The organism is Streptococcus sp. k-628 (assembly GCF_013277475.1).
GTDB lineage: Bacteria > Bacillota > Bacilli > Lactobacillales > Streptococcaceae > Streptococcus.
The window spans coordinates 1-50,671 of record NZ_VMMZ01000073.1 but is presented as its reverse complement, the minus strand read 5'-3'; the positions used below and the strand labels follow the sequence as shown (position 1 = coordinate 50,671).

Here is a 50,671-nt window from a genome sequence, read left to right as displayed (position 1 = left end):
AAGGATACAGTTACTGTTAAGAAGAACGACCAAGGTAAATGGTCAGCCGACAAGACAGTGGCAGGTCTAACAGTAGACGCAGATACTGGTAAAGTGACAGTAGGTCATGAAGCGGTGAAAGCGCAAGGTACTGTAGAAGCACAAGCTCGTAGTGGCAACAGTGACTTGAGTGGCACAGGTAGTGCGCAAATGCCTATATATAGACCGGCTCCACTTCCTCGTCCTATCCCAGTGCCAGACAATGGAAATACTAATAGTCTAGTACCTAGTGATTTAGATGGAAATCAAGCTGGAAATGCTGGTGATGTGAACACTACAGAACCAGCAAGTCCTTCTGTTCCAACAAGTCCATCAGATAGTGGGCAAGCAAATTCTGGACAAGATGGACGAAGCACTGACAGTGGCTCAACAACCACTGCTCGTTCGTCTGTAGCTCCAGTGACAACTACGGAACCTACTGTAAATACAGCGAATAGAGAAGACGATACTGTTCGTTCAGCAACTCAGGGTCAAGGAACTTTAGACAAGTCAGAACTAAGTAAGCAGGTTCAAACCTTAGAAAATCTTTTGAGAACATTGACAGGTGTATCGAATCCTACCACAGATTCAGCACGTCTGGTTCTGGCAGAGGCTAAGAAAGCTCTTGCAGATGATAGTTTGACAGAGCAAGGGTTGCGCCATATCCTGCAAACAGTCAAAGATGCCATTGCTTCCCTAGAGTCCATTAAGGAAAGCCAGTCAGCAACGAAGGCTGGAGAACAAAAAGTTTCTGAGGAAGCACCAGAAGCAGATAAGTCTGTAGCTCAAACTCAAATCTCAGTAGGAGCTATTGTGGTAAGTATACTGGTTCTATTAGGTCTCCTTTTCTTCCTCCTAGCTCGTCGTAATAAAGAATCAGAACTCGAGAAATTAACCAAGGAATTAAGTAAACTTCTTAAGAACTTAAACCTTGAAACAGTGGATAAGGATGTCCTTAAAAAGTCTCAAGAAGAACTTCAAAATGCAGTTTCCTTCTTGGCAGATGAAAAAGGCTCTGAGCATACTGAAGCAGAGTTGATTGATAATCTTAAAGAGGTTCTTGCTAAATTGAAAGCAAACGCCTAATAACACGCTATATTAAAAATCTCCAGATTAGGAACTATCCGTAAGTTCTCTAGTCTGGAGATTTTTCCATATACTTCGTTATTGGACGGTTACTTTTCTTCTGAAAATACTAGCTAGCGTCAGTTGTCCTAAAATTTAGTTTGAGAGACTAGCACAGGGTAACAGAGTGACGCCATCACGGGGCTAATAGAGATAAAATAAACAATTGATTTAGGACATTTGTTTGATAGTGGTGATAAAGTTTTAAATCTGCTACATAATTTGTGGAGTTTTTTCTATAATTAGGAGTTTAACCTAATCTGCAAATAGGAGTATACTAATAATGTAATCGTTATCAAAAATCTAAAAAGGAATTTTTAGATGGATATCAAAATAAAAAGGGAGGAAATTATGAATAAGTTTTCAAAAACCTTGAGAGACAACTGGATCTTTCTCTTGATGGTTTTGCCAGGGGCGCTCTGGTTGATTCTATTCTTCTATATTCCAGTATTTGGAAACGTGGTTGCCTTCAAAGACTACCACATGACCAGTAATGGTTTCATAGATAGTATCATAAATAGTAAATGGGTCGGACTCGATAATTTCAGATTCTTATTTAGTTCAAGAGACGCCTTTATTATCACACGAAATACGGTTCTCTACAATCTTGGCTTCATCTTTCTAGGTTTAGTTGTATCTGTAGGGATTGCCATTATCCTCAGCGAGCTCCGTTCCAAGAGAATGGTGAAGATTTTCCAAACTTCTATGTTGTTCCCTTACTTCTTGTCTTGGGTTATCATCAGTTTCTTTACAGATGCCTTCCTAAATATTGATAAAGGGGTGTTCAATCATTTATTGGAAAGTCTTGGTCTAAAAGAAGTCAACTTCTACGCTGATTTGGGAATTTGGCCTTATCTCCTACTTTTCCTAGGTATTTGGAAAGGTTTTGGATATAGCAGTGTCATGTACTATGCGACAATCATGGGAATTGATCCAACCTACTATGAAGCAGCGACAGTGGACGGAGCCAGCAAATGGCAGCGCATTCGCAATGTAACCATTCCGCAGTTGACACCATTGGTAACTGTATTGACCATCCTTGCAGTCGGAAATATCTTCCGTGCAGACTTCGGTCTTTTCTACCAAATCCCTCACAATGCTGGTCAGCTTTATAACGTAACCAACGTCTTGGACGTATATGTATATAATGGATTGACCCAGACAGCAGATATCGGGATGGCTTCAGCAGCAGGTCTCTACCAATCAGTAGTCGGATTGATTCTGGTGGTTCTATCAAACTTACTTGCAAGACGAGTTGATCCAAACTCAGCTTTGTTCTAGAAAGGAGGAGAATATGGCAGAAAAGAAAATTAAAAAAGAAAAAATTGATAATGTCGGCATTCACTCCTTCAGTAAGAAAGCAGATATCTTCTTCAGTACCATTTCGGGTTTGATTGCCCTCTCTTGTATCCTACCCTTCGTATTCGTTATCATTATTTCAGTGACGGACGAGAAAAGCCTCCTCCAATACGGCTACAGCTTCTTCCCATCCCAATTTGGATTAGACGGTTTTGAGTTCTTGGCACAGTTTAAGGATAAAATCTTACAAGCCCTCTTCATTTCTGTCTTTGTAACCGTAGTTGGGACATTTACAAATGTCTTTATCACAACAACCTATGCCTACGCTATTTCACGGACAACCTTTAAGTATCGCAGATTCTTTACCATCTTCGTTCTGCTCAGTATGTTGTTCAACGCTGGTTTGGTACCAGGTTATATCATGGTGACTCGTGTGCTTCAACTTGGGGATACTGTTTGGGCCTTGATTGTTCCAATGCTTCTCTCACCATTTAACATCATCTTGATGCGTTCCTTCTTCAAGAAGACCATTCCAGAAGCCATTCTCGAATCGGCTCGTATCGATGGTGCCAGTGAGGCTCGGATTTTCTTCCAAATCTGTTTGCCATTGTCACTACCAGGTATCGCAACCATCACGCTTTTGACAGCTCTTGGTTTCTGGAATGACTGGTTCAATGCCCTTCTTTACATCAAGAGTGACAACTTGTACCCATTACAATATTTGCTCATGCAAATCCAACAAAATATGGATTACATCGCCAAAGCAGTCGGCCTATCTGGTCAACTGGGAGTTGCTCTACCGAAAGAAACTGGCCGTATGGCTATGGTTGTGGTTGCAACCCTTCCAATCGCGATTTTGTATCCATTCTTCCAACGCTACTTTGTAAAAGGTTTGACCATCGGTGGTGTGAAAGAATAGTGCTTATTGAGAAAGAACATTTCTCAGTTCCCAACTTCCCTTGTGTGAAGTTAAGATCATTACATTGTTTATAAGTTTAAAAATAAAAAAAGGAGTTTTTATCATGAAAAACTGGAAAAAATATGCTTTTGCATCTGCTAGTGTAGTCGCTTTGGCTGCAGGTCTTGCTGCTTGTGGCAACTTGACAGGTAACAGCAAAAAAGCTGCTGATTCAGGTGACAAACCTGTTATCAAAATGTACCAAATCGGTGACAAACCAGACAACTTGGATGAATTGTTAGCAAATGCCAACAAAATCATCGAAGAAAAAGTTGGTGCCAAATTGGATATCCAATACCTTGGCTGGGGTGACTATGGTAAGAAAATGTCAGTTATCACATCATCTGGTGAAAACTATGATATCGCCTTTGCAGATAACTATATTGTAAATGCTCAAAAAGGTGCTTATGCTGACTTGACAGAATTGTACAAAAAAGAAGGTAAAGACCTTTACAAGGCACTTGACCCAGCTTATATCAAGGGTAATACTGTAAACGGTAAAATTTACGCTGTTCCAGTTGCAGCCAACGTTGCATCATCTCAAAACTTTGCCTTCAACGGAACTCTCCTTGCCAAATATGGTATCGATATTTCAGGTGTTACTTCTTACGAAACTCTTGAGCCAGTCTTGAAACAAATCAAAGAAAAAGCTCCAGACGTAGTACCATTTGCTATTGGTAAAGTTTTCATCCCATCTGATAACTTTGACTACCCAGTAGCAAACGGTCTTCCATTCGTTATTGACCTTGAAGGCGATACTACTAAAGTTGTAAACCGTTACGAAGTGCCTCGTTTCAAAGAACACTTGAAGACTCTTCACAAATTCTATGAAGCTGGCTACATTCCAAAAGACGTAGCAACAAGCGATACTTCATTTGACCTTCAACAAGATACTTGGTTCGTTCGTGAAGAAACAGTAGGACCAGCTGACTACGGTAACAGCTTGCTTTCACGTGTTGCCAACAAAGATATCCAAATCAAACCAATTACTAACTTCATCAAGAAAAACCAAACAACACAAGTTGCTAACTTTGTCATCTCAAACAACTCTAAGAACAAAGAAAAATCAATGGAAGTGTTGAACCTCTTGAACACTAACCCAGAACTTTTGAACGGTCTTGTTTACGGTCCAGAAGGTAAGAACTGGGAAAAAATTGAAGGTAAAGAAAACCGTGTTCGCGTTCTTGATGGCTACAAAGGAAACACTCACATGGGTGGATGGAACACTGGTAACAACTGGATCCTTTACATCAACGAAAACGTTACAGACCAACAAATCGAAAATTCTAAGAAAGAATTGGCAGAAGCTAAAGAATCTCCAGCGCTTGGATTTATCTTTAATACTGACAATGTGAAATCTGAAATCTCAGCTATTTCTAACACAATGCAACAATTTGATACAGCTATCAACACTGGTACTGTAGACCCAGATAAAGCTATTCCAGAATTGATGGAAAAATTGAAATCTGAAGGTGCCTACGAAAAAGTATTGAACGAAATGCAAAAACAATACGATGAATTCTTGAAAAACAAAAAATAATCAGCTAAATTGATTTCGTGTATTCATTCCTAACTCCTAAAATAAGAATCACTGCTTTCCTCAGGTTGGTCTGGGGAGAGCAGTGGTTTTTTGAAAGTTGTTGAAGCCATGTATGCTGAGGAAATGTATAAAGACTACCAAACCTAATTTATTTCAGGTTGTTATAAATACCATCTAAATATGAGTGAATTTCTTGTCGTATAGATTGTAAAGAATGATTTCTAGTTGTATCAATGACACCGAATATTCTGTAATGACTACGGAAAAGTTTATCATAATCAATGTGACTTCCTATGATGATAATGTTGGCAAATTCAGAACGGAGTCGTATATCTTCTATATAAGAATACATTGTATCTGAAGATAAAAACATTGATTTTATGATAAAATAGGTAGTAGTGTTATAGGAATAGATGATACGCCTAGAAACTATAATTCTCGTTTTTGTTGATAAGTTTTCTTTAATATAAGAATTGATGTCACTTGTGATGATATATCCTAATAATGAAAAATGTAGAATTTGAATTGTATCCATATTTCTCCTCTTGCTCTATCATATCAAAAACATCCGATAGAAGATGTCGAAATCTTAGATTGTATAAATGTTAGCATGAAATATTGAAAAATAACCATTTATGATAACTCAGATACCTTTAAAGATTTTTTTCATCATAGGATACTAGTTTTGATATGATATAGGAGAGTAAGGAGGAAAAATATGCAAGAATATATTTTAAGCCAAGGCAGAGCAGTTGTTAAAGTGCCTCATTCTAAGGTTTACTATGTGACAACACATCCTACAAAGGCACATGCTGTTATTTTTATTACAGCTGATGGAGTATTTGAGAAGTATATGAGCCTAGCTAGAGTTGAGGAAATGAGTCTGGGTAAATTGTTCAGGTGTCATAGAAAGTTTCTTGTTAACTTATCCAAAGTAATAGGATTGAAGTATGAAACGAAGACTATTTTATTTATGGATGAAAGAGTATCGGATATTAGCTGCTCTAGAAGATATTTTAAAACTGTAAAAGAAAGATGGTTAAATACTAAAGGAGACGAGAAATGAATATCTTTATATTAGAGGATGATTTTATACAGCAGACTAGGATGGAAAATCTGGTGTATGATATTTTAGAGAAGAATTGTTGGGAAGTAAAGCACTGTGGTGTTTATGGTAAACCAAATCAATTGTTAGAAGATATGATGGAACGTGGAGGTCATCAACTTTTCTTTTTGGATATTGAAATTAAAAACGATGTTAGAAAAGGGTTAGATATTGCTTTGGAAATCAGAGATAGAGATCCAAATGCAGTCATTGTTTTTGTAACAACTCATTCAGAATTTATGCCTGTTAGTTTTCAATATCAAGTATCAGCTTTAGATTTTATTGATAAGGAATTACCTGAAAGCTCTTTTAGGGAACGTGTGGAAAAGGCAATCGCTTATGTTCACAAGAATAAACATCAACTAATGACTGAAGATTCTTTTGTGTTTACAAATTCTAAAGCACTCGTTCAGGTTCCATTTTCGGATTTGCTTTATATAGAAACGTCAATGATTCCTCATAAGCTAGTTCTTTATTCTATGAGAGAAAGAATAGAGTTTTACGGTAAAATTTCTGATATATTGAAGCAAGAACTCAGATTGGTTCAGTGTCATCGTTCTTTTATTGTGAATCCTTATAATATCTCTTCAATAGATAAGGAAGAAAAACTAGTCTATTTGAAGAACGGGTCAAGTTGCCTAGTATCTAGGTTAAAAATGAGGGCATTGCTGAATATAGTTAAAGATTTACATGATAGTAAGGAGTAGTAAATGTCATTTGTGTTAGTATCTTTGAATTTTTACATACTTTTATTTCTTCATGCAAAAATTTATGGCTATCAATTGACTATAAAGAGATCTTTAGAGTTATTGTTTTTCTATTTTTTATTAGAGTTTTTACTTTTAACCTTGATTAAGATGTTCTATATCCCTGTTGTTATTACAGTACTAGATTATCCCATCTTTTTTATTATCTATACATTGTTGTTGGATAAAAAGAAATACAGTCTGATATCGACACTTTTTTATGCTCTGTTTCCTATCACATTTTGGTCGATCATCTATGATTTTTTTGTTGATTTTATTATTCCTAATTTTGCTAGTTTAACAGACATATATGTTTATTACGATGCCACAATTTTCTCGATTTTAGCAAGTCTCCTATCTTTGCTTATAATAAAAGTTTTTCAGTATGATTTTAGCTATTTAAGAAGTAAAGTGTTGGATAAACATCTGGATCAAATAATGAGGATTGCTAATGCTGCAATGTTGGGTTATTTTATCCTTATTCCTTTTATTGGTTACATTAAAAACAGCCTGAATTTATCTGTAAATCATTATCAAGGAGCTATAACTGCAATCTATTTCTTTTTATTTATCTATTTTGTCAATATACTGGACAGAAATGTACGTGAGGAATTGCAAAAAGATTTAGTACTTCAAAAAGAGATTCAACTTCAAAATCTTAAGAGCTATAGTAAACAAGTAGAAGGACTTTATCAAGAGGTTAGAAGCTTTAGGCATGATTATGCAAATATCTTAACAAGTTTAAAGATAGGGATAGACCGAAAAGATATTGATTTAGTTGCTCAAATTTATGACAGTGTCTTGAAAGACTCAGGGAAAAATTTAAAAGATACAAAATTTGATGTAGTGAGATTGAGAAATATAGAGGATTTATCCTTGAAGAGTTTATTAATCTCAAAATTATCCGAGGCTCAGAGTTTACTAGTGCCAGTTTCTTTGGAAATAGAAAAACCAATCGTTATCAAAAAGATTGAGGAAATTGATTTTTTAACAGTTGTTTCTATATTGTTAGATAACGCGATAGAGGCCGCTGCAAGCGCCACTGTCGAGGAACCTCTAAGTGTTTGTTTTTTTGAAGATATGAGAAATAATAAGCAAGTTTTAATTATCCAAAATCCGACCCTAGATAGAGAGATTGATGTTACAAAAATATTTGAGAGAGGAATGTCGTCTAAAGGGCAGAATAGAGGAGTTGGTTTGTCTAATGTTAATAGTATTTTGACAAAATACCCAAATATCATTCTAAAAACTACAAGTTCTAATTTTAGATTTAAACAAGTCTTAGAGATAGAAGTATAGGTGGGGATGGGTGACTTGTATCTTCTATAATCTTTTCATGATAAAACGCATAGTATCAGTCATTTTGAAATCTGATATTATGCGTTTTTATAATTCTATAGATTTTTTATGGTTTGAAAGTAGTCCGTAATTTTAATGGTGTTGTTATAGTTTCATATAGCTCTTCCCACAATCCTCCACCTGTAATCTGGTTGAGTTCAGTAGTTGTTAGTTTTTGAAATGAAGTTAGGTTTTGTTTCTTATCCATGTTATGATTCTCCTTTTTGATAAGATAATAAATAGTTATAGAGTGTTATCTGAAAATTAATCAGAATGTGTTAAAATTTTATCTTTGAAATAATCAAAATATGTTTTCTTTGCAGTTACACTAGTGACGCGACCTTGTAAGCCATATTGGATGAGTTTACTATCCTCATTAGATAGTTTTGCAAGAGCGGTTAATTTAAAGAGATTGCCTTGCTCTGTTCTGGTAGGAGTTTGATCAATTGTCTGAAGTTGGCCGATGATGGTAATGCCGTGATTTCCAATCTTCTCCAGTTTTAATCTTACAGTTTGTCCTTTATCTAGTAGAGGTAGATAGTCAGAAGCTACGTAGTAAGTGATTAGTACTTCTCTTGTATCTGTGATGATAGGGAATATTTGAGCAATTTCTGTACCAATTGGAATTCTATTTTTACCTTCAAATTCACTGCTTAGGTGAATGATACCTTTACTTGGTGCGGTTAAGGTATTGTTTTCTAAGCGCTGTGTCGCTTGATCTAGTTGTACTTTTAATTCTGTTAATTGATTCTCCACGGTTAGTTGTTGCTGTGAGGCTGTTTGTAAAAACTGAGTGCGGAGTACTTCAATTTTGGTTGCTAAACTATTGTCATAAGTTGCTACACTTCCGATACCAGCTTGCTGAATTTTGAGGCTTGCGATAGATGATTCCAGACCTGCAATACTTTGATTAATTTGAGATAAAAATGGCTCCTCTGCCGTTCCTTGTGTTTGTTCTTGAGAGGCTATAAGATAACGATTTAAAATTGACTGGTGCGGATTGCCAGTTGGTAAGCGAGCTCTTTTATTTACGATAGCATCTCTCAGCTCTTGATATTCTCCAATTTGTTGTTGAACTTTTGTAATTTCTTGTTCGATGGCTGATGAACTGCTATTGGTAAGATTAGCTTGATTTGAAACTTCAGTGTTAGTCTTTGAGATACCCAGTTCAATATCATGGGATTGTTTAGTAAAATTCATAAAGGTATTATGGTAGCCAAACTCATCCTCGCCAGAAAAAAGATCAGTCGCTTTTTCTAAGCTTTGTTTCAAAATTCCAAGTCCTTCTTTTTGCTTCTCAAGTCTTTGTAATTGAGTTTCTAAGGCAGTTTTCTGACTTTCTTCCATTGTTTCAGAGTATTTGATGAGTAAGTCCCCTTTTTCAACTACTTGATTTGCCACTAAATGATTAGCAAGGATAGGATTATCACTGGTTGACTGAATGGATGCAATGACACTTGTAGGGGCGATTTCTCCTTGGGAAGTAACAGTAATTTCTTTTGTAGCAACAAGGGAGAAAATCAAGATGAAAGTAAATAGTAATGAAAGAGGTATAATTAACACTGTCGCATAGTTATGGTAACGTCTCTGATAAAACTCGACGCTTCTAAAAAGATTAGGATTCATGACATTCTCCTTATTTGTTGAATAGATGATGGTAGAAACCTTGAGCCTGCATTAACTCTTGGTGGCTACCAACTTCAATGATTTTCCCCTGGTCAAGAACAATGACACGGTTGGTTCGTTCGGCTATACTGAGACGATGGGCTACAAAGAGAATGGTTTTATCAGTGAGGGACATAAGATTATCTATAACTTTTTTCTCAGTCAAGACATCAAGACCGCTAGTAGCTTCATCTAGTATTAAAACAGGAGCTTTAGTTAAAAGAGCACGAGCGAGGGCTATTCGTTGCTTTTGTCCTCCTGATAGACCAGCTCCATCAGAGAGCTGAGTTTGATAGCCCATAGGCATTCTTTCAATGTCTTGACGGATTTCAGCTAATTCACAAGCTCTTAGAATATCTTCTTGGCTAATCATATGATTACCGCCCAAGGTTAAATTTTCCAAGATAGAGCCATTAAAGATATAGGCTTGTTGGGGTAGGTAATTGATATGACGGCGCAAGACTTTTTTATCAATGTTTTTAATATCCTGATGATTGATGGAAATATGTCCTTTGTAGGGTTCAAAGAAATTGACAATCATTTTGGCTAAAGTTGTTTTACCAGAACCACTGACTCCAACTAGGCTAACCTTATCTCCTTGTTTAATCGTGAGATTAATATCTGTTAAGGTATCTCGTCCAAAACCATACTTATAAGAAAGGTCATCAAATTCAATATCGCCCATCAAAAAATGTGAATGGACAGGGTTTTCTTGAACTTGAAATTCAGATTCGACTAAATAGACCTCGTTCAAACGGTTATTAGCGACCTTCGCAGATTGGAGTTTGGTTTGGAGGTTGATAATATTTTCCATAGGAGTTGTAAAGTAAGAAAGAAGTGTGTTAAAGGTAATCAGCTGACCGATAGAAATCTTACTAGATATGACTAATTGAGAGCCAAACCATAGGATAAGGATATTCAGAACTAATTTTATTCCCTGCTTTAAACTCGTTTGTAAAATAGAATATTTACTAAGCTTAAAGGATTTTTCTAAATAATCTACAAATTCGCTGTCTATATTTTGATAGCGATTTTCTTCACTCGTGAGCGACTTTATAGTTTCAATCCCGTTGATATCTTCTATAATGGCAGAGCTAACCATAGAATTACTTTGCATGACATCATGGTTCATTTTTTCAAAAGGCTTCATAAAAGAAAAGATGATGAACATGTATATAGGAATGGAAATAAGAGAAAGAAGGAAGAGATTAGGGTTTTGTGCCAGTAAGACTCCCCCTACAAGAATCAGAATAGAAACATCCAGAAAAAGAGAAAGAATGGTAGAAGCCAAGGCATCTATAATAGAGTTAGCATCTGTGAACCGTGAAATGATTTCTCCTGTACGACGTGTCGCAAAGAAAGACATAGGAAGTTCAAAAATATGGCGAATATAGGATAAAATTACATCAATACTTAATCTTTGACTCAGAACAGTTAGGAGATAATCTCTGGAGAAACCCATGACTTGTTGGAGGATATAGGTGATAACCAGACCAACTGAGATGATTCCTAAAGTTGATTTCATCTGATTTGGAATGTATTCATCCAAGATTCCTTGGAGATAATAAGAACCACCTATATTGATAATCGTGACCAATAAGCTTGAGAGAACAATGTAAGCAATGAGAGATTTTTGTTTGAAAATCAGAGGAAGGAAGCTTAGTAGACCATTCTTTTTATCTTTATGGGGTTGATAGCTGGGTTTGGGAGCTAGAAAAATAGCTACTCCAGTCCATTCAGAGAAAAAGCGTTCTTTTGACATTTTAGTGATTTTTACAGAAGGGTCAGGATCACCAATAATCAGATAGTCTTTCTTTGTTTGATAGACAACATAGTAATGTTGGAGTTTTCCTTCTTTGTTAACGTGAACGATAAATGGATAGGGGACATCACTCATGTCAAAGAGCGTTTTATCTGCTTGAACAGGTCTTGTTTCAAAGCCCATTTCATCAGCGGCTTTTACAATGCCAAGAGCAGTCGTTCCTTCTTTATTGGTCTTTGCAAGTTCTCTCAAGTGAGCTAGAGAAAAATCTGAACCATAGAATTTAGCAATCGAGGCTAAGGCAGCAACACCGCAGTCTCTAGCATCTATTTGAGGAACAAATGTACGTTTATAAGAAGTCATTGGCAATTCCTTTCATATAGTGGATAGCTCTATTATGCCAAACTTTACTAAAAAACTTCTTGCTAAATCGTAAACGGTATTTATATTGTCATGAACAGTAATTTTTATTAAGTAAGATGAACCATTGATTTTTATAGTTGACGATAGTATATATTAGTTTTGGTCTTTGATAAAATTTATGAAAAACATTTCGTGATGAAAAAAAGACATTTTATGATTTTAAAGAAATGATATCAGTTAATTATGATATATTGATGTTGTCAAGGTTGCAACAAGACAAAAATTAAAAATAAAAAGGAGGTATTCATCATGAATACAAAAACAATGTCACAATTTTCTGTTATGGATAATGAAATGCTTGCTCGTGTTGAAGGTGGAGATAAAGTAGGGGCTGGAGAAGTTGTTCAAGCCTTAGGAATTTGTACAATAGGAGGTGCAGCTCTGGGGAGTGTTATCCCAGTTGTGGGAACTCTTGCCGGCGGGGTTTTAGGAGCACAGTTTTGTACAGCGGCTTGGGGAGCTTTTAGAGCAAGTTAAACTTTTAGCGATATAGTAGATTGGAAATAGTAGTAAAAGGAGGTGATTTATATGAAATACAGATTATTTCTTATTATTTTCTTGAGTAGTGTTTTGGATATTCTTTTAGGTACATTTTTGAAAATCTCGAATGTATCGATTGGGTGGATTGTTCTCTACAGTGGCTTATTTGAAGCAGGAGTTTTCCTTCTTGCTAATAAAGGTTTGGCGGTAAAAATCAAGGAATCAGACATTCAAAAACGCTTTAAATTTATTTTTGGAAAAACGTTATGGTTTCAAATTCTTTTGCTCATCTTTTTGGCGGTAAAACTTTATCTTGGTTTGGATGAGAGACTGATTTTACTTTATGGAAATATTTTCATTGTCTTTAATGCCTTAGTTTATCTTTTGTCTACTAGCCAAATTAATTTAACAAAGAAAGTGTGAAAAGAATGGAACAATCAGTAAATAATTTTATCATTTTATCCGATGAAAAATTAACAATGATAACAGCTGGTGATAAACAACTTGCAGACAGATTTTTAAGTGGAGTAGGTGGTGCAGTTGAGGGGCTTTCGCTTTGTGCACAGACAATCCCCTTCCCAACTCCGCAGATTTATTTAATTTGTGCAGCTGGTGGGGCGGCAGCTTCAGTTTTATGGCCACATTAGAGGATTTAGTTAGGATATAGAATTATTAATCTGGGTATCTCTTTGCGCTTATACTCTCTATACTGTATAGGAACGTATCATGTATAAACACTTATTTTTTCCATATTCAAAAATCTTAGACTGGTTGACACCCTATATTCTAGTCTTGGCTTCTGACACCATTGCATTTAATGTTTTTGTGCTAACCTTTGTATCTGTAGTGGTTTTTTCTTTCCTGAATCCCATGCTAGCTTTTATAGCTATATTCTTAGGGGCTGGCTATGTTGTCGGATTTTGGTTATTAAAATGGTTTGTTTTAGAGAGATTGGAGGTAAAGGATGACTTGTAGGAAGGTGTACTTAGTGTTTAAGTGGTTATCTTTATGGTCGTTTTCAATAAAGATTATACCTTGTTTTTGATTTTTAGTATAGTAACGTCAAATGTAGCTCCTTACATTCATTCCTAATTCCTAAAATAAGAATCACTGCTTTCCTCAGGCTTATCTGGGGGAGGCAGTGATTTTTTACCTTATTTAGATAATTATCCGAATTAGATAATATAAACAATATTAAAATGATAACAGGTGATTAAAATATTAAAATTTCTTATATCTTTATTAATTTTTATTAAGTAGATTTTTAGAATAAAGTAGCTTATAATAAGAGTACAATGAAAGCGCTTAACATTGTGAAAATTCATCTTGTTCTGATTTAAGAGATCTATAGATACAAATTTTTAAGCAGTCGTATATAGATGTATGTCATTTACACAGTTCTATATACTTAAAAATTTATAGAATGATCAATTTAAACGAGGTAGGTGAAAAAATGATAAAAGTTGTTCTCTATTCTTTTTAGGAACAAGAAATTTTACATGAGGTTATTCAAATGAAAAAAACACCCAATCGATGGTTAATTTTGGCAGCAGCCATTTTAACGAATCTATCTCTAGGTGCTGGTTACGCCTGGTCAGTCTTTCAAAAGGCGCTGCTAGAAACCAATGCTAGTCAAGGATGGGTTCAAGCCCAAACTTCTTTGGCCTTTAGTATTTCTTTTGCAATGGTACCTGTTGGTATGATTATTTTCGGTCCTAAGGTTGATTCAGCAGGACCTAAGAAATTTGTATTCCTAGGTGGTATTCTCTTCGGTGCTGGTATGTTTGCTACTGGATTTGCTACTTCTCTTCCAGTCCTTTACCTCACTTACGGGCTTGTCCTAGGACTTGGTATTGGTTCAGCTTATGGAGCATCTACTTCAGTTGCCACTAAGTGGTTCCCAGATAAAAAAGGTTTAGCTGGTGGTTTGACAGCAGCAGGTTTCGGGTTAGGCCCGCTCATTATCGGTCCAGTTGCCAAAGCTTTGATTGCTTCTATGGGTGTTTACTCAACATTCAAAGTATTAGGTATCATTCTTCTAATTGTTATTTGTACTTCTTCATTGGTAATGGAGAAAGCTCCTGCAGCAGCGCCGGCAGCTGGAACAGCTCAACCAGAAGGTAAAACTTACAAAGAAATGCTTCGTGATGGAAATTACTGGCTTCTATGGTTGATTTACGTTCTTGGTGCTACTGGTGGAATGATGATTATCGGTACTGCAGCATCAATTTCTGACCAGTATAAACTTGTAGGAGAAGCTACACTATTCGTTATGCTGGTATCTATCGCTAATACATTTGGTCGTATCTTCTGGGGTACGGTATCTGATAAGATTGGTCGCTATCCTACCGTTATTGCCATGTTTGGAGCGGTTGCTACTGGTTTGTTGCTCACAGCCTTATTCAAAGGTCCTGGAAGCATCTTGGCCATCCTTGGAATTATGATGGTTGCCTTGTCATTTGGAGGCTTCCTCGGTTCATTCCCAGGAATTACTGCTGAAAACTGGGGAGTTACATACGTAGGGACAAACTATGGATGGATGTTTACTGCTTATGGTGTAGCTGCTATTGCTGGTCCTCAGTTAGGAGCACGTCTTGCACAGGCAAACCAAGGAGATTATACAATGGCCTTCTTTATCGTTATCGGCATGGCTATCCTTGGTATTCTACTCCAACTGTTCTATATGGCTAAAGCTAAAAAAGTTTAAAAATGAATCCTTGGAAAATCCAAGGATTTTTTAAAATATGATTGATACTAAGTGTAGTGTACAAGAAATTTTTTTCTAAATTGAAATATAGTAATTTCCAGTCAAATAAATTGCATTCGTTTTCTCAAGCAGGTATACTAGTATGGATAAATAAAAAATTTAGAAAATTTAAGAATAGAAAAGAGAACAAATCTTATGGCAAAAGATATTCGTGTCTTACTTTACTACCTTTATACTCCAATTGAAAATGCAGAGCAATTTGCTGCAGACCACTTGGCTTTCTGTAAATCAATCGGCCTTAAAGGCCGTATCCTAGTCGCTGACGAGGGAATTAACGGAACAGTTTCAGGTGACTATGAAACAACTCAAAAATACATGGACTACGTTCACAGCATCCCAGGCATGGAAGACCTCTGGTTCAAAATTGACGAAGAAAGTGAACAAGCTTTCAAGAAGATGTTTGTTCGCTACAAGAAAGAGATTGTCCACCTTGGTTTGGAAGACAACGACTTTGACAATGACATTAACCCACTTGAAACAACAGGTGCTTACTTGTCTCCAAAAGAGTTCAAAGAAGCGCTTCTTGATAAAGATACCGTTGTCCTTGACACACGTAACGATTATGAGTACGACCTAGGACATTTCCGTGGAGCTATTCGCCCAGATATTCGCAACTTCCGTGAGTTACCACAATGGGTCCGTGATAACAAGGAAAAATTCATGGACAAGCGCGTCGTGGTTTACTGTACAGGTGGGGTTCGCTGTGAGAAATTCTCAGGCTGGATGGTTCGTGAAGGCTACAAAGATGTCGGCCAATTGCACGGAGGAATTGCAACTTACGGTAAAGACCCAGAAGTTCAAGGTGAGCTTTGGGATGGGAAAATGTACGTCTTTGACGAACGTATCGCTGTTGATGTCAACCATGTCAACCCAACCATCGTAGGGAAAGACTGGTTTGATGGAACACCATGTGAACGTTATGTCAACTGTGGAAATCCCTTCTGTAACCGTCGTATCTTGACATCAGAAGAAAATGAAGACAAGTACCTTCGTGGATGTTCACACGAGTGTCGTGTTCACCCACGTAACCGCTATGTTTCAGAACATGAATTGACACAAGCAGAAGTGATCGAGCGCCTAGCCGCTATCGGTGAAAGCTTGGATCAAGCAGCTACTGTATAAGATTAAACAGTCCTTAGGGGCTGTTTTTCTATGCTTTGTACTCAAAAAACTAAAGTTTGTTTCTGTATCTTTCAGAAAATAAGGTATACTGTATGTAAACGATTTCAAAGGAGTTTAGTTATGGCGAAAACATTTTTTATTCCAAATAAACAGAGCATTTTAGGAGAACAGGAGATTTTGACTGCCAAGTCTATCTTGGCCTTGCTAGATGGTTTGGAGTCGCATAGTTATGATGCAGTCTATCTCCGTCAGCCTCTTAACCGTCTTGAGTATATCGAGTGTGCGATAGTGGAGCAATCGCAATTTCTTTTTAAGGTTAGCTATGCTGATGGTCCAAAGGCTTACCGTGTCGATCTTCCTGACCTACTAACGCAGATAGACTGGGAGATCATCAAGTCATTTTTAGATGCTTTGCTTGCCTATACAGGAACTGATATTGAAGGACTAGATGGTTTTGACTTTGAAGCTTATTTCCAAGCAAGTATTCAAGCCCATCTGACAGACACTGCAGCCCGTTTTACGATTTGCCAAGGAATTTTTAATCCTGTTTTCTTTAGTCATGAGGACTTAAAAAGCTTTTTAGAGGAAGACGGCTTGGCTCAGTTTGAAGCACGTGTACGTGCGGTTCAAGAGACCGATGCTTACTTTGCAAGAGTTTCCTTCTATCAGGATGGAGAAGGCCAAGTGCATGGTGTATACCATCTAGCTCAAGGAGTCAAGACTGTTTTACCGAGAGAACCATTTGTACCTGCTGCCTATATTGAGCAATTGGTGGATAAGGAAGTCCAGTGGGAGATTGACTTGGTTCAAATCACAGGAGATGGTTCTAAACCAGAAGACTATGAAGCCATTGCCCGATTGGACTATGCAAAATTCCTAGAGTCACTACCATCAGCATTTTACCACCAACTAGATGCCAATCAATTAGAAGTACAACCCATCCTAGGACAAGATTTTAAAGCATTAGCACAAGAAGAGTAAATCAGAAGCAGGTCAATCGACTTGCTTTTTTACATAGAAAAAATCCTGCCATGGATGACAGGATTGAAGTTTAAAGAAAGGCCAAGATACGAAGATAATCTCCAATCAGTGCGACTTCAGCTACAAAGAAGAGGAGGATAATGACTCCGTTCACAAGGACAGACAAGAATAACTGATAAAAGGAGTCGGTTTCACTTGCTTGACTTGGTCTTGTAATAATATGGAGACTAGCAAGCAGAATGATCCCAATGCTAATCACACACAAAAGGGCTGTAAATCGTAGGCTGTCAAAGAAGGCAAAGAAACTAGCAATAGCAGTGAGGAAAATTGGAATTGCCAAAAGTTGACTATATTGTTGGAGAACCTTTTCTAGCGTCCAGTCCTTTTCTTGGTAGATAAATCGTCTCACAACGAAACTACCCAAGAGGAATGAAAAGAAGAAGAGTGTTGTCGCTACTAGGATAGAGATGATAGAAAAGAGAGTTAAAGGAGCTAGCTGCTCAGGGAAGCGACTGTTAATGCTTGCTATATGTCCATAGTAAGCATGTTTGATATGGTAGATACTAAAGAAAAAGGAAGATGCAGAAAACAGAATGAGCAAGATAAAGGCTGTGTAACTGTGTGTGCCACTTGTTTCAAGCTTGCTTGTAGGAGATTTGATCGCTTCCACTAGCCAAGACCAAAAATCAAGTACTTGCTCTTTCCAGTTATCCGTAGATTTTGGAGCTTGGTCGGGAATATAAGGACTTTCTAAAGATTTACTGATAAGAAGTGGCTCTTTCGTGGTTGCTTTTTGCTGAGGAAGAGCTTCTTGGCTCTCTTCAGCTATAGTGACTTTTTCTGTTTCTTTAGAAAGGTCTGGCTCTTCTTCAGTAGAATCTAATGCTTTCTTTTCTTCTATTTCTGTTCTCGTTTCACCGTCTTCAGGCGTTTCAATTGTCTCTTCTTGCTGGCTTTCCAGTTCGACTGCAGCTTGAGAGACTTCCTCCTCTACTTGAGTATTTTTTTCAATTGGTGTATCGAGATCGGCTATCCTTTCTTCAGCCTTGTCTGCAACCTCTTGAGCTTGCTCTTCAGGCTTGTTCTTGCTTGTTGTTTTTACAAAATCATTGCTTTCAAACCATTCTTGTTTCATGGTAGAACCTCCTTTTAGTTAGATAAATATGCTTCTATAGTAGCAGATGTAAGCGTTTTTGTCAACGTCTGCTTGGTGTGGATATTAGTTCAATATCATCATCAGATCTCGCAATGAGTTGATCCTTGACATCGGTTTTTTCAGTTTTGTAAGGGTTGCTTAATTCCGTACCTCTTGATTCAGGCTCTTCTCTTGTGAATTGGAAGATAGAACCGTAGCTACTTGAGATGTCCAAGTTAATTCGTTGGCTTTCTTTCTGGTCTAGGATGATTCGGAAATAATCTTTGGCAGTCAGTTCAACCTTACCATGGACTTGGATATTTTCAGCGTGGAAGTGATGTTCTGTTGACTCTAGCTGACTATCTGTAAGATCTGTATCAAAGATATTAACGATATTGGGCGTTGTGAGTTTACTGTTTTTGATACGACTTCCTTCAATTCGGAGGATATAGCCGTTTGTATTGAGGGTCGCATTTTCAAGGCTAGCATTTATGATGGTGGTTTGTCCGCGATTGGCTGAGATGTTGATTCCTTTTAGAGTTCTCCCTTTTGGTAATTGGAGGATAACTTCTTCAAAACGACTAGAGTAGCTACTTGCGATATGAAGAATTCCGCCAATTCCAGAAGAGATAAATGGACTTTCAGATAGTTTCTTATCAGTGAGACTCAGAGTTCTATCGTTCTGATTGGTGATAAGATCATGGTGAGCAGAAAGAGATGGATGGTAAGAAATGTGGATTTGATCATCGAAAGAGTCTGTGATGGTCAGTGCGTGTTGATGGAGAGTAATCTCTAGGTTTTCGACTTCCTTGCCAAAGGTCAACTCTTCCATCCGACTATCATAGACAGGCTCCTTGGACATGGCAAGCAGACTCTTAATCCCGTCAGATTGGATCCCTACAAAGAGCAGGATAAAGCCGATAATGGTAGTCACCACACCAAAAATGAGAAATCCTTTTGTCAATTTACGCATGTTGGTCACCTCTCTTTCCTTTTTTGAGAACAAATTGCACCAAGCGAACAATGAGTAGACCGAAGAAGCGAGCTACATAGGAGATACCTAGTAAGACCAGTGAAGAAGCACCGATAGCCAGTAAACCAGAACCGAAAATCAAGATAAAGGCTGGTTTGGCTTGGGCTAGGACAGTGAAACTTTCAACTAAAAATAGGAATCCGGCGATGATACCTAGTATGGAAACCGCAAAGAAAGCCAAGATGACAGTCAAGGCTGCCACAAGGATTGCGAGCAGGGTCACGAGAATGGCGATTCCAAGAGGAATGCCGATGGGTGCTGCAAGGAGGGCTAACAAGGCGATATGTAAAATTTGTCGGTTATTTTTTTGAGCAGGTGCTTCATTGATTTTTTTATCAAGAAGATTAGAGAGGACTTCGTGAGCTGCTTCTTTGGGAGTTCCCAAACTAGCAATGAGTTCTTCTTCTCCTTCGACTCCAGCATCGTCAAAGAGTTCCCTGAAATAGTCCATGGCTTCGATACGGTCAGCTTCAGGTAGTTTCTTGAGATAGAGTTCTAGCTGAGTCAGGTATTCAGTTCTTGTCATGGCGGATACTCCCTTCTATGATGCCATTGATGGTGTCTGTATAGAGTGTCCATTCATCTTTTAGGGTAAAGAGCTGCTCTATACCACCATTTGTCAAGGAGTAGTATTTGCGCATGCGACCTTGGAACTCTCTAGAATAGGTTGTCAGAAAGCTATTGCCTTCCAATTTTTTGAGAATGGGATAGAGTGTGGATTCTTTGATATTAGCGATCAGCTTAATGGTCTGGCTAATCTCATAACCATAAGAATCCCCTTTTTCCAGTACGGCCAAGATGAGAAATTCAATCAAGGCAGAGGATGTTGGAAAGTACATGGGAAACCTCCTTTTCTAATGTGTAGGATTTTTATATATAATTTTTCTACACATACATTGTACATCTAAAAGAAAGCCCTGTCAAGAGAAATGTGTAAAATTTTTATATATAAAAAAACTTCTAGGAAAAACTAGAAGTTTAAAGGATCTTATCCGCTCTGTCCACTGTAAAGAGGGCCACAGTCATCAGAATATCGACGAGTAAGAGGGCAGCTACAGCTGGTACCCAAGAGTGGAAAAAGTCAAAACTGTAACCAAAGAGAGTCGGACCAAAGGCTGCTAGGATATAGCCTCCTGTTTGAGATAAACCAGACAATTGGGCTGTCTTTTCAGGGGCGCTTGTCTTGAGTGAAAAGTTGACCATGAGATAAGGGAAGAGGGCGCTTGTTGCGGTTCCGATGAGGAGATGGATGGCAAGCCAGTAAAAGAAATTACCGACTGGGAAAAAGAGCATGGAAATGCCGACCACACCAGCTAGTGAAACCAGAGTGAGCATGAGCTGACGGTTGCGAGTAGATAAGCTGGTTGTCAGGCTTGGAATGGTCATTGAAAAAGGGATGCTAATCAGCGAGAAGATAGATGTCAGCAAGCCAGCTTCGTGGCTGGATAGGCCTGCGTGGATAGCCATGGTAGGTAGCCAGGTCATAGCAGTGTAAAAGAGCAAGGATTGAAAACCTGCAAAGACAATCACTGCCCAGACCTGTTTATTACGCATGACCTTTGTTTGGCTTTTTTGTTTGGTTTGTGGAGCCAGTCTGTGATTGTAGCGGTGATTAGGCAACCAGACCAAAAAAGTTGCTAGACAGAGCAGGGTGAGGAGGATGATAAGGCCTTTCCAAGAACTGGCTTGTGTAATGGGCACAGCTAGATAGGAGGCCAGAGCCGTTGCAATCCCCATAGAGGTTACATATAAGGTGGTCAGAAAACCAATCTTCTTTGGTTGATTGGCTTGGATAAGACTAGGAAGCAGTACATTGATGACTGCGATACTTGCCCCAACCATCAAGGTTCCTAGATAGAGCAGGGGCAGATTGATTAGTCGAATGAGAGAACCGATGGTTAAGAAGAAAAGGCTATAGGTAAAGAGATGCTCCAAGCCGATTTTCTGAGCCAGTCGGGTAGAAAATGGTGAGAAGAGGGTAAACATGAGGAGGGGAAGGCTGGTCAGGATACCAAGCGAACTAACTTCTACTCCCAGCCCTTGCGAAATATCTCCCAAAATAATGGGTAAAACAGTAAAAGGAGTCCGCAAGGAAACACCAATCAGGATAATACCTGGAACAAAAAAGAGTGATTGCTTTTTCATATAATACCTCTTCTAGCTGATTTTAATAACAGCTTATTTTAAGGTTTTTTGACTATAATGTCAAGTAAGGTTTCTGGCTTTCAAGATAAAAATGGGAAAGTCTTGAAAATTATGATAAAATAGTGGAAGGAAATCTATACATTGGAGAAAAACTGTGTCTGAAAAGCAAAAAATCAGCGTATTGATGTCGGTCTATATCAAGGAAAATCCGACATTTTTAAAGGATGCTATTGAGAGTGTTCAAAATCAGACTCTGAAACCGAGCGAGTTGGTTCTGGTTGAGGATGGGCCTTTGACACCTGAGCTCTATCAAGTATTAGACCAGCTTGAAGCTGAGTCTGATATTCCAGTGAAACGCTATCCTCTTGAGCAGAATCAAGGTTTGGGTCTGGCTCTTCGTCAGGGTGTTTTGCAGTGTCAGTATGATATTATTGCCCGTATGGATACGGATGATATAGCAGTTCCAGATCGTTTTGAGAAACAGGTTCAGCTAATGGAGAAGGACAAGCTCGACCTATTAGGTGGACATATTGCAGAGTTTATTGACAATCCTGATGAGATTGTTTCTTACCGTCGTGTTCCAACTCAGCATGCAGATATTGTAGCTTATCAAAGGATGAGAAGTGCCTTTAACCACATGACTGTCATGTTCAAGAAGGACATGGTTCTCAAGGCAGGCAACTATGAGGATGGCCTTTATATGGAGGATGACCTCCTCTGGCTCAATATGATTGCTGCAGGAGCCAAGACTGGAAATCTGGATCAAATCTTGTGTCAGGTTCGTGTTGGAGCAGGGATGTTTGAGCGTCGTGGGGGACTGCGTTACCTTAAACTCTATCGTCAGGCTCGTCAGCGCATGCTGAACCGAGGGCAAATTTCTTACATGGAGTATGCCAAGAGTGTTGCCATTCAGATGGTTGTTGCTCTTTGTCCAGGATTTGTCCGACAGTTTATTTTTATGAAACTGTTACGAAAAAGCAAGTAAAAGATTGTAGCAAATCGTAAACTGGATAAAAAGTGTTATAATAACAATATAAATATCCAGCTCTTTTAAGGAGGAGTAAATTTCTATGAATAAAAAACTCACAGATTATGTGATTGATCTGGTGGAAATTTTAAATAAACAACAAAAACAAGTCTTCTGGGGCATATTTGATATTTTGAGTATGGTGGTTTCCATCATTGTATCTTATATCTTATTTTACGGACTAATTAACCCAGCACCTGTTGACTACATTATCTATACGAGTTTGGCCTTCTTGTTTTATCAATTGATGATTGCATTTTGGGGCTTGAACGCGAGTATTAGTCGTTACAGCAAGATTACGGATTTCATGAAAATCTTTTTTGGTGTGACTGCCAGCAGCGTCTTGTCATATAGTATCTGCTATGCCTTCTTGCCACTCTTCTCCATCCGTTTCATCATTCTCTTTATCTTGTTGAGTACTTTCTTGATTTTATTGCCACGGATTACTTGGCAGTTAATCTACTCTAGACGCAAAAAAGGCAGTGGTGATGGAGAACACCGTCGGACCTTCTTGATCGGTGCTGGTGATGGCGGAGCCCTCTTTATGGATAGCTACCAACATCCAACCAGTGATTTGGAACTGGTCGGTATTTTGGATAAGGACGCTAAGAAAAAGGGCCAAAAACTTGGTGGAATCCCTGTTTTGGGTTCATATGATGATCTGCCGGAATTAGCCAAACGCCACCAAATCGAGCGTGTTATCGTTGCGATTCCGTCGCTGGATCCGTCAGAATATGAACGTATCTTGCAGATGTGTAATAAGCTGGGTGTCAAATGTTACAAGATGCCTAAAGTTGAAACTGTTGTTCAAGGCCTTCACCAAGCAGGTGGAGGCTTCCAGAAGATTGATATCACAGACCTTTTGGGTCGTCAGGAAATTCGTCTTGACGAATCGCGTCTGGGCGCAGAACTGACAGGTAAGACCATCTTAGTCACAGGTGCTGGTGGCTCAATCGGTTCTGAAATCTGTCGCCAAGTTAGCCGCTTCAATCCTGAACGCATCGTCTTGCTTGGTCACGGGGAAAATTCAATTTACCTTGTTTATCATGAATTGATTCGTAAGTTCCAAGGGATTGATTATGTACCAGTTATTGCAGATATTCAAGACTATGATCGTCTGTTGCAAGTCTTTGAGCAGTACAAGCCAGCTATTGTTTATCATGCGGCAGCCCACAAGCACGTTCCTATGATGGAGCGCAATCCAAAAGAAGCCTTCAAAAACAATATCCGTGGAACTTACAATGTTGCTAGAGCCGTTGATGAAGCTAAAGTACCTAAGATGGTTATGATTTCGACAGATAAGGCGGTCAATCCACCCAATGTTATGGGAGCAACCAAGCGCGTGGCGGAGTTGATTGTCACTGGTTTTAACCAACGTAGCCAATCGACCTACTGTGCAGTTCGTTTTGGGAATGTTCTTGGTAGCCGTGGTAGTGTGATTCCAGTCTTTGAACGTCAGATTGCTGAAGGTGGGCCTGTAACGGTGACAGACTTCCGCATGACCCGTTACTTTATGACCATTCCAGAAGCTAGCCGTCTGGTTATCCATGCTGGTGCTTATGCCAAGGATGGAGAAGTCTTTATCCTTGATATGGGCAAACCAGTCAAGATTTATGACTTGGCCAAGAAAATGGTCCTTCTAAGTGGCCACACCGAAAGCGAAATTCCAATCGTTGAAGTTGGAATCCGTCCAGGTGAAAAACTCTACGAAGAGCTCTTGGTATCAACCGAACTGGTTGATAATCAAGTTATGGATAAAATTTTCGTTGGTAAGGTTAATGTCATGTCCCTAGAAGCCATCAATCAAAAGATTGAAGAGTTCCGAACTCTCAGTGGAGATGAATTGAAGCAAGCCATTATCGCCTTTGCCAATCAAACAACCCACGTTGAATAAAAAAGAAAAGCGCATATTATCAAGTTGTTCATAAGAACCTTGGTAATATGCGTTTTGTTATGTATAGATTGCCTCATTTTCTTCTGAAATGGAGTTGTTACCCAGTCTATGTTATTGAAAATACGCCAAAACCTCTAATGGTTTGTGGGCGATATAATCAGGCTGATAGTTTAGCAAATCTGCTTGCTCTCCAAATCCCCAAGTGACGGCTAATTTCTGAATGCCGCTTTCTTGAGCCCCCAGCATATCAAACTTGGTATCGCCGATAATGATGGCTTGTTCAGGATTTAGTTGATGTGTCTGCAAGGCTTGGCGAATGACATCTGCCTTATGGGGTGCTTCAGGGCTGGAACCATAAATGCCATCAAAGAAATGATAGATTCCCAAGTTTTTAGTCATGTCTTGAGCGGTTGGAGTATTCTTTGTAGTGGTGATATAAAGAGGGTAATGGCTCGATAACTTCTCAAGTAAGTCTACAATCTGAGGAAAGAGTTGAGCTTCATGGATGCCTTTTGCCTTGTAGTAAGAACGGTAAATTTGCACAGCCTCGGGGATTTGTTCTTTGGGCAGGCAGGTCGCAAAACTACTTTCGAGGGGCGGTCCCATAAAACCACGAATAGTTTTGGCATCAGGGCTAGGGGCCCCCAGCTCTTTAAAGGTATAGGTAAAGGCATTGTGAATCCCGATAGAACTATCAACGAGGGTTCCATCCAGGTCGAAAAAGATAGCTGAGATAGAGGTCATGATTTCTCCTATTTGATAAGCTTATTCTCCGAAAATTTCTTTTTGGAGGCGACGACCAGTAGGGGTGGCAGCGAGTCCACCTTCAGCTGTTTCACGAAAGGCAGTTGGCATGCTTGACCCTACTTGGTACATGGCATCGATAACTTCATCCACAGGGATTTTAGATTCGATACCTGCCAGGGCCATGTCTGCTGCAATGAAAGCAAAGCTTGCTCCCATGGCATTACGTTTGACACAGGGAACTTCAACCAAACCGGCAACAGGGTCACAGATGAGGCCCAGCATGTTTTTAATGACAAAGGCAATAGCTTGACTGGCTTGATAAGGTGTTCCACCAGCAGCTAGAGTCAAGGCTGCAGCACTCATAGCAGAGGCCGAACCAACCTCGGCCTGACAGCCACCTTCAGCACCCGAGATAGAGGCGTTGTTTGCGATGACTAGTCCAAAGGCACCGGCAGCAAAGAGGAAATCCAGCTGTTGCTCGTGGCTGAGGTCTAATTTTTCAATAGCAGCAGTGAGAACGGAAGGCAGACAGCCAGCACTTCCTGCAGTCGGAGTGGCACAGACCAAGCCCATTTTGGCATTGTGTTCATTGACTGCGATAGCATTTCGGGCAGCAGAGAGAATCGTGTAATCTGACAGAGTTTTTCCGTTTTTAATGTAGTGATCCAATTTGGCAGCATCTCCACCTGTCAGGCCACTACGAGATTTATTTTCATTGAGGCCAAGTTGGACAGAGGCTTTCATGACTTCCAGATTGCGTTCCATGAGAAGGAAGACTTCTTCACGTTCGCGACCGGTCAATTCAAACTCTGTTGTAATCATGAGTTCTGCGACATTTCCTTGAAAGTCCAGTTCTGCCTGCTCGACCAATTCTTTGATAGAATAAAACATGCTTCCTCCTATTTAAAGAAATTGACATTGTGGAGATGAGGGATTTTTCGAATTTCTTCGATAGCCTCATCACAGTTGCGACTATCAACTTCGATAATCATAATGGCTTTTTCACCAGCTTTTTCACGAGTAACATTCATCTGAGCGATATTGATACCATAGCGTGAAAGAGCCTCCGTTACGAGGGCAATCATACCTGGAATATCTTGATGAACAATGATGATAGTCGGTGTATTCATATTGAGAGAGACGGCAAAGCCATTGAGTTCGGTTACCTGAATATTTCCTCCACCGATAGAAATACCAGTCACGCTGATGGTCTTGTGGGCATTTTTGACGGTAATTTTAGTAGTATTAGGATGCGGAGCATTGCTGTCTTTCTGAATGGTCCAGACAATCTTGATGCCGCGCTTGTGGGCAATCTCCAGACTATTTGGGATTTCAGGATCGTCTGTATCCATGCCCAAAATACCTGCAACAAGGGCTAGGTCTGTTCCGTGACCACGATAGGTCTTGGCAAATGAGTTAAAAAGTTGGAATTCGACTTCTGTCGGAGTATCATCAAAAATGGAAGAGACAATCTTCCCAATACGAACAGCACCAGCGGTATGGCTACTAGATGGGCCAATCATAACTGGTCCGATGATATCAAAGACAGATTGAAAACGAAGTGATTTCATCAGTTTCCCCTTATAAAAATTCTTATCTCTATTATATCAAAGAATAAAGGTCTTGACTTTAATTGTGGATGAAAACCTTTCTAATACCTGAAATAGCATAAAAATAGTATCTTTTATGACAAAAAACACATTATTTAGGGAAATAAAAAATAATTTTGTAATATTTCTACATAAAAGTGTCAAGAAACGGTAATATTTAAAAGGTATGATAGAACTATAGAAAGAAGGAGAATTTTCGAATATGAAATCAACAACTAAAAAGATTAAAACAACTCTTGCAGGAGTAGCTGCCTTGTTTGCAGTATTTGCTCCATCATTTGTATCTGCTCAAGAATCATCAATTTACACTGTTAAAGAAGGTGATACACTTTCAGAAATCGCTGAAACTCACAACACAACTGTTGAGAAATTGGCAGAAAACAACCACATTGACAACATTCATTTGATTTATGTTGGTCAAGAGTTGGTTATCGACGGTCCAGCAGCGCCAGTAGCACCAGCTTCAACGACTTATGAAGCACCAGCAGCTCAAGATGAGGCTGTTTCAGCTCCAGTGGCAGAAACTACAGAGGTAGAGGAAGAAACTCCAGTAGTAAGTGAAACAGTAGCAGAAGAAACAGTTGCTTCAACTGTAAGCGGATCTGAAGTAGAAGCCAAAGAATGGATCGCTCAAAAAGAATCAGGCGGTAGCTACACAGCTACAAACGGACGTTATATCGGACGTTACCAATTGACAGATTCATACTTGAACGGTGACTACTCAGCTGAAAACCAAGAACGTGTAGCAGATGCCTACGTTGCAGGACGTTACGGTTCATGGACAGCCGCTAAAAACTTCTGGCTTAACAACGGCTGGTATTAAGAAATAGGGGAAGAGCTTTGAATAGCTCTTTTTTCTTACATTTTGAGAAGTCTGTTCACTCTTTGTAGACAATACGACATAATTTTCTTAAAAAAGTAGTATAATGTTTTTATAGAATATAAATAGTGGTGGTTAGCATGCATGCATTATTAGCAACAAGATTAAAAAATAAGCGAAAAGAGCTGGGCTGGTCGCAAAAAGAATTGGCAGAAGGAATTTGCCAACAAACTCAGATAAGTCGAATGGAACAAGGCAAATATATGCCAGGAGCAGATTTGTTATATAAATTATCTGAAAAAATGGGCTTAAATATGGACTATTTCTTTTCAGGAGAAATTTCGAAAGAGTTTCTAGGCTTGTCTGCTTTTAAGAGGTTGTCTGAAACATTGTTGGAAAATCAAGATTATGCCTCTTTGAAATATGCTTTTGAGGGAGAAAGAAAGCAACAGACTTCCTTATCTTTTGATGAAAAGATTTATCTGGACTGGATAGATGCTATTCTAACCTATCAATGTGAACATCAATTAAAACTAGCTATTTCAAAAATAGAGGACATCCTCAGTAGGATTAGTATTGATAAAGTGGATTATTTGTATATTTTGAATACCCTGCTGATTTTCTTAGGCTATGATGAGGATAAGGAGAAATTTGAACAACTATATGATCAGGTTTCCGTAGCCCTTTCAAAAATTGATACCAGTGTGCGTGAACAAATTGAGTTGTATATCAAAATAAAATACAATTATTGTTACCACCTTTGGAAACAGGAGGAGATGGACAAGTCCAGAGCCCTATTATTGGAGATAATTGAATTTTGTAACAAATATCATAGTAGCTTTAGGTTAGCAGATTTATATTGTTTGTTGGGAAATGTAACAGAAAATCTTGATATTTCTGTTGCTAAGGACTATTATATGAAAGCTAAGGTGCTCTATCTAATTGAAAATAATGAAGTTATGGCACTCAAGGTAGAACAATATCTGATGGATAAGCAGTCAGAGAATGTATAAGGATAGCAGAAGCTATCTTTTTTATGTGTAGAATATAACTATCATTCTTTTTTAAAAAAATATATTGATTTTGCTTCAGGAGCCTTGACAATTGATGTATTTTATTTTATAATAATAATATAGATGAAAGAAGGTGACGAGATGGGGAAATTAAAATTTGGATATTTGAAAACGCTGTCTGTATTGATTGTTGTGCTATTTCTACTGAGTAATAGTCGGAGTTTTATTAGTACTACTCTAGTTGCTCAAGGTATTGATACAGGAGCGTACTATTCTCCTAGTTAAGAGTAAATCCGTTGTTTAAAATGAAATAAGATAGAAGGAAGGTGAGTCCAATGAGCTATGATTTTTGAAAATGAATGAATTTATCTGTTTCTATGAAACAGTCGAAGATATAGAGAATGCGAGGAAAACATCATGAAAAAAATGTTCAAACATACAATTCTTTTTACTACATTATTCACTGTAGTTTCTAGTAATTTACCTGCAGTTACAGTCTTGGCCAATGAACATAATACGGATCAACATTTAGCTACTACTCAAGTTACCCCAAAACAAATGTCTGAACGAGAAAAAGAATTATTTATTGAAGAAGTAAAACAGAATCACCCAACAGTTTCAGAATCATTTATTCGTGAGGCATTAGAAAGACAACTAGTTGGTGATTATTCTATCCCTCGAGAAAGCCCTATAATGTTTCGTTCAGCATGGCAGGGAGTTACAGTAGACCAAATGGGAGCCTTGCTTGATGTAGCTTTGGGAACATTATTAGGTGCAGGAGTTGGAGGGCTTACAGCAGCTATTACTAAAGTCGGAAAACATGAAGCAAAAACTCAATTGAAAAAAGTATTACTTAAATATGGTTTATTAAGCGGTATTATCAGTGATAAAGTGTTAGATTATGCTTTAAATTTAACATCCCCAGGCTACCATATTGCTAACTATTGGGATAATCACGATAAATATCCTGGTAACGGTAGAATAAATTTTGAATGGTAATTCTTATGAAAAATAAAATTTTAATCATTGTCTATCTTTTAACCTCGCTGTTCATCAGTTTTGTAATCTTTTCAATTTTACATATTGATTTTAAATGGTGGACAACTTTGGCTATAAGTGCAGGATTTATTTACACCTACTTAAAATTTAGTAAAAAATAAAAAGAGGTTGCACTGACTAAAGAAAATTAGAATATATATTAGAGGTAAACAGATAGTCGTAGGGAAATTAAGAGTTCTATTGATGAGCCTGGATTTTCTTATAACGTTATCTAACAAACTGACCTATGAAACTTCAAAAATTTAAAAACCACACGGTATTCCTTTCAACTTGATTATGTTCAAGATTGGGGTTACAGTGTGGTTTTATTTAGAAGTTAGTTTTTTCTAATCTCTTTTTATATTTCCTTTGGTTGATAATAGTTCTCCACTTCTTTTTTGAGATGAGACAGCATAGAAGTTTCCTCGGTCAGCTCTAGAAGTGAGAAACCTTTTTGGATAGATTTAGCATCATCCCTACAAATTCCGATACGGACATAGCAGATAGCAAGCCTATCGTAGTGCTTCTTTTTCTTGGCATCCTCTAGTAAAGTATAGCAGATTTGTTGACACATGTTTTTGTCTTGATGGTATAAGTAAATGGTGGAAAGGTTGAGTAGGATTGCTACTCGCAGTTCATATAGATGTTGATAGTTTTTATAGACTTCCAAGCGTTGCAATATTTTTTCAGTAATGAGATGGAGGTGTTCAATGGGAAAGCTGAAAAGGATGGTATTGAGGATTTTTAGGTCATTTTCATACCATGTATCTTGTTTTTCAATTTTCTCCCAAAGTTTTGTGACAGTCTGTTTCACTTGGTTTGACAGTTGCTCTGTACCATGTTGACGGATATGAATGACAATTTCCAACATATCTCTGATTTCTTCTATGGGCAGGTCGTGGTGGGTCTTGAGATAGTCTTGGCATGTTTCAAAAAAATTAACTAGACTACTGCTGTCAATGATAGAAGTCATATTGAGATAAGTTTGCAAGATTTCTGTTCGTTGGCTCGGTTGATAGAGATGGCAGATGTAGTCAAACTCTTCAAAACTCATATTGATTTGCCGGAGAAGAAATTCCATGTTTTCATATTTGGGAGTTACCTTGCCACTTTCAATCTTTGATAGGCTAGTTCTTGAGAGGACATTTCCACAGACCTCTTCTTGGGTCAAGCCTTTTGACTCGCGTATTTCTTTATAGACCTTTCCGAAATCATAACGCATAATTTTCTCCTTTTCGTGAAAAAAGTTAACAAATAATAAAATCCAATTAAAAATATTGTATCATAGTAACAGAAATAGTAAAAAAGAAAATTAAAATAAGCTGGGTGTAATTTTAATATGGGGTTAATGAGTACTATGATGTAACTAGAAAAGGGGTGGAAAAATGTTTAAAAATAAGGAACTTTTTCGAGTAGTCATGATATTTGTGATAGGAATTATCCTAATTTTAATGACACCCGTCTTATTTAAAGTTGTGATGGAACTATTTTCAAAATAAATAGGCCTCTGCTTTAAGTGGAGTAGTGAATCAGGAGGTTAAGTGATGAACTACAATGTAAAATATCTCTTATCAGGAATATTTATTATAGTCTTTATATATTTTCTAGTCTGGATGCGTTATTTTAATCAGAAGAAGGAAGAAGCGCATTCGGATGTGTCTTTTGAAGCGAGGTTAGATAGTGAGGTCAAGGCCTTATATAAACAACTAGGATTGGGTGAGGAGCCTCATTATTTCTTAGCCTATCGCTACCTACATCCCTGGTTTAATTTGGCGATTTTACCACCAACAGTGGAAATTTTCTTAACTAAAATAGCGCTGGTGATGGTGACTCCAGATGAACTACTGATAAGAAATCTTGGGAATGGGATGACTTTCACAAGTGAGCACCATCGTGATTTGCGACAAGGACTTATCCGCATTCCAAAATCAGAGATGAAAGAATTTGAGATTCGCAACTGGAAAAGAGTTTTTATATTTGGCGATTTTTTGACAATTAAAACAAGCCAACATAGCTATTATTTGCAGGTTAGAGATGATGGACTTCAAAAAGGAAGTCTTTCTACCAAACACTTCTCCGACTTGAAACGACAAGATTTTCTCGGATTATTGACAGATAAACGGACATTTTGATAGACGATTGCTCAAAAAACTAACCTCTAAACATTCAAAAACCACACAGTGTTTTCAGCCTTGAACACAATTAAGCTGAGAGAATCACTGTGTGGCTTTATTGGAAAGTTAGTTTTTTTCCAGTTTCGTCTCTTCACGGGAGGTATCTCTATGAAAAAAATCAGTCATCTTTGTATGCTCTTGCTCTTGCTGTGTACTACGTTTTTTGTCCTGAATGTAAATGTTACACGTGAAATAGTGCGGATTCAGGAGATGGGCAAGACAACCTATTCATTTGACTTGTACTTGAAAGATGTCACTAAACCGACAGAAACGATTCTCCAGTTTTTTGAAGAGGTTGCAAATCAAGACAAGGTCTCTATTATCAAAGTAGATAATGGCGATGAAGCCGTCAAGGCTGGTGTTTTTAATAAGGAAACCTTCCCCTATCAGGAGTTCGGTCTGACTTCTCTTGATTTTTCAAAGAATGAGAAGGGGGTCTACAGCAACCAGGATCTTCCCAATAATCTAGGAACCATTCCCACCTTTTTAAAGGTGAAACTCATTCGACTCCAGACCTTCCAATCCTATATTGAGGATAAATCCCATACTGTAAATGGGCGCTACATGATTACCTCCAGCAAAGAGATAGATCGCGATACCATTCTACAAAAGTGGAGTGATTTTTTCCAGATAGATAAGACGATTTTATTAGAACCCACTTACCGAAGTCAGGTTGGAGTGCTAAATCAAGCTTTGTTGCTATCTATCATTATCTTTATCTTGGCAATCTTACTTGTGATTTTAATGACAGTTTATCAGCCGATGATGGAGATGAAACGAGTGGGGGTTCAAAAGTTACTTGGTTTTCAAAGTAGAGCGATTTTAGCTGGTTTTGTAAAGACTAATTTTTATCTTCTCTTGGGTGGAAGTCTTATCATTGACTTGGGACTATTTTTAGTGCTGGACTATAGACCAAAACTTTTGTTCCCAAGTTTACTCTTATCCCAATTTCTGCTTTTACAGTTGTATTTGTTCATCAGTTGGCTGACCTACCTGATGATTCAGAAAATGACAGTCAGTTCCATGTTGAAAGGTTTTTCATCTGTCAAACTTGGTCTCATCTTCAATTATGTGATGAAAATAGGGACAACTATTTTACTGACGGCCTTACTGATTGGGGTGGGCAGAAGTTTAGAACAAGAAAACAAAGAACTTGCTTATCAGCAACAGTGGGTAAGCCAAGGCAATTACCTGACCTTAGAAACCTTCAAACTCAATGATAACCTGTGGCAAGAAGAGCTAGCAGGGTCAGGGAAATCTACAGATTATTTCTATCGATTTTATCAGGATTTGGTAGAAAAAACGCAGGCGGGCTATGTGCAGAGTAGCAGTCTTCCTGTAAAAAATTTTGTCCAATCAGAACAGATTCAGCAATATCAGTTAACAGATACGGTGGATGTTTACTATGCCAATCGCAATTTTCTAAAGAGCAAGGGATTCAAGCTACCAGATACCGGTATTAAAAAAGTTATTTTGATGCCAGCAAGTACGAAAGGTGAAGAAGATAAAAATCAGCTCTTGGGGAAGTTAATTGCCTTTCATTCGATGAAGTATGAAGAGCAGCAAAAACGAACGATAGAGGAGATGGATGTCGAGATTGCCTATTATGAAGGAGATTGGTCATTTTTCCCATATAGTGATAAGCGAAAGGAAAATCTCTCCAATCCAATTATTAGCTTGGTCAATGATTCTGATATGATGTGGGATGAGAAAGCCTCCCTGTCAACAACTGGCTTAAATAATCCGATTAAAATTGAAAATACGGTTCAACATCAAAAAGAGATTACAGAGTTAGTTGAGAAATTGTCAGATGGAAATTATTTAAAATTTTCATCGATTCAAGCAATTCAAGAGGGGATAGTTGATACCTATCGAGATGCTGTTCGGAATTTTAACCTACTCTTTGCTTTGTTTGGTCTCCTTAGCATGATGATTTCCTACTTCTTACTAGTAACAACTTTCTTGTTGAAGCGCAGGGATATTATTACCAAGAAGTTTATGGGGTGGAAACTGGTCGATCGCTACCGCCCTCTCCTCGTTCTGCTCTTGCTGGGCTATAGTCTGCCTCTTCTAATCTTGATTTTCTTTGCCCATGCGCTCTTGCCACTTCTACTGTTTGCAGGTTTTACATGTTTGGATATACTATTTGTGCTAGCCTTGGCTTCTAAGATGGAGAAAAGAAGTCTAGTAGAGTTATTGAAAGGGGGCATCTTATGATTGAGTTGAAAAATATTACCAAAACCATTGGGGGAAAAGTGATTTTGGATAACTTATCTCTCAGGATTGATCAGGGAGATTTGGTTGCCATCGTTGGAAAAAGTGGTAGTGGTAAGTCGACCTTGTTAAATTTATTAGGTTTGATAGATGGTGATTATAGCGGACAGTATGAGATTTTTGGTCAGACAAATCTAGCGGTCAATTCTGCCAAGTCGCAAACAATAATCCGTGAACATATCTCTTATCTGTTTCAAAATTTTGCCCTGATTGATGATGAAACGGTCGAGTACAATCTCATGCTGGCGCTGAAATATGTGAAATTGTCCAAGAAAGACAAGCTCAAAAAGGTGGAAGAGATTTTAGAGAGAGTAGGTTTGTCAGCTACTTTGCATCAAAAGGTCTCCGAGTTGTCTGGTGGCGAACAACAACGAATTGCAGTTGCTAGAGCCATCTTAAAACCCAGCCAGCTGATTTTAGCCGATGAACCAACAGGTTCTCTGGATCCTGAAAATAGAGATTTGGTCTTGAAGTTTCTCTTAGAGATGAATCGCGAGGGGAAAACAGTTATTATTGTGACCCACGATGCTTATGTAGCCCAACAATGTCATCGTATCATTGAATTGGGCGAGGGGAAATGAGTTCGTTCGGCTTCTTTTGACTGACTGAATACTCATGTTTTCCAGAGAGAAATAGCATAAATACGCCTAGGAATGACATTTTTATGTAGTATTTCTAGGTTTTTTTGTTTCAAATTGAAAAATTTTTCAATTTAGGCTTGACAAACGATGAGGATAGGAGTATTATTTATACAACCAAAAAGAATAAACATAAAGGAGGTTTTGTTATGAATAAGATGAAGAAGGTGTTGATGACGATGTTTGGTTTAGTGATGCTCCCCCTACTATTTGCTTGTAGTAACAATCAATCGGCTGGAATTGAAGCCATCAAGTCCAAAGGAAAATTGGTTGTAGCCCTCAATCCAGATTTTGCTCCATTTGAATACCAAAAAGTGGTTGATGGGAAAAATCAGATTGTGGGTTCAGATATCGAATTAGCCAAGGCTATCGCAACAGAACTAGGTGTCGAATTGGAACTATCTCCCATGAGTTTTGACAATGTACTGGCTAGTGTTCAATCAGGAAAAGCTGACCTTGCCATATCAGGTGTTTCTAAGACAGATGAACGGAGCAAGGTGTTCGACTTTTCAACTCCCTACTATACTTCAAAAAATAAGCTCATTGTCAAAAAATCTGATTTAGCCACTTATCAGTCTGTCAACGACTTAGCGCAGAAAAAGGTCGGAGCGCAGAAAGGTTCGATTCAAGAAACGATGGCGAAAGATTTGCTTAAAAATTCTTCCCTCGTATCTCTGCCTAAAAATGGGAATTTAATTACAGATTTAAAGTCAGGGCAAGTGGATGCCGTTATCTTTGAAGAACCTGTTGCCAAGGGATTTGTGGAAAATAATCCTGATTTAGCAATCGCAGACCTCAATTTTGAAAAAGAGCAAGATGATTCCTACGCGGTCGCCATGAAAAAAGATAGCAAGGAATTGAAAGAGGCGGTCGATAAAACCATTCAAAAGTTGAAGGAGTCTGGGGAATTAGACAAACTCATTGAGGATGCCTTTAAAGCATCCATTGAAAAATAGAAAGAAGGAAAAGAACATGAGTAAAGAAAAAGTAATTTTGGCCTATTCTGGCGGTTTAGACACATCAGTTGCTATTACCTGGCTAAAGAAAGACTATGATGTTGTTGCAGTTTGTATGGATGTGGGTGAAGGGAAAGACTTAGATTTCATCCATGATAAGGCTCTTAAGGTTGGGGCAGTAGAATCTTATGTCATTGATGTTAAGGACGAATTTGCTACAGATTATGTGCTAGTGGCTCTTCAGTCACATGCCTATTATGAACAAAAGTATCCCTTAGTATCTGCCTTGAGCCGCCCTCTTATTTCTAAAAAATTGGTTGAAATAGCGCATCAGACAGGAGCGACTACAATTGCTCATGGTTGTACAGGTAAGGGGAATGACCAAGTACGTTTTGAAGTATCGATTGCAGCCTTGGATCCCAATTTAAAAGTGATTGCGCCAGTTCGTGAATGGAAATGGTCTCGGGAGGAAGAAATTCATTATGCTAAGGAAAATGGAGTACCTGTTCCTGCTGATCTTGACAATCCCTACTCTGTCGACCAAAATCTTTGGGGACGTGCCAATGAGTGTGGTATTTTGGAAAATCCATGGAATCAGGCTCCAGAAGAAGCCTTTGGCATCACATCTTCTCCAGAGCAAGCTCCAGATACGCCAGAGTACATTGATATTGAGTTTAGTGAAGGTGTCCCTGTTTCCCTCAATGGAGAAGGGTTAAAATTGGCAGATTTGATTCAAAAACTCAATGAAATAGCTGGGAAACATGGGGTCGGACGGATTGATCACGTGGAAAATCGTTTGGTTGGGATTAAATCAAGAGAAATCTATGAATGCCCAGGGGCAGTGACCTTGCTGACAGCTCATAAGGAAATTGAGGACTTGACGCTTGTGAGAGAAGTGGCTCATTTTAAACCAATTATAGAAAATGAATTATCAAATCTCATTTATAATGCTTTGTGGTTTAGTCCAGCTACACAAGCCTTGATTGCTTATATTAAAGAGACTCAAAAAGTTGTCAATGGGACTGCAAAAGTTAAACTCTATAAGGGGAGCGCTCAGGTCGTGGCTCGGAAATCACCAAATTCACTTTACGATGAAAATTTGGCGACTTATACCAGTGCGGATACCTTTGACCAAGATGCGGCTGTTGGCTTTATTAAGTTGTGGGGACTTCCAACCAAGGTTCATTCTGAGGTTCAAAAAAGCGCCAAATAGGACGATTGGATAGAGAGGTGGATGTGATATGGCTAAGAATACAAAATTATGGGGTGGTCGCTTTGAAGGTACTGTCGAAGACTGGGTAGAGCGCTTTGGTGCGAGTATATCTTTTGACCAGAAATTAGCTAAATTTGATGTGATTGGTTCCTTAGCCCACGTTCAGATGTTGGGTCAGACGGGCATTTTGAGTTTGAAGGAGTCAGAAAAGATTCAAGCAGGTTTGAAAGAGCTCTTAGAAGAGCTAGAGGCAGGCCAACTTGACTTTGATATCGCAAACGAAGATATTCATATGAATATGGAAGTGTTGCTGACAGAAAAAATTGGTCCCCTTGCAGGGAAGCTACATACGGCTCGTTCTAGAAATGACCAAGTTGCGACAGATATGCACTTGTATCTCAAGGAGCAACTAGGTCATGTCCTAGATAAACTGACTCATCTCAAAGGTGTTTTATTAGACTTGGCGGAAAATCATGTGGAGACGATCATGCCGGGTTATACCCATCTGCAACATGCCCAGCCTATTAGTTTTGCCCACCACCTGATGGCTTACTACAATATGTTTCAGAGAGACAGTGAACGTTTTGAATTTAACCAGAAGCATACAGACCTATGCCCTCTAGGTGCGGCAGCTCTGGCAGGAACGACTTTCCCCATTGATCGCCAATTGTCTAGCGATTTGTTAGAGTTTAAGCAACCTTATACAAATTCTTTGGATGCTGTTAGTGACCGCGATTTTATCTTAGAATTTCTATCCAATGCCAGCATACTCATGATGCACATGAGCCGTTTTTGTGAAGAAATGATCAATTGGTGTAGCTTTGAGTACCAATTCATTACCTTGTCAGATACGTTTACAACAGGTTCCTCTATTATGCCCCAAAAGAAAAATCCAGATATGGCTGAGTTGATTCGAGGAAAGACTGGTAGAGTTTATGGGAATCTGTTTGGACTATTGACAGTCATGAAGTCCTTGCCCTTAGCTTATAATAAGGATTTGCAAGAGGATAAGGAAGGAATGTTTGATACGGTCGAAACGATTTTAAATTCCCTCGATGTGTTGGCAGGTATGTTATCCAGCTTGCAGGTAAACAAGGAAAAAATGCAAGAGTCTACAGAGAAGGACTTTTCAAATGCGACTGAGTTGGCAGATTATTTGGCAGGGAAAGGTTTGCCATTTAGAGAAGCTCATGAGGTTGTGGGAAGATTAGTGTTAGACTCTATCAAGTCTGCTAAAAATATTCAAGATTGGACTTTGGAGGAATTGCAAACCTATCATTCTCTTATTTCCGAGGATATCTATGTCTACTTGCAACCTAAAACTGCGGTTCAAAGACGAAATTCCTTGGGAGGTACAGGATTTGACCAAGTGAAATACCAGATTGAAGTCGCTAAGAGAGCGAATGAAGCTAGAAAGTGCTAGATTGATAGGTTCAGAATAAGAGGTTGGTCTATTGACAGCCTCTTTCTTGTCTTCTCTAACCAAGCATGTTATAATGAATACTGCTCAAGCGACCTTCAATCGTGAAGCACACACGACCTTCAATCGTGAATAAACGAATAGATGGGAGACTTACCATGAGTGATAGCTCTAAAACACGTGTTGTCGTGGGGATGAGTGGTGGTGTTGATTCGTCGGTGACGGCTCTCTTGCTCAAGGAGCAGGGCTACGATGTGATCGGTATCTTCATGAAGAACTGGGATGACACAGATGAAAACGGCGTCTGTACGGCGACCGAAGATTATAAGGATGTGGCTGCGGTAGCAGACCAGATCGGCATTCCCTACTACTCTGTCAATTTTGAAAAAGAGTACTGGGACCGCGTTTTTGAGTATTTCCTAGCGGAATACCGTGCAGGGCGCACGCCAAATCCAGATGTTATGTGCAACAAGGAGATCAAGTTTAAGGCCTTTTTGGACTATGCCATGACCTTGGGGGCAGACTATGTAGCGACTGGGCATTATGCCCGTGTAGCGCGTGATGAGGATGGCATCGTTCACATGCTTCGTGGGGTGGACAATGGCAAGGATCAGACCTATTTCCTTAGCCAGCTTTCGCAAGAACAACTTCAAAAAACCATGTTCCCACTGGGACATTTGGAAAAGCCTGAAGTTCGCAGACTCGCAGAAGAAGCAGGCCTTGCGACTGCTAAGAAGAAAGACTCGACAGGGATTTGCTTTATCGGAGAAAAGAACTTTAAAAACTTTCTCAGCAACTACCTGCCAGCTCAGCCTGGTCGCATGATGACTGTGGATGGTCGCGATATGGGCGAGCATGCAGGTCTTATGTACTATACGATTGGTCAGCGTGGTGGCCTCGGTATCGGTGGGCAACACGGCGGTGACAATGCGCCTTGGTTCGTTGTCGGAAAAGACCTAAGCAAGAATATCCTCTATGTTGGCCAAGGTTTCTACCATGACTCGCTTATGTCAACCAGCTTAGAAGCCAGTCAGGTCCACTTTACTCGTGATATGCCAGAGGAGTTTACGCTCGAATGTACGGCTAAATTCCGCTACCGTCAGCCTGATTCTAAGGTGACAGTACATGTCAAAGGAGACAAGGCAGAGGTTATATTTGCAGAACCGCAACGCGCGATTACACCAGGACAGGCAGTTGTCTTTTACGATGGCGAAGAGTGTCTCGGTGGTGGTTTGATTGACAATGCTTACCGCGATGGACAAGTTTGTCAGTACATTTAGATTGACAAATTTTCTCAATTTGCTACAATAATAAAAGCAATAGAAATGATGGTCAAAGCTCATGGATGTTGCAGGCTTTTTTGTCCTGCACTTCTTTGGAGTTTTGACTGTTTTTGTGTCGTTTAGAGGAAAGGACAAAAATGACTCAGCAAGACTTTCGGACAAAAGTAGACAATACGGTTTTTGGAGTTCGGGCGACAGCCTTGATTCTTCAAAATCGCAAGCTCCTAGTTACCAAAGAAAAGGGCAAGTATTACACAATTGGCGGTGCGATTCAAGTCAATGAAAGCACGGAAGACGCGGTAGTCCGTGAAGTGAGGGAAGAACTGGGTGTCAAAGCTCAAGCTGGGCAGCTAGCTTTTGTGGTTGAAAATCGTTTTGAACAGGACGGTGTTTCCTATCACAATATCGAGTTTCATTATCTGGTGGATTTGCTTGAAGATGCCCCATTGACCATGCAGGAAGATGAGAAAAGGCAGCCCTGTGAGTGGATTGACTTGGACCAGCTTCAGGATTTCCAGTTAGTTCCAGCCTTTTTGAAAACAGCCTTACCAGATTGGGACGGCCAACTAAGACACATTCATCTTGAGGAATAGGAGAGAAACATGACTTATAATTTTACTGAAGAATACGATATTATTGTAATTGGTGCGGGACACGCTGGGGTTGAGGCTTCCTTAGCTGCTAGCCGTATGGGCTGTAAGGTCTTGCTTGCGACCATCAACATTGAAATGCTGGCTTTCATGCCTTGTAACCCCTCTATCGGTGGTTCTGCCAAGGGGATTGTCGTGCGTGAAGTCGATGCCCTCGGTGGCGAGATGGCCAAAACCATTGACAAGACTTACATCCAGATGAAGATGCTCAACACAGGGAAGGGGCCAGCTGTCCGTGCCCTTCGTGCGCAGGCTGATAAGGAACTTTACTCTAAGGAAATGCGCAAGACAGTTGAAAATCAAGAAAATCTGACCCTTCGTCAGACCATGATTGATGAGATTTTGGTTGAAGATGGCAAGGTTGTCGGTGTGCGTACAGCGACCCATCAAGAGTATTCTGCTAAGTCTGTTATCGTGACGACAGGGACGGCCCTCCGTGGGGAAATTATCATTGGAGACCTTAAGTATTCATCAGGTCCTAACCACAGCTTGGCTTCTATTAACTTAGCTGACAATCTCAAGGCACTGGGCCTCGAAATCGGTCGTTTCAAGACAGGAACCCCTCCACGTGTCAAGGCCTCTTCTATCAACTACGACGTGACCGAGATTCAGCCAGGAGACGAAGCGCCTAATCACTTCTCTTATACCTCACGTGATGAGGACTATGTCAAGGACCAGGTGCCATGCTGGTTGACCTACACCAATGGTACCAGTCATGAGATTATCCAAAACAACCTCCACCGTGCGCCTATGTTTACAGGTGTGGTCAAGGGAGTGGGGCCTCGTTACTGTCCATCGATTGAGGACAAGATTGTGCGCTTTGCAGACAAGGAACGTCACCAACTCTTCCTTGAGCCAGAAGGGCGCAATACTGAGGAAGTCTATGTTCAAGGACTTTCAACCAGTCTGCCTGAGGATGTCCAGCGTGACTTGGTTCATTCCATCAAAGGTTTGGAAAATGCAGAGATGATGCGAACAGGTTATGCCATTGAGTATGATATGGTCTTGCCTCATCAGTTGCGTGCAACTCTGGAAACCAAGAAAATCTCAGGACTTTTCACTGCTGGTCAGACAAATGGAACGTCAGGTTACGAAGAGGCAGCAGGCCAAGGGATTATCGCGGGTATCAATGCGGCTTTGAAAGTCCAAGGCAAGCCTGAGTTGATTTTGAAGCGTAGTGACGGTTATATTGGGGTTATGATTGATGACTTGGTGACCAAGGGAACCATTGAACCCTACCGTCTCTTGACCAGTCGAGCTGAATACCGCCTCATCCTCCGTCATGACAATGCCGATATGCGTTTGACAGAGATGGGGCGTGAGATTGGACTTGTGGATGATGAACGCTGGGCTCGCTTTGAAATCAAGAAAAATCAATTTGATAATGAGATGAAACGCCTAGACAGCATCAAACTCAAGCCAGTCAAGGAAACCAATGCCAAGGTTGAGGAGATGGGCTTCAAGCCGTTGACCGATGCAGTGACAGCCAAGGAATTCCTTCGCCGTCCAGAAGTGTCTTACCAAGATGTGGTGGCCTTCATCGGGCCAGCTGCAGAGGACTTGGATGACAAGATTATCGAATTGATTGAAACAGAAATCAAATACGAAGGCTATATTTCTAAAGCCATGGATCAGGTTGCCAAGATGAAACGCATGGAAGAAAAACGCATTCCAGCCAATATTGACTGGGATGATATTGATTCTATCGCGACAGAAGCTCGTCAGAAGTTCAAACTCATCAATCCAGAAACCATCGGTCAAGCCAGCCGTATTTCGGGAGTAAACCCAGCAGATATTTCTATTTTGATGGTGTATCTGGAAGGTAAAAATCGTAGTATTTCTAAAAATCAAGAAAAGAAAGCATAGAGAAAAACAGCTCCGTCGGGGCTGTTTTCTTGCTTTATTCTTCATCTGGTGTGAGGATCATAGGGATGATGATTGGTTCACGTTCTGTATTTTCATAGAGGAAGGGGCGAATAGCGTTGACAATGGCACCATTGACAGATTGAACGCTAGCATCCTTATTTTTCAGTGCGATACGAATGGCATTGAAGAGGATTCGCTGGCTTTGGCGAATCAAGTCGCCAGATTCTCTCATGTAGACAAAGCCTCGGCTGAGGATGTCTGGACCAGATAGAATCATCTGTGATTTGAAGTCAACAGTTGCGACTGCCAGAACGACACCGTCTTCAGATAGATCACGACGATCTTTGAGGACAGCAGCACCGATTTCACCGATACGATTTCCATCGACATAGATATCTTGGGCGTTGAAATGACCTGCAATACGAGCTGAGTCAGCAGTAAGGGCAAGCACATCACCATTGCTCATGATAAAGATATTGTCCTTCTCAACACCAGTATCTACCGCTAGTCCAGCGTGGACTTTTTGCATGCGGTATTCACCGTGGACAGGCATGAAGTATTTTGGCTTAATCAAGCGGAGCATGAGTTTTTGCTCTTGCTGGCCACCGTGTCCAGATGTATGGATATTGTTAACCTTACCGTGGATAACTTCGACACCAGCTTCAGAAATGATGTTGATCAGCTTGTTGACGCTAGTCGTATTTCCAGGGATTGGACTAGAAGAGAAGATAACCGTATCGCCTGGTTGGAGTTGCACCTGACGGTGGGTTCCGTTGGCGATACGAGAGAGGGCTGCCATAGGCTCGCCCTGACTACCTGTACAGAGGATAAGAATCTCGCCTGCAGGGTAGTCTTTGATTTCATTTGGCTCGATAAAGGTTCCCTTAGGAGCTTTGATGTAGCCAAGCTCAATTCCGTTGACAATGGCCTTTTCCATAGAACGACCAAAGACAGCAATCTTGCGTCCAGTCTTAACAGCAGCTTCTGTTGCTTGCTGGAGACGGAAGATATTTGAGGCAAAGGATGCAAAGATGATACGTCCCTCTATGCCTTGGATAATCTTCATGATGGACTGGCCAACGACTTTTTCAGAGTTGGTAAAGGTTGGAATTTCTGCATTTGTCGAGTCAGACAGGAGACAGAGTACACCGTCTTCACCAAGAGCTGCCATACGGTGCAAATCTGCTGGTTCACCAACTGGTGTTAAGTCAAACTTGAAGTCACCCGTACAGACAATTTTCCCTTGAGGAGTATGAATGACAATCCCCAAAGGCTCTGGAATGGAGTGAGTCGTTCTAAAGAAAGTTGCCTTGAGATTTTTAAAGGTCAACTCAGTATTGTGGTTGATTTCGTAAAGTTTGGCGTTGCGCAAGAGGCCATGTTCTTCGAGTTTCCCACGAATCAAAGCCAAGGCAAGTGGTCCAGCGTAGATCGGGACATTTGCTTGCTTGAGTAGGAATGGAATCCCACCGATGTGGTCCTCGTGTCCGTGGGTAATCAAAACAGCCTTGACGCGGTCGATATTGTCCACGATGTATGAGTAATCAGGAATGACGTAGTCGATACCTAGCAAGTCATCTTCTGGGAATTTAATCCCAGCATCGACGATAATAATCTCGTCTTGGTATTCAATCCCGTAAGTGTTTTTCCCGATTTCTCCCAGACCACCGATGGCAAAAACGCCGACTTCTTCAGGTTTAAGAGTATAGGCCATATTAGAACTCCGTGATTTCGAAGGCGCCAGTTTCTTTTTCGTAATCTAGCAATTTGTCAGACAAGAGTTCGATATACTCGATATTGTACTCTGGGCGATTTTCTTCGACAAGTTGGCGAGCAGCGATACGGCCCTCAAGTTCTGAGTTAGCATCGATGTCTAGGTATAGTGCGCGTGTTGTTTCACGGCGTGGGCTACGTTCTTTTGTTTCTTGGTAAAAAACTTTGTAAATCATATAGTTCCTTTCTATTTTACAGGTCAGCTTATTCCAAACTTTTAGCATAGATTTGCTTGATTTCATTCCATTTTGTGTCTAGATTGACCTTGATTCGTTACAATTATTTCAATTATACCACAAAATGAAAAATTAGTAAAAGACGGAAACGAGAAAGTCACAGGACGATTTCTTTGGTAAGCGCTTGCAAAAATAAAGAAAATGTGTTATATTGATAACGGAAGTGAAATTTATTGCTTGTCCTAATTTCATATAGATTTTAAGTCAAGGAGGTTGCCCTATGTATAACTTATTTGCTTTTGCTATCGGAGTTCGCGTGGTAGCTTTTATCGTTTTTATTGCTTGTGTTTATGGAGGGAATCTTCTATTTGCCAAACTGGAACGACGACAAACCAAGTTCTTGTGGAAGATTACCTTTGTGACTCTCTATTCGCTTTTTCTCCTCCTCGTAACCTATGTCGTTTGGTTTGTATTTTACTTTGGATTAAATGCTTAGATGCCCTGCTCATGCTGGGGCTTTTTGTTTGGGGATATAGAGATAGTAGATTTACGACACGAAAATCCCACCCCATCTATCAAGATGAGGCGGTTTTTGTATTTTTTAAAAATGACATGACAATGGAATTTTCAGAGCTTATTATTTTTATGGTAATCATTGTTCTGCTCAAAAATAGAGTTGAAGCATAAAAATAAAACAATACAAACAGATAAATCGAATGGTAAAGGGATAGTAGTAATGTTTAAATCATTGAGAATGCTTAGCAAACTGTAAGAGATGAAGAAGATAAAATTTATCCTTCTAAAAATATGTCTTTTATCTAGCATGACTTACCAAACTTTTTACGGAGATCCTTTCAATTTTCTTGTTCACTTTTATATTCGTAAAGTAAAAGAAAAAGTGAGCATTTTTTTGAATTTTATTTGCGAATTGTTTTTGGGCTAAGTATAGGCATTTTTGTTTGGGGGCAAAGAAAATTCCCATGTGCCAGCTTTTGTAGTATAATAGTAAGCAGACAAAAAGATAGGAATGTGTTATGAAAGTATTAGCTTTTGATACGTCCAGCAAGGCTCTTTCTCTCGCTATTTTAGAGGACAAGCAGGTTCTTGCCGAGACGACGATTAATATTAAGAAAAATCACAGTATTACCCTCATGCCTGCCATCGATTTTTTGATGGCAAGTTTGGACTGGACTCCCAAGGACTTGGACCGAATCGTGGTGGCAGAGGGACCAGGTAGCTACACAGGCTTGCGAATTGCGGTAGCAACTGCCAAGACTTTGGCTCATACCCTGAACATCGAGTTAGTTGGTATGTCTAGTCTCTTGGCTCTGGTGCCCTACCAACAAGAAGGCTTGTTCGTTCCTTTGATGGATGCGCGTCGCAACAATGTTTACGCAGGATTTTATGAAAATGCCAAACCTGTCATGCCAGAAGCACACCTGCCCTTTGAGAGAGTGATTGAGCTAATCAAGGGTGCTAGTCAGGTAACCTTTGTCGGAGAAGTTGGCCCTTTTGTTGAGCAGATTCAAGAACACTTGCCAAGGACTAATTACAAAGAAACCTTGCCTAATGCAGCTAATCTTGCTCTTTGGGCTTGGGATAAGGAAGCAGAATCTTTGCACGACTTTGTGCCGAATTATCTCAAACGTGTTGAGGCTGAGGAAAACTGGCTTAAGAACCATACCGAGTCTGGCGAGTCTTATATTAAACGTCTATGATAGAAATCAAACGAATCCAACAGCAACCTGACTTGGCTCAAGCCATCTACGCTGTCATGGCAGCTGTTTACCCAGTCAGCCCTTGGACGCTGGAACAAATCCAAGCAGACCTGGCTCAAGACCAGACTTGGTATGCTTTGGCTTATGATGGGGCCGAAGTGATTGGCTTTCTAGCTGTTCAGGAGAATCTTTTTGAGGCAGAAGTCCTGCAAATCGCTGTTAAAGGAGCCTATCAGGGTCAGGGAATTGCGTCAGCCTTGTTTGCTCAATTGCCGACAGATAAGGAAATTTTCCTCGAAGTCAGAAAGTCAAATCAACGAGCGCAAGCATTTTACAAGAAAGAAAAGATGGCGGTCATCGCTGAGCGAAAGGCCTACTACCATGATCCAGTCGAGGACGCCATCATCATGAAGAGAGAAATAGATGAAGGATAGATATATTTTAGCATTTGAGACATCCTGTGATGAGACCAGTATCGCCGTCTTGAAAAACGACGATGAGCTCTTGTCCAATGTCATTGCTAGTCAAATTGAGAGTCACAAACGTTTTGGGGGCGTAGTGCCTGAAGTAGCCAGTCGTCACCATGTCGAGGTCATTACAGCCTGCATCGAGGAGGCACTGACAGAAGCAGGGATTACCGAAGAGGACGTGACAGCTGTGGCTGTTACCTATGGACCAGGCTTGGTCGGAGCCTTGCTAGTTGGTTTGTCAGCTGCTAAGGCCTTTGCTTGGGCACATGGACTTCCACTTATCCCTGTTAACCACATGGCTGGTCACCTCATGGCAGCTCAAAGTGTGGAGCCTTTGGAGTTTCCCCTGCTAGCCCTCTTGGTTAGCGGTGGGCACACAGAGTTGGTTTATGTTTCGGAGGCTGGTGATTACAAGATTGTTGGGGAGACGCGAGATGACGCGGTTGGTGAGGCCTATGATAAGGTCGGCCGTGTCATGGGCTTGACCTATCCAGCCGGTCGTGAGATTGACGAGCTAGCTCATCAGGGACAGGATATTTATGATTTCCCTCGTGCTATGATTAAGGAAGATAATCTGGAGTTTTCATTCTCTGGTTTGAAATCTGCCTTTATCAATCTTCACCACAATGCCGAGCAAAAGGGAGAAAGTCTGTCTACAGAGGATTTGTGTGCTTCCTTCCAAGCAGCTGTACTGGATATTCTCATGGCTAAAACCAAGAAGGCTTTGGAAAAATATCCTGTTAAAACCCTTGTCGTGGCAGGTGGCGTGGCAGCCAATAAAGGTCTCAGAGAACGCCTGGCGGCTGAAATCACAGATGTCAATGTCATCATCCCACCTCTGCGCCTCTGCGGAGACAATGCAGGAATGATTGCCTATGCCAGCGTCAGTGAGTGGAACAAAGAAAACTTCTCAGGCTTGGATCTCAATGCCAAACCAAGTCTCGCTTTTGATACTATAGAATAAAGAGTCAGCTTAAGGCTGGCTTTTTCACTGTTTAAAGTGTCAGAATATTTTGACAAAACTATAAAAATAATGATATAATATGCAAAAGCTAGGAGGTGGCAAGATGATTGAGAGAATGGAATTGGGAGAATTTTACAAGGAATTGCGCTTGGCTAGAAAGCTCAAACAGTCAGATGTGGCTTGTGCTGGACTAACAGCTTCTCAGCTATCCAAGTTCGAACTAGGGCAGTCTATGCTATCTGCAGATAAGTTGATCCTAGCCATCCAAGGGATCAATATGAATTTTGATGAGTTTGGTCATAAGCTCAATAACTATCAAGAATCTCCACATATGCAGATTGGTAGGAGGGTTGTGGATCGCTTTGCCCACCAAGATATAGCTGGCTTAGAGCAACTGTTGGAGGAAGTCGAGCAAGGACAGATGGCAGAGAGCTATCGTTGTTTGAATGCCATTGTGATTAAAAATGCTATTCATTCCTTAAATAAGAGCTATCTGCTAACAGAGGAGGATAGGGAGTTTTTGACTACTTATCTCTATGCTATTGAGTCTTGGACTTGGTTTGAACTTTATCTTTTTTGCAATACTATGCCCTTCTTGAGCAATCAAGACCTAATCTTTTTATCAACCTCTTTGCTTGAAAAATCCAAGGAATTTAAAGAGTTGGTACATAATAGACTGTATATGAAAAGTGGATTTCTGAATATTATATCAGAGCTCATGGAGCGAAAACTTTTCTCATACATCCCAATCTTCGAAGCCGAATTGGAGAGCATGTTGCGTCCGTACGATGTTTTTGAGAAAGTATCGTGGCAATTTTTAAAGAAAATGAGTGTCTTTCTTCAAACTAAAGGAAGCAATCAAAAAGAGATTGAACACTTTATCCAATCTCTGCAAGTATTAGAAAATCCACAATTAACAGCTCTATTCGAATTGCGTTTTCAGCAATACAAAGAACTTATCGATTGATTAGAAACGGGAAGACGATAACCCACTCCGAAATAAGCAGGAGTATCAGTTGGATTTTTCTTTTTTTCATCATTATATCCCTCCTTGTTAGTAGTAACTTTATTATACCAGGGAAATAATCAAATCCACCAAAATCGCAAATCTGAAATTTCTATAAGAAAAAATATCAAATATGCGATTTTTTAAAATAAGCCAATTTTCGTGTTATACTGTACTTGTAAAGCACTTGAAGCAAATCCTAGGTAGCAGAAGTGGTTTACAAATGAAGAAAGATTTTCCTACAATCAAAGTGCAATCTTACTATTGATATTGGAAATGATAGTTTATATTTACGTCAAATTACTTATTAGAAAGGTGCAACTAATATGAGAGTTAAATTTTTACTAAAAACGGGAATTATTCTAGCTGGCTTTGTTTTCGTAAATACAGTAGCATTGAACACAACAACTGTCTTTGCTGACAGTCCTTCGGTTGAAGAAGTAGAGTCCAGAGCCCGAATTCAAGATAGAACTGTTGTCTTAACTTATGATCTAGTGGATAACTCAGAGGATTATTGGGTTTATAAATATAGAGCAGCACCCTACGACTTTTACTATAATACAAAGACTAAGAAATGGAAGTCTGTACAATATATTTCTAATTTGGAACACACTGTAAATGTTATGGTGGATGGTTGGGCTAAATATGGTCCTTGGCGTCCTAGATAAGATGAGGTAAACGATGGAAAAGCAGAGTCAGTTACAAATTTTAATTCATTCCCTGTACAATAATAAAGAAATCAGCTTGACGGAAGAATTTAGGAAGCAATTGCTAGAAACAGCGAAACAGTTTTCTAGTAGTAGTGAAGATTTGCTAGCTGTACGTCTCTCATTTGCCGTCTCTAAAGAATTATTGAACTTTAAAGGTGAACCGCCGACAGAGTTGTTGGATTTAGCAAAATTTGTCCAAAAGAAAGAAGCTAAATACAAGCAGGGAATAGTGTGGTCTGGTATTTTTAAAATATGATTCATTATAAAATACGGCATGAGTATCGCATAATGGATGAATCTGAATATGAGCAAGACTTGGATTTCAATGCCAAACCAAGCCTCGCTTTTGATACACTGGAATAAAATGGAGTCTGTCTGATTACAATCAGCAGACTTTTTTCTCTTTCCTGAATGTGTTATAATAGTCCATGCTGTGGCTGGAACTGATTCAGCCCATTTATTAAGACATATGAGGAGAAAGATGAAAGAAAAAGGATTTTGGGAGGGAGCGCAGGCAGCTATGCCAACGGCCCTTGGTTATGTCAGTATCGGATTGGCCTGTGGGATTATTGGTGCGCCCTATGTGACACCTGTTGAGATGGGCTTGATGAGCCTCTTTGTTTATGCCGGGAGTGCCCAGTTTGCCATGTTGGCACTGATTGCGGTTCAAGCTCCTGTGGCAGCTATTGCTATGACGGTTTTTCTAATCAATTTGCGTCTCTTTTTGTTGAGTTTGCATGCGTCGACTTATTTCCGTCATACCAGTCTTTGGCACAATATCGGTATGTCTAGTATCTTGACAGATGAGACCTATGGCGTTTTGATGGGCGAATTAGCCCATGCAGACAAGGTCAATCCTATGTGGATGCACGGAAACAATCTCAACAGCTATGTGGCTTGGTTTGTGGGAACAGTGGTCGGAACGGCTCTAGGTGGCCTGTTGCCAAATCCAGAAATCTTTGGTTTAGATTTTGCCTTGGTTGGGATGTTTATCGGCATTTTTGCTTCGCAATTCCAGATTATGCAAAGACGAATTCCCGTCCGCAATCTGCTGATTATCCTAGCAGTTGTTGCGGTATCCTTCTTTTTACTCTTGACAGTGGTGTCTCAGTCACTAGCTGTTCTGTTTGCGACGCTACTTGGTTGTAGCATGGGGGTGGTTTTAGATGGTCAGTAAGTATCTTTTATTAGCAGTTATTTTCTCTGGCTTGGTGACGTGGATTCCCCGTATGATTCCCTTCATCTTGGTCAAGTATAAGGGCTTGCCTGCAATCGTTGAGCGTTTTTTGAAGTTCTTGCCCGTTTCTATTATCTTTGCCTTGATTCTTTCAAGCGTAGTGACAGGCAAGGTTGGCAGCCTTCCTCAAATCAAATGGCTGGACTTCTTAGCAGTCTTTCCAACGGCTTGGGTAGCCTTTCGCTACCGCAATCTAGTCGGAACAGTTCTCTTTGGAGTGGTCTTAATTGCAGTCTTGCGTTTGATCTTTTAATACTCTTCGAAAATCTCTTCAAACCACGTCAGCGTCGCCTTACCGTAGGTATATGTAACTGACTTCGTCAGTCTTATCTCCAACCTCAAAACAGTGTTT

The 50,671-nt window shown here is 39.6% G+C and carries 52 protein-coding genes and 2 pseudogenes; 39 read left to right on the top strand and 15 right to left on the bottom strand.

What is annotated here, in order from left to right:
* Positions 1-576: 576 nt before the first annotated feature.
* From HT730_RS10705 to HT730_RS08830, 5 genes and pseudogenes are all read left to right on the top strand, one after another.
* Positions 577-825, top strand: a pseudogene (locus HT730_RS10705) (hypothetical protein); the annotation flags it as partial.
* An 18-nt stretch (positions 826-843) separates the two neighbouring features.
* Entirely contained in the window at positions 844-1,104 is a 261-nt protein-coding gene (locus tag HT730_RS08845) for a hypothetical protein (RefSeq protein WP_173213447.1), read from the top strand.
* Positions 1,105-1,494: 390 nt separating this feature from the next.
* The gene (locus HT730_RS08840) at positions 1,495-2,424 is read left to right on the top strand and encodes a sugar ABC transporter permease (protein ID WP_007284784.1); all 930 of its coding nucleotides are present in this window, start codon (positions 1,495-1,497) and stop codon (positions 2,422-2,424) included.
* 13 nt (positions 2,425-2,437) lie between these two features.
* Positions 2,438-3,361: a carbohydrate ABC transporter permease gene (locus HT730_RS08835; protein WP_173307373.1), complete on the top strand. Its 924-nt coding sequence runs from the start codon at positions 2,438-2,440 to the stop codon at positions 3,359-3,361.
* A 103-nt stretch (positions 3,362-3,464) separates the two neighbouring features.
* Positions 3,465-4,940 (top strand): ABC transporter substrate-binding protein, encoded by a 1,476-nt coding sequence (locus HT730_RS08830; RefSeq protein WP_173307372.1) that lies wholly within the window; start codon positions 3,465-3,467, stop codon positions 4,938-4,940.
* Between the two features lie 148 nt (positions 4,941-5,088).
* Here HT730_RS08830 and HT730_RS10570 read toward each other — a convergent pair whose 3' ends face one another.
* Complete coding sequence (locus HT730_RS10570) at positions 5,089-5,475, bottom strand: hypothetical protein (RefSeq protein WP_240149943.1); 387 nt, start codon at positions 5,473-5,475, stop codon at positions 5,089-5,091.
* A gap of 183 nt (positions 5,476-5,658) precedes the next feature.
* Here HT730_RS10570 and HT730_RS08820 point away from each other — a divergent pair, with 183 nt between their 5' ends.
* Genes HT730_RS08820 through HT730_RS08810 form a run of 3 tightly spaced genes read left to right on the top strand, consistent with a single transcriptional unit; the run spans position 5,659 to position 8,090 of the window.
* Positions 5,659-6,006, top strand: a complete 348-nt coding sequence (locus tag HT730_RS08820; protein WP_173273195.1) for a LytTR family DNA-binding domain-containing protein — start codon at positions 5,659-5,661, stop codon at positions 6,004-6,006.
* Positions 6,003-6,752 carry a response regulator transcription factor gene (locus tag HT730_RS08815; RefSeq protein ID WP_173307371.1) on the top strand — a complete coding sequence of 250 codons (750 nt, stop codon included), beginning with the start codon at positions 6,003-6,005 and terminating at the stop codon, positions 6,750-6,752. The genes HT730_RS08820 and HT730_RS08815 overlap by 4 nt, the downstream gene beginning before the upstream one ends.
* A 3-nt stretch (positions 6,753-6,755) precedes the next feature.
* On the top strand, positions 6,756-8,090 hold the full coding sequence (locus HT730_RS08810; protein WP_173307370.1) for a GHKL domain-containing protein: 1,335 nt from the start codon (positions 6,756-6,758) through the stop codon (positions 8,088-8,090).
* Positions 8,091-8,196: 106 nt separating this feature from the next.
* Here HT730_RS08810 and blpC read toward each other — a convergent pair whose 3' ends face one another.
* From blpC to blpA, 3 genes are read right to left on the bottom strand one after another with little or no spacing between them, the layout of a single operon-like run.
* On the bottom strand, positions 8,197-8,337 hold the full coding sequence (gene blpC, locus HT730_RS08805) for a quorum-sensing system pheromone BlpC (protein WP_112444774.1): 141 nt from the start codon (positions 8,335-8,337) through the stop codon (positions 8,197-8,199).
* 56 nt (positions 8,338-8,393) lie between these two features.
* Positions 8,394-9,755 carry a bacteriocin secretion accessory protein gene (locus HT730_RS08800; protein WP_084358249.1) on the bottom strand — a complete coding sequence of 454 codons (1,362 nt, stop codon included), beginning with the start codon at positions 9,753-9,755 and terminating at the stop codon, positions 8,394-8,396.
* Between the two features lie 10 nt (positions 9,756-9,765).
* On the bottom strand, positions 9,766-11,919 hold the full coding sequence (blpA, locus tag HT730_RS08795) for a peptide cleavage/export ABC transporter BlpA (RefSeq protein ID WP_173307369.1): 2,154 nt from the start codon (positions 11,917-11,919) through the stop codon (positions 9,766-9,768).
* A 309-nt stretch (positions 11,920-12,228) separates the two neighbouring features.
* Between blpA and HT730_RS08790 the strand changes: the two genes are divergently transcribed.
* The 7 genes from HT730_RS08790 to HT730_RS08760 all read left to right on the top strand — a co-directional run bounded on the left by HT730_RS08790 (position 12,229) and on the right by HT730_RS08760 (position 17,329).
* Complete coding sequence (locus HT730_RS08790) at positions 12,229-12,456, top strand: Blp family class II bacteriocin (protein ID WP_164226314.1); 228 nt, start codon at positions 12,229-12,231, stop codon at positions 12,454-12,456.
* A gap of 51 nt (positions 12,457-12,507) precedes the next feature.
* Positions 12,508-12,882: an immunity protein gene (locus tag HT730_RS08785; RefSeq protein WP_173213199.1), complete on the top strand. Its 375-nt coding sequence runs from the start codon at positions 12,508-12,510 to the stop codon at positions 12,880-12,882.
* Positions 12,883-12,887: 5 nt separating this feature from the next.
* On the top strand, positions 12,888-13,106 hold the full coding sequence (locus HT730_RS08780) for a hypothetical protein (RefSeq protein WP_173213201.1): 219 nt from the start codon (positions 12,888-12,890) through the stop codon (positions 13,104-13,106).
* 79 nt (positions 13,107-13,185) lie between these two features.
* Positions 13,186-13,434, top strand: a complete 249-nt coding sequence (gene blpZ, locus HT730_RS08775; protein WP_112444786.1) for an immunity protein BlpZ — start codon at positions 13,186-13,188, stop codon at positions 13,432-13,434.
* A gap of 538 nt (positions 13,435-13,972) precedes the next feature.
* Entirely contained in the window at positions 13,973-15,166 is a 1,194-nt protein-coding gene (locus tag HT730_RS08770; RefSeq protein WP_173307368.1) for an OFA family MFS transporter, read from the top strand.
* 195 nt (positions 15,167-15,361) lie between these two features.
* Positions 15,362-16,348 carry a rhodanese-related sulfurtransferase gene (locus tag HT730_RS08765; RefSeq protein ID WP_173307367.1) on the top strand — a complete coding sequence of 329 codons (987 nt, stop codon included), beginning with the start codon at positions 15,362-15,364 and terminating at the stop codon, positions 16,346-16,348.
* Between the two features lie 120 nt (positions 16,349-16,468).
* On the top strand, positions 16,469-17,329 hold the full coding sequence (locus tag HT730_RS08760) for a DUF4299 family protein (RefSeq protein ID WP_173307366.1): 861 nt from the start codon (positions 16,469-16,471) through the stop codon (positions 17,327-17,329).
* Between the two features lie 70 nt (positions 17,330-17,399).
* On the opposite strand, the gene HT730_RS08755 is transcribed toward HT730_RS08760, so the two are convergent.
* The 5 genes from HT730_RS08755 to HT730_RS08735 all read right to left on the bottom strand — a co-directional run bounded on the left by HT730_RS08755 (position 17,400) and on the right by HT730_RS08735 (position 21,642).
* Positions 17,400-18,464: a DUF6574 domain-containing protein gene (locus HT730_RS08755; RefSeq protein ID WP_173307365.1), complete on the bottom strand. Its 1,065-nt coding sequence runs from the start codon at positions 18,462-18,464 to the stop codon at positions 17,400-17,402.
* Positions 18,465-18,525: 61 nt separating this feature from the next.
* Positions 18,526-19,437: a DUF4097 domain-containing protein gene (locus tag HT730_RS08750; RefSeq protein ID WP_173307364.1), complete on the bottom strand. Its 912-nt coding sequence runs from the start codon at positions 19,435-19,437 to the stop codon at positions 18,526-18,528.
* The gene (locus HT730_RS08745) at positions 19,430-20,023 is read right to left on the bottom strand and encodes a DUF1700 domain-containing protein (protein WP_173307363.1); all 594 of its coding nucleotides are present in this window, start codon (positions 20,021-20,023) and stop codon (positions 19,430-19,432) included. The genes HT730_RS08750 and HT730_RS08745 overlap by 8 nt, the downstream gene beginning before the upstream one ends.
* Positions 20,010-20,336, bottom strand: coding sequence for a PadR family transcriptional regulator (locus HT730_RS08740; RefSeq protein ID WP_057487947.1), 327 nt, complete (start codon positions 20,334-20,336; stop codon positions 20,010-20,012). Before HT730_RS08740 ends, HT730_RS08745 begins: the two co-directional genes overlap by 14 nt.
* Positions 20,337-20,475: 139 nt before the next feature.
* Positions 20,476-21,642, bottom strand: coding sequence for an MFS transporter (locus tag HT730_RS08735; protein ID WP_049525097.1), 1,167 nt, complete (start codon positions 21,640-21,642; stop codon positions 20,476-20,478).
* Between the two features lie 57 nt (positions 21,643-21,699).
* Here HT730_RS08735 and HT730_RS10700 point away from each other — a divergent pair.
* From HT730_RS10700 to HT730_RS08725, 3 genes and pseudogenes are all read left to right on the top strand, one after another.
* Positions 21,700-21,847: pseudogene (locus HT730_RS10700) on the top strand (glycosyltransferase family 2 protein); the annotation flags it as partial.
* The gene (locus HT730_RS08730; RefSeq protein WP_191995747.1) at positions 21,827-22,627 is read left to right on the top strand and encodes a glycosyltransferase; all 801 of its coding nucleotides are present in this window, start codon (positions 21,827-21,829) and stop codon (positions 22,625-22,627) included. The pseudogene HT730_RS10700 and the gene HT730_RS08730, both read left to right, overlap by 21 nt.
* An 85-nt stretch (positions 22,628-22,712) precedes the next feature.
* A complete protein-coding gene (locus tag HT730_RS08725; protein ID WP_173307361.1) occupies positions 22,713-24,563 on the top strand; it encodes a nucleoside-diphosphate sugar epimerase/dehydratase in 1,851 nt (616 codons plus the stop codon).
* Positions 24,564-24,674: 111 nt separating this feature from the next.
* Here the strand turns inward: HT730_RS08725 and HT730_RS08720 are convergent, their stop codons facing one another.
* Genes HT730_RS08720 through sdaAB form a run of 3 tightly spaced genes read right to left on the bottom strand, consistent with a single transcriptional unit; the run spans position 24,675 to position 26,881 of the window.
* Positions 24,675-25,307: an HAD family hydrolase gene (locus HT730_RS08720; RefSeq protein WP_173307360.1), complete on the bottom strand. Its 633-nt coding sequence runs from the start codon at positions 25,305-25,307 to the stop codon at positions 24,675-24,677.
* Between the two features lie 21 nt (positions 25,308-25,328).
* Positions 25,329-26,201, bottom strand: coding sequence for an L-serine ammonia-lyase, iron-sulfur-dependent, subunit alpha (gene sdaAA / locus HT730_RS08715; protein WP_049521384.1), 873 nt, complete (start codon positions 26,199-26,201; stop codon positions 25,329-25,331).
* Positions 26,202-26,209: 8 nt separating this feature from the next.
* Complete coding sequence (gene sdaAB, locus HT730_RS08710) at positions 26,210-26,881, bottom strand: L-serine ammonia-lyase, iron-sulfur-dependent subunit beta (protein WP_000838912.1); 672 nt, start codon at positions 26,879-26,881, stop codon at positions 26,210-26,212.
* Between the two features lie 241 nt (positions 26,882-27,122).
* Here sdaAB and HT730_RS08705 point away from each other — a divergent pair, with 241 nt between their 5' ends.
* The 3 genes from HT730_RS08705 (at position 27,123) to HT730_RS08695 (ending at position 29,752) form a co-directional block, all read left to right on the top strand.
* The gene (locus HT730_RS08705) at positions 27,123-27,743 is read left to right on the top strand and encodes a LysM domain-containing protein (RefSeq protein WP_173307359.1); all 621 of its coding nucleotides are present in this window, start codon (positions 27,123-27,125) and stop codon (positions 27,741-27,743) included.
* Between the two features lie 137 nt (positions 27,744-27,880).
* Positions 27,881-28,753, top strand: coding sequence for a helix-turn-helix transcriptional regulator (locus HT730_RS08700; protein WP_173307358.1), 873 nt, complete (start codon positions 27,881-27,883; stop codon positions 28,751-28,753).
* 417 nt (positions 28,754-29,170) lie between these two features.
* A complete protein-coding gene (locus HT730_RS08695; protein WP_050252532.1) occupies positions 29,171-29,752 on the top strand; it encodes a hypothetical protein in 582 nt (193 codons plus the stop codon).
* A 397-nt stretch (positions 29,753-30,149) separates the two neighbouring features.
* On the opposite strand, the gene HT730_RS08690 is transcribed toward HT730_RS08695, so the two are convergent.
* Positions 30,150-31,013 carry a helix-turn-helix transcriptional regulator gene (locus tag HT730_RS08690; protein WP_173307357.1) on the bottom strand — a complete coding sequence of 288 codons (864 nt, stop codon included), beginning with the start codon at positions 31,011-31,013 and terminating at the stop codon, positions 30,150-30,152.
* 322 nt (positions 31,014-31,335) lie between these two features.
* Between HT730_RS08690 and HT730_RS08685 the strand changes: the two genes are divergently transcribed.
* From HT730_RS08685 to mnmG, 9 genes are all read left to right on the top strand, one after another.
* Complete coding sequence (locus HT730_RS08685; protein WP_173307356.1) at positions 31,336-31,923, top strand: hypothetical protein; 588 nt, start codon at positions 31,336-31,338, stop codon at positions 31,921-31,923.
* Between the two features lie 150 nt (positions 31,924-32,073).
* Positions 32,074-34,182: a bacteriocin-associated integral membrane family protein gene (locus HT730_RS08680; protein ID WP_173307355.1), complete on the top strand. Its 2,109-nt coding sequence runs from the start codon at positions 32,074-32,076 to the stop codon at positions 34,180-34,182.
* A complete protein-coding gene (locus HT730_RS08675) occupies positions 34,179-34,820 on the top strand; it encodes an ABC transporter ATP-binding protein (protein ID WP_173307354.1) in 642 nt (213 codons plus the stop codon). The genes HT730_RS08680 and HT730_RS08675 overlap by 4 nt, the downstream gene beginning before the upstream one ends.
* 206 nt (positions 34,821-35,026) lie before the next feature.
* Complete coding sequence (locus tag HT730_RS08670; protein WP_173307353.1) at positions 35,027-35,833, top strand: ABC transporter substrate-binding protein; 807 nt, start codon at positions 35,027-35,029, stop codon at positions 35,831-35,833.
* Between the two features lie 16 nt (positions 35,834-35,849).
* Positions 35,850-37,046, top strand: a complete 1,197-nt coding sequence (locus HT730_RS08665) for an argininosuccinate synthase (protein WP_173307352.1) — start codon at positions 35,850-35,852, stop codon at positions 37,044-37,046.
* A gap of 28 nt (positions 37,047-37,074) precedes the next feature.
* The gene (gene argH, locus HT730_RS08660) at positions 37,075-38,469 is read left to right on the top strand and encodes an argininosuccinate lyase (protein ID WP_173307351.1); all 1,395 of its coding nucleotides are present in this window, start codon (positions 37,075-37,077) and stop codon (positions 38,467-38,469) included.
* 155 nt (positions 38,470-38,624) lie between these two features.
* Entirely contained in the window at positions 38,625-39,746 is a 1,122-nt protein-coding gene (mnmA, locus tag HT730_RS08655; RefSeq protein ID WP_173307350.1) for a tRNA 2-thiouridine(34) synthase MnmA, read from the top strand.
* Positions 39,747-39,886: 140 nt separating this feature from the next.
* Positions 39,887-40,342, top strand: coding sequence for an NUDIX hydrolase (locus HT730_RS08650; RefSeq protein WP_173307349.1), 456 nt, complete (start codon positions 39,887-39,889; stop codon positions 40,340-40,342).
* Positions 40,343-40,351: 9 nt separating this feature from the next.
* On the top strand, positions 40,352-42,265 hold the full coding sequence (gene mnmG, locus HT730_RS08645; RefSeq protein ID WP_173307348.1) for a tRNA uridine-5-carboxymethylaminomethyl(34) synthesis enzyme MnmG: 1,914 nt from the start codon (positions 40,352-40,354) through the stop codon (positions 42,263-42,265).
* A gap of 34 nt (positions 42,266-42,299) precedes the next feature.
* Here the strand turns inward: mnmG and HT730_RS08640 are convergent, their stop codons facing one another.
* Together HT730_RS08640 and HT730_RS08635 are read right to left on the bottom strand one after the other, a co-directional pair.
* Positions 42,300-43,979, bottom strand: coding sequence for a ribonuclease J (locus HT730_RS08640; RefSeq protein ID WP_143952736.1), 1,680 nt, complete (start codon positions 43,977-43,979; stop codon positions 42,300-42,302).
* 1 nt (position 43,980) lies between these two features.
* Complete coding sequence (locus HT730_RS08635) at positions 43,981-44,214, bottom strand: DNA-dependent RNA polymerase subunit epsilon (protein WP_000639571.1); 234 nt, start codon at positions 44,212-44,214, stop codon at positions 43,981-43,983.
* Between the two features lie 280 nt (positions 44,215-44,494).
* Between HT730_RS08635 and HT730_RS08630 the strand changes: the two genes are divergently transcribed.
* The 9 genes from HT730_RS08630 to HT730_RS08590 all read left to right on the top strand — a co-directional run bounded on the left by HT730_RS08630 (position 44,495) and on the right by HT730_RS08590 (position 50,572).
* Complete coding sequence (locus HT730_RS08630; RefSeq protein ID WP_000282494.1) at positions 44,495-44,710, top strand: hypothetical protein; 216 nt, start codon at positions 44,495-44,497, stop codon at positions 44,708-44,710.
* 538 nt (positions 44,711-45,248) lie between these two features.
* A complete protein-coding gene (gene tsaB, locus HT730_RS08625) occupies positions 45,249-45,932 on the top strand; it encodes a tRNA (adenosine(37)-N6)-threonylcarbamoyltransferase complex dimerization subunit type 1 TsaB (protein ID WP_061438628.1) in 684 nt (227 codons plus the stop codon).
* On the top strand, positions 45,929-46,366 hold the full coding sequence (gene rimI / locus HT730_RS08620; RefSeq protein WP_173307347.1) for a ribosomal protein S18-alanine N-acetyltransferase: 438 nt from the start codon (positions 45,929-45,931) through the stop codon (positions 46,364-46,366). The genes tsaB and rimI overlap by 4 nt, the downstream gene beginning before the upstream one ends.
* The gene (tsaD, locus tag HT730_RS08615; protein ID WP_173307346.1) at positions 46,356-47,366 is read left to right on the top strand and encodes a tRNA (adenosine(37)-N6)-threonylcarbamoyltransferase complex transferase subunit TsaD; all 1,011 of its coding nucleotides are present in this window, start codon (positions 46,356-46,358) and stop codon (positions 47,364-47,366) included. Before rimI ends, tsaD begins: the two co-directional genes overlap by 11 nt.
* Before the next feature lie 103 nt (positions 47,367-47,469).
* Positions 47,470-48,333, top strand: coding sequence for an XRE/MutR family transcriptional regulator (locus HT730_RS08610; RefSeq protein WP_173307345.1), 864 nt, complete (start codon positions 47,470-47,472; stop codon positions 48,331-48,333).
* 365 nt (positions 48,334-48,698) lie between these two features.
* Positions 48,699-49,040: a hypothetical protein gene (locus tag HT730_RS08605; protein WP_050242651.1), complete on the top strand. Its 342-nt coding sequence runs from the start codon at positions 48,699-48,701 to the stop codon at positions 49,038-49,040.
* A 13-nt stretch (positions 49,041-49,053) separates the two neighbouring features.
* Positions 49,054-49,338, top strand: coding sequence for a bacteriocin immunity protein (locus HT730_RS08600; RefSeq protein WP_050242650.1), 285 nt, complete (start codon positions 49,054-49,056; stop codon positions 49,336-49,338).
* Between the two features lie 225 nt (positions 49,339-49,563).
* Positions 49,564-50,259: an AzlC family ABC transporter permease gene (locus tag HT730_RS08595; protein WP_078726049.1), complete on the top strand. Its 696-nt coding sequence runs from the start codon at positions 49,564-49,566 to the stop codon at positions 50,257-50,259.
* Positions 50,249-50,572: an AzlD domain-containing protein gene (locus HT730_RS08590; protein WP_125415531.1), complete on the top strand. Its 324-nt coding sequence runs from the start codon at positions 50,249-50,251 to the stop codon at positions 50,570-50,572. Before HT730_RS08595 ends, HT730_RS08590 begins: the two co-directional genes overlap by 11 nt.
* Positions 50,573-50,671 lie beyond the last annotated feature (99 nt).

What these genes read in the sequence shown, in the direction of transcription:
- HT730_RS08635 (WP_000639571.1), bottom strand. Translation starts at nt 44,214, where the DNA reads ATGATTTACAAAGTTTTTTACCAAGAAACAAAAGAACGTAGCCCACGC.
- HT730_RS08780 (WP_173213201.1), top strand. Translation starts at nt 12,888, where the DNA reads ATGGAACAATCAGTAAATAATTTTATCATTTTATCCGATGAAAAATTA.
- HT730_RS08650 (WP_173307349.1), top strand. Translation starts at nt 39,887, where the DNA reads ATGACTCAGCAAGACTTTCGGACAAAAGTAGACAATACGGTTTTTGGA.
- sdaAA (WP_049521384.1), bottom strand. Translation starts at nt 26,201, where the DNA reads ATGTTTTATTCTATCAAAGAATTGGTCGAGCAGGCAGAACTGGACTTT.
- HT730_RS08840 (WP_007284784.1), top strand. Translation starts at nt 1,495, where the DNA reads ATGAATAAGTTTTCAAAAACCTTGAGAGACAACTGGATCTTTCTCTTG.
- mnmA (WP_173307350.1), top strand. Translation starts at nt 38,625, where the DNA reads ATGAGTGATAGCTCTAAAACACGTGTTGTCGTGGGGATGAGTGGTGGT.
- HT730_RS08595 (WP_078726049.1), top strand. Translation starts at nt 49,564, where the DNA reads ATGAAAGAAAAAGGATTTTGGGAGGGAGCGCAGGCAGCTATGCCAACG.
- HT730_RS08675 (WP_173307354.1), top strand. Translation starts at nt 34,179, where the DNA reads ATGATTGAGTTGAAAAATATTACCAAAACCATTGGGGGAAAAGTGATT.
- HT730_RS08740 (WP_057487947.1), bottom strand. Translation starts at nt 20,336, where the DNA reads ATGTACTTTCCAACATCCTCTGCCTTGATTGAATTTCTCATCTTGGCC.
- HT730_RS08810 (WP_173307370.1), top strand. Translation starts at nt 6,756, where the DNA reads ATGTCATTTGTGTTAGTATCTTTGAATTTTTACATACTTTTATTTCTT.
- HT730_RS08665 (WP_173307352.1), top strand. Translation starts at nt 35,850, where the DNA reads ATGAGTAAAGAAAAAGTAATTTTGGCCTATTCTGGCGGTTTAGACACA.
- HT730_RS08720 (WP_173307360.1), bottom strand. Translation starts at nt 25,307, where the DNA reads ATGACCTCTATCTCAGCTATCTTTTTCGACCTGGATGGAACCCTCGTT.
- blpZ (WP_112444786.1), top strand. Translation starts at nt 13,186, where the DNA reads ATGTATAAACACTTATTTTTTCCATATTCAAAAATCTTAGACTGGTTG.
- HT730_RS10570 (WP_240149943.1), bottom strand. Translation starts at nt 5,475, where the DNA reads ATGGATACAATTCAAATTCTACATTTTTCATTATTAGGATATATCATC.
- HT730_RS08735 (WP_049525097.1), bottom strand. Translation starts at nt 21,642, where the DNA reads ATGAAAAAGCAATCACTCTTTTTTGTTCCAGGTATTATCCTGATTGGT.
- HT730_RS08605 (WP_050242651.1), top strand. Translation starts at nt 48,699, where the DNA reads ATGAGAGTTAAATTTTTACTAAAAACGGGAATTATTCTAGCTGGCTTT.
- HT730_RS08830 (WP_173307372.1), top strand. Translation starts at nt 3,465, where the DNA reads ATGAAAAACTGGAAAAAATATGCTTTTGCATCTGCTAGTGTAGTCGCT.
- HT730_RS08690 (WP_173307357.1), bottom strand. Translation starts at nt 31,013, where the DNA reads ATGCGTTATGATTTCGGAAAGGTCTATAAAGAAATACGCGAGTCAAAA.
- HT730_RS08670 (WP_173307353.1), top strand. Translation starts at nt 35,027, where the DNA reads ATGAATAAGATGAAGAAGGTGTTGATGACGATGTTTGGTTTAGTGATG.
- HT730_RS08630 (WP_000282494.1), top strand. Translation starts at nt 44,495, where the DNA reads ATGTATAACTTATTTGCTTTTGCTATCGGAGTTCGCGTGGTAGCTTTT.
- blpA (WP_173307369.1), bottom strand. Translation starts at nt 11,919, where the DNA reads ATGACTTCTTATAAACGTACATTTGTTCCTCAAATAGATGCTAGAGAC.
- HT730_RS08785 (WP_173213199.1), top strand. Translation starts at nt 12,508, where the DNA reads ATGAAATACAGATTATTTCTTATTATTTTCTTGAGTAGTGTTTTGGAT.
- HT730_RS08600 (WP_050242650.1), top strand. Translation starts at nt 49,054, where the DNA reads ATGGAAAAGCAGAGTCAGTTACAAATTTTAATTCATTCCCTGTACAAT.
- tsaD (WP_173307346.1), top strand. Translation starts at nt 46,356, where the DNA reads ATGAAGGATAGATATATTTTAGCATTTGAGACATCCTGTGATGAGACC.
- HT730_RS08835 (WP_173307373.1), top strand. Translation starts at nt 2,438, where the DNA reads ATGGCAGAAAAGAAAATTAAAAAAGAAAAAATTGATAATGTCGGCATT.
- HT730_RS08800 (WP_084358249.1), bottom strand. Translation starts at nt 9,755, where the DNA reads ATGAATCCTAATCTTTTTAGAAGCGTCGAGTTTTATCAGAGACGTTAC.
- HT730_RS08700 (WP_173307358.1), top strand. Translation starts at nt 27,881, where the DNA reads ATGCATGCATTATTAGCAACAAGATTAAAAAATAAGCGAAAAGAGCTG.
- HT730_RS08695 (WP_050252532.1), top strand. Translation starts at nt 29,171, where the DNA reads ATGAAAAAAATGTTCAAACATACAATTCTTTTTACTACATTATTCACT.
- HT730_RS08760 (WP_173307366.1), top strand. Translation starts at nt 16,469, where the DNA reads ATGGCGAAAACATTTTTTATTCCAAATAAACAGAGCATTTTAGGAGAA.
- HT730_RS08685 (WP_173307356.1), top strand. Translation starts at nt 31,336, where the DNA reads ATGAACTACAATGTAAAATATCTCTTATCAGGAATATTTATTATAGTC.
- rimI (WP_173307347.1), top strand. Translation starts at nt 45,929, where the DNA reads ATGATAGAAATCAAACGAATCCAACAGCAACCTGACTTGGCTCAAGCC.
- HT730_RS08765 (WP_173307367.1), top strand. Translation starts at nt 15,362, where the DNA reads ATGGCAAAAGATATTCGTGTCTTACTTTACTACCTTTATACTCCAATT.
- HT730_RS08725 (WP_173307361.1), top strand. Translation starts at nt 22,713, where the DNA reads ATGAATAAAAAACTCACAGATTATGTGATTGATCTGGTGGAAATTTTA.
- blpC (WP_112444774.1), bottom strand. Translation starts at nt 8,337, where the DNA reads ATGGATAAGAAACAAAACCTAACTTCATTTCAAAAACTAACAACTACT.
- HT730_RS08820 (WP_173273195.1), top strand. Translation starts at nt 5,659, where the DNA reads ATGCAAGAATATATTTTAAGCCAAGGCAGAGCAGTTGTTAAAGTGCCT.
- HT730_RS08790 (WP_164226314.1), top strand. Translation starts at nt 12,229, where the DNA reads ATGAATACAAAAACAATGTCACAATTTTCTGTTATGGATAATGAAATG.
- HT730_RS08640 (WP_143952736.1), bottom strand. Translation starts at nt 43,979, where the DNA reads ATGGCCTATACTCTTAAACCTGAAGAAGTCGGCGTTTTTGCCATCGGT.
- HT730_RS08680 (WP_173307355.1), top strand. Translation starts at nt 32,074, where the DNA reads ATGAAAAAAATCAGTCATCTTTGTATGCTCTTGCTCTTGCTGTGTACT.
- HT730_RS08770 (WP_173307368.1), top strand. Translation starts at nt 13,973, where the DNA reads ATGAAAAAAACACCCAATCGATGGTTAATTTTGGCAGCAGCCATTTTA.
- HT730_RS08750 (WP_173307364.1), bottom strand. Translation starts at nt 19,437, where the DNA reads ATGCGTAAATTGACAAAAGGATTTCTCATTTTTGGTGTGGTGACTACC.
- HT730_RS08590 (WP_125415531.1), top strand. Translation starts at nt 50,249, where the DNA reads ATGGTCAGTAAGTATCTTTTATTAGCAGTTATTTTCTCTGGCTTGGTG.
- HT730_RS08730 (WP_191995747.1), top strand. Translation starts at nt 21,827, where the DNA reads ATGTCGGTCTATATCAAGGAAAATCCGACATTTTTAAAGGATGCTATT.
- tsaB (WP_061438628.1), top strand. Translation starts at nt 45,249, where the DNA reads ATGAAAGTATTAGCTTTTGATACGTCCAGCAAGGCTCTTTCTCTCGCT.
- mnmG (WP_173307348.1), top strand. Translation starts at nt 40,352, where the DNA reads ATGACTTATAATTTTACTGAAGAATACGATATTATTGTAATTGGTGCG.
- HT730_RS08705 (WP_173307359.1), top strand. Translation starts at nt 27,123, where the DNA reads ATGAAATCAACAACTAAAAAGATTAAAACAACTCTTGCAGGAGTAGCT.
- HT730_RS08755 (WP_173307365.1), bottom strand. Translation starts at nt 18,464, where the DNA reads ATGAAACAAGAATGGTTTGAAAGCAATGATTTTGTAAAAACAACAAGC.
- HT730_RS08610 (WP_173307345.1), top strand. Translation starts at nt 47,470, where the DNA reads ATGATTGAGAGAATGGAATTGGGAGAATTTTACAAGGAATTGCGCTTG.
- sdaAB (WP_000838912.1), bottom strand. Translation starts at nt 26,881, where the DNA reads ATGAAATCACTTCGTTTTCAATCTGTCTTTGATATCATCGGACCAGTT.
- HT730_RS08745 (WP_173307363.1), bottom strand. Translation starts at nt 20,023, where the DNA reads ATGACAAGAACTGAATACCTGACTCAGCTAGAACTCTATCTCAAGAAA.
- argH (WP_173307351.1), top strand. Translation starts at nt 37,075, where the DNA reads ATGGCTAAGAATACAAAATTATGGGGTGGTCGCTTTGAAGGTACTGTC.
- HT730_RS08815 (WP_173307371.1), top strand. Translation starts at nt 6,003, where the DNA reads ATGAATATCTTTATATTAGAGGATGATTTTATACAGCAGACTAGGATG.